Below are 57,671 nucleotides of genomic sequence, written 5' to 3' on the forward strand. Positions count from 1 at the left end.
TAACCTGAGTTCGGGATAAGGAAAGAGACAGGTAGTAAGCTGAAAATAGCGTTAAATCCAGCAACCTGCCCTATGTTCAGTTTAGATGCTTTGTTTTGCCATGTAGATGATTTCTGTAAAGCATTTGAAACCCAATGGTACAAAAAGCTATTAAGTCATGGAGGGATAAAACGTAATCGGGCAAAAAGTCTATGTTTGAGCGAGATCATGACGATACTGATTGCATTTCATCAGAATCACTACCGAAATTTTAAGTATTTTTACTTGAATCAAGTCAAACGACACTGGAGTGATGCGTTTCCAGGTCTTCCGAGTTATCAAAGATTTATTGAATGGATACCATCGACCTTGATACCTTTGTGCGTCTATCTGAAGCATTGTTTTGGAACTTGTACAGGTATCGGTTTTATCGATTCAACGAGCCTGAAAGTCTGCCATAATCGTCGTATTTCGCGCAATCGGGTGTTTAAAAATTTAGCTTCTCGTGGCAAGACTTCTGTGGATTGGTTTTTTGGTTTCAAGTTGCATCTTGTCGTCAATGAATTTGGTCAACTCTTAAATGCGACTCTGACTCCCGGTAATGTTGATGACCGTCAGCCAGTAGGTGATTTACTGAGTGGCCTGTTTGGCAAAATCTTTGCTGATAGAGGTTATGTCTCCCAGAAACTGGCTGCTCAACTTTTAGCTGACTTCGGCATTCAGTTTTTCGCCAAACCTCGTCGCAACATGAAAAATAAGCTCATGCGTCTTCATGACAAGCTTTTGTCCCGTAAACGCTCCATTATTGAAACTATTAACGACCAACTCAAAAACATTTCTCAGATTGAACATTCCAGACATCGAAGCCCAGTTAATTTTTGTGTTAACGTTTTGTGCGGATTAATCGCTTATTCTCATCAACCTAAGAAACCTAGCCTTCAACTGGAGTGGCTTTTACCTTCTTATCTTTAACCCGAACTCAGGTTAATTAAGAATTACTAATTACTAATTTATTGAGGGTACAAGACCCTTATTTTTTTTAAATTTGTTCAATAATCAAGCCCTCACCTTTATGTGTGGGGTATTAATTACAAATTACGTTAGCGTAGCGGTAGCGAGTCAGACGCTCCTACGTCGCTAACGCTTTGCTATCGAGCATCATTATCAATTACGAATTATTGTGAGTTGTAAATATTTTGTTTTAATCATTGACAGTCATTAATGGTCAGTACGTTGCGATGAAACTAGTGCTGTACTGCTTTACAGAAGCTGAAGGGTAGGAATTTGCACTTCACTAAGTTTAAATTTGATTTATTTAACATAGCATTTTTTTACTCAAAAAAATACTATCAACAGTTAGATTTACGAAACTAACGTTGAAATTTATTGTTAATTGAAGATATTTCGCATTCTCTGCTAGCCAAATCGCAACCTTAAAAAGCGTTTTGGATTGCTCTGCCATTTGATTGCTGGGCTTTAAAACTAGGAATTTTACAAAGCTGCTTTTGCTTGAAAAATTTTTGGCTGCACGTCCGATCTCAAAACTTTTTTCGCAAGAGGTCTTATGTACACAATATTAAATAGCTACGCATATCCCTAAGTTTTCAGGATTACCGCATTTTTTAATTGAGAAGTACGAATCATGGAAGACAAGAAAAAAAGGGTGCAAAAAACATCCCGACGCGGTTTTTTGGGACAAGCCCTGACTGCTGCCGGAACTGCTATGGCTGCTCCTTCATTACTCGATCGCGCAGCTATAGCTAAGGAAACTACCCAAAGTAACAAAGGTGAGGTCAACGTGAAACTTACTGTTAACGGCGAGCAGCAAACTCTCGACCTTGAGCCGCGTGTCACACTCTTAGATGCCCTGCGCGATCGCTTGGGACTAGTAGGCAGTAAAAAAGGATGCGATCATGGGCAGTGCGGGGCTTGTACTGTTTTAATCGATGGTCAGCGAGTTTATTCCTGCTTAACTCTGGCAGTAATGCAGGAGGGCAAGCAAATTGTTACTGTTGAAGGGCTGGCAAAGGGCGATACTCTCCATCCGATGCAAGCAGCATTTATAGATAATGATGGCTTCCAGTGCGGCTATTGTACCCCAGGACAGATTTGTGCTTCTGTTGCCCTACTCGATGAAGTCAAACGAGGCTGTGCTAGCGTTGTCACACCGAATCTAGCTCGTCCTCCACAGCTAGCCGAACTCTCCGAGGCAGAAATCAAAGAGCGGCTCAGTGGCAATCTGTGTCGATGCAGCGCTTATAACGGTATTGTTGCAGCAGTACAGCAGGTAGCCGGACAAAAACCACCCTCTCCAGCTGCAACTGTGATGGTCACTGAACCCCAAGAGGCAACCGTATGAACAACTTCACTTACGTCCGCGCCGCCTCAGTGAAAGATGCTGTTCAACGGGTAACAAATGACAAAAATGCCATGTTGATTGCGGGTGGTACAAATCTGGTTGACCGTCTCAAAGTTTTCCTGGATGAGCCATCGCAACTGATTGATATCTCTCGATTAGAGATGAAGCGCATCGAACGGACACCTGGGGGTGGTCTGAGCATTGGGGCACTAGTAAGCAATACAGCGTTGGCAGACCATCCTGATGTTCGCCGCGATTATCCAATCATCTCGCGTGCAATTCTTGCCGGTGCGTCTCAGCAAATTCGTAATATGGCGACTGTCGGCGGTAACCTACTGCAACGCACTCGCTGTCCCTACTACTACGATACCGCTTTCCCTTGTAACAAACGCCAACCAGGAAGTGGCTGTCCGGCAGCAACTGGCATTAACCGCAGCCATGCTATCCTTGGGGTCAGCGACCAGTGTGTAGCAGTTCACCCCTCGGATATGTGTGTTTCTCTAGCAGCTCTAGATGCAATCGTTGTGGTGGAAGGCCCCAAGGGTAAGCGGCAGATACCATTCACAGACTTTCACCGACTACCAGGAAACACACCCCAGCGAGACACAAACTTAGAGCCAGGTGAGTTGATTACCTCTGTGATTTTACCGCCAGTGCCGTTTGCTAAATCGGGCGTTTATTTAAAGTTACGCGATCGCGCTTCCTATGCCTTTGCATTAATTTCTGTAGCGGCTGCCGTTGAGTTGGCAGGCGAGCAAATTAAAGATGTGCGTTTGGCAATGGGTGGTGTAGCCCACAAACCTTGGCGACCAACGGAAGCAGAAAAGTTTTTAATTGGCAAGCCTGCCAATGCTGCAACGTTTCAACAGGCAGCAGAAATTGCCTTGCAAGCAGCCAAGCCATTAACTCACAACAGTTTCAAAGTTGAATTGGCCAAGCGGGCAATTCGCCGCGCACTAGCGGTTTCAGCCAAAGGAGGAGGGGTAGTATGAATAAAGTAGTTGGGACTGCTGTCAGCCGCAAAGATGGACGAGCAAAGGTTATGGGCACGGCAACCTACGCCGCAGAACATCAAATTCCGGGTCTTGTTCACGGTTATCTTGTCACCTCTAGCATTGCCAATGGGCAAATAAAAAGCATCGACATCAGTGCAGCCAAAAAGGCATCCGGGGTAATAGCTGTTTTTACGCACGAAAACGCGCCCAAGATGTTTATGCCAACCAACGATTTTATGACCTCGAAAATCTACGAGGCTCGTCTACCGTTGTCGGATGACAAAATTCACTATGCAGGGCAAATTATCGGCTTGGTAGTGGCAGACACCTTCGAGCGGGCGCGTGATGCAGCGCATTTGGTCAAGGTGGAATACGCAACCCAAAAGCCACTTGTAGAAGTTACAAAAGCCTCCTTTAAAGAGCCTCCACCCCAGTTTGGTGAAGAGCTAAAGTTTGAAAAGGGGAATTTTGCAGCAGGGTTGGCGAGTGCAACAACAAAACTTACAGCCACCTATAAGACATCCACCGAAATGCACGCGCCGATGGAACCCCATGCCACCATAGCCCACTGGCAAGATGCCAACTCACTCACTATTTATGAACCGTCCCAGTGGGTATTGGGAAGCCAACGCACCTATGCAGACCTCTTCGGACTGCCATCTGAGCGGGTGCGGGTCGTCACACCCTTTTTAGGAGGAGCTTTCGGCTCAAAAGCTTTCCCCTGGCCCCATGGTATTCTCTGTGCTGCGGCTGCCCGCCAAGTTCAGCGTCCTCTGAAAGTCGTCCTCAGCCGCCGACAAATGACAGCCAACGCCGGACATCGCTCCGAAACCGAGCAAACCATTCGTTTAGGAGCAACCGCTGATGGTAGTTTAACTGCGATCGCTCACGAAGTAAAATCATACACCTCACCAGTGGATGTGTTCACAGAACCCTGTACGGGCATCACACCAGTAATGTACACTGCGCCGAATCTACAACTCAAGCAGGAACTAGCAGTGCTGAACATCGGTACACCAACATTCATGCGCGGACCGGGAGAGAATCCCGGTCTGTGGGCGATGGAATCGGCCATGGATGAACTAGCCTGGATGCTGAAGATTGACCCAGTGGAACTGCGCCTCAAGAACGAAACTAAAGAACACCAGCGCCAGGGTAAGCCATTCTCAGCCAAGCATTTTGCTGACTGTTTGCGGGTTGGTGCAGAGCAATTTGATTGGAAAGACAGACCAAAACAGCCGCGTTCTTTGACTCGCGACGGTAAGCTCGTTGGTTGGGGAATGGCGGCATCAACCTTCCCAGGCTTGCGGACTAAAGCATCTGTGAAAGTAAGGTTGCTCCCAGACGGTACTGCCCATCTTCTCACTGCGGGGAATGACATGGGCACTGGCGCATATACCGTTGTGGCGGTGACAGCAGCAGAGGCATTGGGGCTACCTGTCGAACAGGTACGGGTCGAGTTGGGCGACTCTTTGCTACCGGATGGCGGCTTGGCGGGTGGTTCTCAGATGACAGCATCCCTCGTCCCGGCGGTGATGTCAGCTTGTCAGCAAGTCTTGAAAACTGCGAACGCGAAGACTGCACAGGAGGCTTTTGCAACTCTGCGTCAGTCCAAACGAGCAGCTTTTGAAGCCATAGCATCTTCTGCCCCTGGTGATGAAGCTAAGAAATGGGCATTCCAGTCTTGGGGCGCACATTTTTGCGAAGTCAGCGTCGATGAAGAAATCGGACGTTTGCGAGTGACGCGCTGGGTGTCAGTGATGGATATCGGGCGAGTCATCAACTCTAAGACAGCAGCAAGTCAAGTGCGTGGTGGCGTAATCATGGGTATCGGGCAAGCTTTAATGGAAGAGTGCCACCTCGATCCAAACATTGGTTATCCTGTGGTTTATGACCTTGCCACCTATCATTTTCCAGCCCACGCCGACACTCCTAGAATTGAGGTAGCCTTCGTTGGCGAACCCGACCTTAACTTCAATCCAGGAGGTGCAAGAGGTGTAGGTGAGATTGGCATCACAGGTGTTTCAGCTGCGATCGCCAATGCAGTTTACCATGCCACAGGTAAGCGCATCCGCGATCTACCCATTACACCTGACAAGTTGATCTAAAGGCAGGATGCGGAGGGGCAGAGGAGCAAGGAAAATATAACTAAATCTGATGCCCGCCCCAATCACCAATCTCATAAAATGAACGAGCTACAGGCTATTTTAGAAGCATTTTCAGAAAGTCAGCACAATGCTGAAACATTGTATCTTGCTACTGTTGTTAATGTTCGAGGCTCTACCTATCGCCAACCAGGTGCCCGAATGTTGATGACAGAAGCTGGTCGAACGGTAGGAACGATCAGCGGTGGTTGCTTAGAAAAAGATGTATTTGAGCATACTCGCATATCAATGCCAGATGGACAAACGATAGTTGTCACATACGACACTACTGCCGATGAAGATATTGTCTGGGGGTTTGGACTTGGCTGTAACGGTGTAGTGCAAGTCCTGATTGAACGTCTAGATGATAATCCACTTAACCCCATGGCTTTCATTAAGCAATGTTTCTGCAACCAGCAACTCGGTATTATTGCAACTGTTTTTGGTGTAGAGGGTAAGGTTAACATTCAGGTTGGGGCACGTTTAATGCTAAATCCAGAAGGTCGTGTAACGACTGACATTAAAGAATCTTATTTGACTGATTTCCTTACTAAAGACGCTCAAATCGCCCTTCAAATTCAACATTCAAGTGTCAATAAATACCAACTGATATCAGGTAGCGTTGATGTCTTTATTGAAGTTATCCACCCGCTCACACGCCTGATAATTTTTGGTGCAGGTCATGACGCTGTACCGACAGCTCAGTTTGCCAAAGCTTTGGGCTGGCACGTCACCATTGTCGATTGTCGAGCTAGTGAGGCAACTAGAGAGCGTTTTTCAATAGCTGATGAGGTAATTCTCACCCGTAGAGAGATTGTACACAAACAAATAGCAGTGGATACACGCACTATTGCTGTAGTGATGACTCATAATTACCTAGATGATTTAGAAATCCTCAAAATGCTCATGCGATCTTCTGCACGCTACCTGGGTTTTTTGGGACCGAAACATCGCACAGAAAGATTACTGCAAGATTTACATGCAGAAGGAGTAGATTACACTACTGAACAGCTACAAAGGTTGCATGGTCCGGTGGGAATTGACATTGGAGCAGATACATCTGAAGCAATAGCTTTATCCATCATCGCTGAGATACAAGCTGTGCTGTCAAACCGTCGTGGTGGGTTTTTAAAAGACCGTTCCTTACCAATTCACCAACGGAATGAAGTCAAGGAAACCCAATTAGTAATTAGTAATTCGTGAAGGAGTTTATGACTGCTTTAACTTTACAATTACCTCCTAATCTCAAATTGACGGATGAGGAATTTGAACAGATTGTTGCTGTTAATAAAGACTTGCGATTGGAATTAACTGCTGAGGGAGAATTGGTAATCATGTCACCCGCTGGGGGAGAAACTGGTAATCGGAATTTTGATTTATTAGGTCAACTATGGTTTTGGAATAGTCAAAATAATTTAGGTAAAGCTTTTAATTCTTCTACTGGTTTTAAACTCCCCAATGGTGCAACTCGTTCTCCTGATGCTTCTTGGGTGAAGATGGAACGGTGGGATGCTCTCACGGCAGAACAAAGAAAAAAATATCTCCCCTTGTGTCCAGATTTTGCAGTGGAATTGGTTTCTGAAACTGATGATGTGGAAGATACTCAAGCCAAGATGCAGGAATACTTGGCAAATGGCTTACAACTTGGTTGGTTAATTAATCCTAAAGAGCAACAAGTAATAATTTATCGTCATAATCAAGCGCCTGAAGTTTTACAATCTCCCACAAGTTTATCTGGCGAAGATGTTCTTCCTGGTTTTATTTTAAAACTACAACCAATTTTCGGATAAGAGACTTAGAAAAAGCTTTGATATAGGTAGTTTCTCATACTTTACCTTGTTGTAAAAATGACGATCGCTAATCTCCAAGTAGAAACGGCTGAATCAAATGTTGCCATCATTATTCTGGCAGCAGGTGCATCAACTCGTATGGGTACACCTAAACAACTGTTGCCTTACCAGGGAGGTAGCTTACTTCACCATACAATTGAAAGTGCGATCGCTTCAGTATGCAAACCTGTAATAGTTGTTTTGGGAGCAAATGCCCAACATATACGTTCTGAAGTTACACAGCCTTCTGTGCAGGTGGTCGAAAATCCACAATGGAATTTAGGAATGAGCGCTTCCATTCGTAGCGGAATTCTATCGCTTTCAACTTATTCTAAAAGCGTAGATGCAGTAGTTATTGCTGTTTGCGACCAACCATTTCTATCTTCTGAAATTATCAATCTCCTGGTTGAAGCATATCATTCATCAGGAAAAGCGATCGTAGCCTCCCAATATGCAGAAACATTAGGCGTACCTGCTTTGTTCAGCCACATATTTTTCTCAGAACTAGCAGCCTTGGGAGAAACCGTTGGCGCAAAACATTTGATTAACAGACACCTCAACGAAGTATTTTGCGTGCCATTCCCATTAGGTGCAGTTGATATTGATACACCAAAAGACTACGAGCAACTGCAAGCAACTATATAAGCGGCTTTTGCCTAACGCTTTTGTCAAAGGAATTGATGCTGTAAGCTCTAGGCAATTCTGATGGAGACGTTTGGCACTACTTGCCAATTAGTGCATCTTAGGGTTTATTAAGTCGGACATGAATATAAACGCTAAGTCCTGCATTGTTAATGCATTGGTTTGCATTGTTAATGTATCGGCTTACATTGTTAATGCATCGACCTGCATTATTAATGTATTGGCTTACATTGTTAATGTATCGACCTGCATTATTAATGTATTGGCTTACATTGTTAATGTATCGACCTGCATTAACAATGTTTTTTGTCGCTACAACACCTCGTTAGCATCAAAGCCATTTCAAACCAACTCACTAATCGAGGTGTTGTTATTTTAAGATGCGATCGCTAATAAGCCATTATGCTTGAGCAAAGAAACTGTACTCGGTTCGCGTCCCCGGAAAGATTGGAATACCTCCATTGGATGCTTGCTACCACCGAGAGCCAGCACTGTATCCCGGTAGCGTTTACCTGTGGCTTTTATGGCTTCTTCATTTTCTAACCCAGCTTCTTCAAAAGCAGCAAAAGCATCAGCACTCAATACTTCAGCCCACTTGTAACTGTAGTATCCTGCGGCATAACCACCTGCAAAAATGTGTCCGAAAGCGCACAAGAAAGAATCTTCTGGTAGCGGTGGCAAAACAGTAGTAGTCTTGGCAAGCCGATGGCGTACATCTGCGGCAGTTTCATTGCTGCCTGGGTGATAGCGATAGTGTAGTTCCATATCAACACTACTGAAGTGGATTTGCCGCAATGTCGCACTACCGCTCATATAATTGCGAGCTGCCAAGAGTTTTTGGTAATAATGCTCTGGTAAAGGTTCGCCAGTTTCGTAATGTTTTGCCATGCCAAACAAAGTGGGTCGCTCATAACACCAGTTTTCCATGAACTGACTGGGCAGTTCTACAGCATCCCACTCCACGTTGTTAATGCCTGCGGCTCCGGTGTAGTCCACCTTGGTTAACATGTGATGCAAGCCATGACCAAATTCATGGAACAAAGTCTCGACTTCATCGAAAGTCATTAAACTTGGTTTGCCATCGACTGGAGGAGTTTGGTTACACACCAAATATGCCACAGGTAAGCGAATAGCACTCACACCGTTTTCAGCGATTTTGCCTCGAGTAATGCATGTATCCATCCAAGCACCACCGCGCTTTTCAGCGGGACGGCTGTAGGGATCTAAGTAGAAGTAAGCGATGGAAGAACCTGTTTCATCAGCAATTTGGAAATAACGAACATCTTCATGCCAAATTGGGGCTTGGCCATCAGCAGGTGTGACGGTGACACCAAACAGCCGTTTTACAAGTCCGAATAAACCATCTAAGACTTGGGGGAGGGGAAAGTAAGGACGTAATTCTTCCGCAGTGAAAGCAAATTTTTCTTCTCGTTGGCGTTCTGCCCAAAAGCTGATATCCCAGTGTTGTAAATCCTGTGCTTCTGCTGCTCCCTTGGAGGCGGCGAAAGCTTTGAGTGCATCTAAGTCTTTGACAGCAGCATCATAACTGGCGCTACGTAGTTCTTCTAAAAGTGCCTCAACTGCCTCAACATTGGGAGCCATTTTACTAGCTAGGCTCAACTCAGCAAAATTCTGAAAGCCGAGTAAATCTGAGAGTTCTTGCCGCAACTGTAAAATGCGTTCAATTAGCGGATTATTATCTAGATCGCCAGATGCAGCACGAGTAATATAAGCTTTATAAAGCTTTTCACGCAAATCGCGGCGGGTGCTGTGCTGCATGAAAGGGCCATAGCTAGGGAAGTCTAAGGTAATGCGCCAAGGGCCGTTTTCTGGTGTGGCGTTTTCTTCTCCAGCAGCCCGAGCAGCTTGTGCTGCTAAACTGAGTAAACTATTGGGTAAGCCGTCGATTTCTTCTTTGGTTGTCAAGGTTAAGCTAAAGGCTTTTGTGGCATCCAGTGTGTGGTTAGAAAATTTGGTAGAAAGTTCTGCTAACTCCATCTGAATGGCGTTATAACGCTCTCGCGCTTCTCCTTGTAAGCCAACACCAGAAAGTTCTGCATCTCGAATGGCAGCTTCGACAATCCGCTGCTGGGCTGATTCTAAGCTTGTCCAGTTATCGCTGGCACGGAGTTGCTTAAAAGCATTGTAAATGGGTTGGCTTTGACCGAGCTTGTTGACGAACTGCACCACTTGTGGCTGGACGGTTTCAAAAGCTTCGCGCAGTTCAGGGCTATTCTTCACACCCATTAAATGGTTCACTATGCCCCAACTCCAGTTCAGCCGTTCCGTCAGCTTTTCTAGAGGCTCTACTAAACCGCTCCAAGTTGGCTGTAAATTAGCCTCCAAGGTGGTAAGCTGTTGGTCAAGTTCCTCCAATAACTGATTAAAAGCTGGTACTACTTGCTCTGGTTGAATCTCTGTGAAGGGAGGTAAGCCAGAACCTTTGAGCAAGGGATTATGAGAAATAGTGACTGCACTCATGGTTTCGTTTGAATTACAGATGAATCTGGGTGAACGATGATTTTTATTTATGTATTCTTCTAATGTAGCGATCGCAGCGCTTTTTCGCTTTGCCAGAATGCCGAAATTACAGGAAAAACTAAAATTATTACGCAAATAATCAACAAGGCGAGGTAGTGCATCCCGCCCTGTTGGAAATAAAGTAAGCTAATTGAATACTGCTTGCTCAATTAATTTTTTACCGCTTCAGCTTCCCGATTTTGGTTTTTTCTATCGGGGATTAGCCGTTCCAATGCACGGGCAATTAACGGTAAAAATCCGATTACTAAGGCCACACCCGCTAGGTTAAATATCAACTGTGCATTAGCAATCTGCCGAGCAACATTATCCCCTGTTCCCACTAACTGAGTCACCCATTGGGCAATTGCTGCCAATTGACTGGCAAAGAAAATCCCGACAATGGCACAAACGATATTAAATAGTAAGTGAAAGACACCTGTCCGTACTGCTGGGCGATCGCGCCCAATGGTAGCCACCAGTGTATCAGCGCAAGTGCCAACTTCAGCGCCCAGCACTAGGGCGATACCTGCGGGTAATGAAACCAATCCTTGGCTAGCCAAAGTCACAACAACGGCAACCGTGGCTGAGGAGGATTGAATTAAGACTGTAAATAGCGCCCCAACTAAAGCACCTAATAATGTGTTTTCTCCCAACCTCTCCATCCATGTAATAAAAGGTTGGTAATCTTTAAAAGGTTCCATTGCATCTTCAATCGTGTCAAGACCAAAGAAGAGTAAGCCTAGCCCCAACACAACCAAACCGATTTTTTTCCAGCGGTCTGTTTTACCTAAAAAAGTTAACAAAAAGCCAACGAACATTGCTATTGGGGCATACTCGTTAATTTTGAAAGCAATGATTTGAGCGCCGATAGTCGTACCGATATTAGCACCTAAAACTACACCAAGAGATTCCACAAATGTCAGCAATCCAGCGCTAACCATGGCAATGACAATGATGATTGTGACACTTGAAGAATCTAATATTGTTGTTGCTACCGTACCTGTAGCCACTCCAGCATAGCGATTAGTGGTGAATTTACTAATTAGTTCTCTAGCGCGATCGCCTGCGATCGCTTCTAGTCCCTCAGCCATTCGCGTTACACCATACAAAAACAGCACGAGTCCCGCTAGCGCTCCCGTGACGATTTTGAAAATATTTAGCTTTCTTTCTTCTTTGCTTTTATTTTCATCAGTATTCTCACCTTTTTCTTCTCCTTGAGATGACGCAGGATTTTCAGTCTTGTTACTATTTCTCTGTTGTGTTTTTTGTGCAACAACTAAAGATGCTGTCTCACCAAAATGTAATTCATTTTCTATTACCGAAGGAGCTATCACAATAGTTAAAATTAGAATACTCATAATTAGGGATCTGAGTATTTTGTTATTAAATTTATTTGACAACATATTTTACTCAACACTACTAGTTTTTGATTTGAAACTTGTAAAACTCTGAATTAATCAGCAGTTTTTATTCTTAAAAAATAAACTTAGTATCTTGGTTGATAAACAAAATAATTAGGTTTGAACACCTAATTTATAGCCATAGACTATAGGTTTCGTATCTTGTTTAAAATACAATCATATTTTGTTTAATGAGTAGATAGTATAAATTTTCCCTGCTGAATAGTTAACTTACTTGCACCTTTAGAAAGAGATTGATAGTGATATTTTTTAACTTAATTAATGCTTAAACTCAAGTTAAACAAACAATAATTTTATTCACAAATAGAATAAACGTTAACAGGAATTAAATTGTTTTTGCCAAGTTTACAAAGATAATTATCCTAAACGAGCGTTTTAATAGTTATCAGTCTATAAAATTACTTGTTTTTGTTATAAATTACACCTGGTTTGTGTTGTTCCAGGAGTTAGAATTTAGAGAATTCCGGAATTGCAACTTTTTGAATAGAGAAATCTATTTTTGCAAAAGATAGCCATGAACTGCGTTCACAATGCAGAATGAAAATATCTGTATCCTCATTCCCCATTGCTTATGCGTGCAATGATTTTGGAGGCACCGCGTCAACCTCTACGGTTAGCTGAGTTGCCAGTGCCAAAACCCAATCCCGAGCAAGTGTTGATTCGCGTTCATGCTTGCGCTGTCTGCCGTACAGATTTACATATAGTTGATGGGGAATTGACGCACCCAAAATTACCTTTGATACCTGGGCATCAAATTGTCGGTACTATCGAGGCTGTAGGTGAAAGCGTTGATAAATTTAATATCGGTCAACGAGTTGGTGTTCCTTGGCTGGGTTATACTTGCGGCGATCGCTGTCGTTACTGTCTCTCTGGTCGTGAAAATCTTTGCGATTATGCTGAGTTTACAGGATACAACCTTGATGGCGGCTATGCAGAATACACCGTCGCCGATTATCGCTTTTGCTTTCCTTTAGATCCCAGTTTTCCTGATTTGCAAGCTGCACCTCTATTATGTGGTGGCTTAATTGGCTATCGCGCTTACAGAATGACTGGCGATGCTGAAAAACTTGGTTTTTATGGCTTTGGTTCAGCGGCTCACATGTTGATTCAATTAGCTTGTTATCAAGGTCGTCAAGTCTTTGCTTTTACCCGTTCTGGCGATATTGAAGGACAAGAGTTTGCCCGTAAACTAGGTGCAACTTGGGCGGGTGACTCAGACAAATTACCTCCAGAACCCTTAGATGCGGCGATTATTTTTGCTCCTGTAGGTAAATTAGTACCTGCTGCTTTGCGTGCAGTCGCCAAAGGCGGTGTAGTAGTTTGTGCTGGCATTCACATGAGCGATATTCCCTCTTTTCCCTACGATATTCTTTGGGAAGAAAGGGTATTGCGGTCTGTGGCTAATCTCACTCGTCAAGATGGACAAGAGTTTCTGACTCTAGCCCCCAAAGTTCCCATCCGTACCGAGGTGAATCCTTTCCCGCTAACTCAAGCAAATGAGGCTCTTGATGCTCTTCGCAGTGGCAAAATTACTGGAACGGCTGTTTTGGTTGTGGACTAGTAGGAAGCAGAGGGCAGGGGGGCAGGGGGGGCAGAGGAGCAGAGGGGAGGGGTTTTCGTTGCTCATCTGCATAGATTCCGGAATCATAACTAATTATCCGGACTTGATATAAGCGATGAATTTAATTCCTTCGGCTTTTCCCTTTTTGCTTTAACCGAGAAGTATTGAAGGGACAGGGAAGAACTAGAGTTTAAAGCTGTGAAGTTAGCGAGTGAAGTTCTAAGGTTAGTGAATGAAGCTGTGAGTTTAGCGAGTGAAGTTCTAAGGTTGGTGAATGAAGCTTTGAGATTAGCGAGTGAAGTTCTGAGGTTAGCGAATAAAGCTTTGAGGTTAGTGAATGAAGCTGTGAGATTAGTGAATGAAGCTGTGAGGTTAGCGAATAAAGCTTTGAGAGGTTAGCGAATAAAGCTTTGAGGTTAGTGAATGAAGCTCTGAGGTTAGTGAATGAAGCTCTGAGGTTAGCGAGCGAAGCTCTGAGGAAAATGAACGAGTCTTTGAGATGGATAAATGAGAGGAAGACAAAGGAGCAGGGGAAATACAGGGAGATACAGCAGTTTGCAACTAATAAATGAGGTACAAAACTGAGAATTCCCAAAAGAAATTATTCTGCCTCCTGCCTTCTGCCTCCTGCCTCCTGCCTTTTAACTCAGCACTTTGAAAGCGAGTTTTTTGAACAAAACTGATGCTGCATCGTCTACATCCGTTATAGTTATAGGTTATCAGTTGTGCTTATTGCGATCGCAATTGCAGGACACAGTGTAAAAATCTAGAAAAATCACTTCTATAAGGTAAAAAAGCTATATTTACCTACGTAGCATCAAAACTACTGTTAAAATCCAAATAATTTTCAGTGATATTCCTACCTAACTCCTATGAGAGAAACTATCCTAGAGGTTCGCAATCTACAAGTTGAATTTTCCGGTGATGGCAGCATCGTGAAAGCGGTAGATGGTATTTCCTTTCAGCTAAATCGAGGTGAGACTCTAGGGATAGTAGGAGAATCGGGAAGTGGTAAATCGGTAACATCACTAGCTGTAATGGGTTTATTACAGACTCCGGGAAGAGTTAGCGGTGGTGAAATCTGGTTTCGCCCACAAGCAAATTCTAATCCCATTAATTTGGTAGAGTTGCCTCCTGAGCAAATGCAGCTATACCGAGGCGGCGATATCGCCATGATTTTTCAAGAACCGATGAGTTCGCTCAATCCGGTTTACACTATCGGGTTTCAGCTGACTGAAGCGATTATGCGCCATCAGAATGTGTCAGTTGCTGAAGCACAACGAATTGCGATCGCAGGTCTGCAAGAGGTTAAACTTCTACCCAGCGATGAACTAATCCAACAGCAGTATCTCGAAAGCTGGCATCAAACTGACCCAAATTCATCTAAACCAGATGAGCCAAGATTGGCACAATTGGTAAAGCAGCACAAAGAAGCCATGCTAGAACGTTACCCCCATCAACTGTCTGGGGGTCAGTTGCAACGGGTGATGATTGCCATGGCGATTTCCTGTAACCCATTACTGTTGATTGCTGACGAACCAACCACAGCCTTAGATGTAACGGTACAGGCAACAATTATTGAGTTGCTTAGGGAATTGCAGCAAAGCCGTGATATGGCATTGATTTTCATCACCCACGACTTGGGACTGATTTCCGAAATTGCCGACCAAGTAGCGGTGATGTACAGAGGCAAAGTAGTGGAATACGGTGCATCTGAGCAAATCTTTACCAATCCCCAGCATCCATATACTAAAGGTTTGGTAGCTTGTCGTCCCACACTCAACCGCCGTCCCCACAAACTACTCACCGTTTCTGATTACATGAGTGCAGAAGAAACGGCAGCGGGACAGCTAGTAATTCAAGAGAAAGAACCGCAACAACCTTCGGAAGTTACAACCGAGGAAATATCTGCAAGATGGGCAAACCTTAGCGAAAAGCCACCTCTATTGCAAATCAAGAACCTCAAGGTTGGTTTCCCAGTGCGGGGCGTATTTGGTGGTACTAAACGCTACACCATGGCAGTGAATGGCGTTTCCTTTGATGTCAAACCAGGGGAAACATTGGGGTTAGTGGGAGAATCTGGTTGCGGCAAAACCACTCTCGGTAGAACTTTGCTGCGATTAATCGAACCAATGAGCGGTCAGATAATCTTTGATGGGCAAGATATTACAAAGCTTAAAGGAGAACCGTTGCAAAAACTGCGGCGGGAAATGCAAATTGTCTTCCAAAACCCCTTTAGTTCCCTCGACCCACGGATGAAGATTGGGGAAGCAGTGATGGAACCTTTATTAATTCACTCGGTTGGTAAGACAAAACGACAACGGCGAGAACGTGCAGCCGAACTCCTAGAACGGGTGGGGTTGAATGCAGATGCCATGAACCGCTATCCGCATCAGTTTTCTGGAGGACAACGCCAGCGGGTTTGCATAGCTCGTTCTTTGGCATTAAATCCCAAATTTATTATCTGTGATGAATCGGTTTCAGCGCTGGATGTCTCGGTACAGGCGCAAGTACTGAATCTGCTGAAAGAATTGCAGGACGATTTTCAGCTAACCTATATCTTCATTTCCCACGATTTAAGCGTGGTGAAATTTATGAGCGATCGCATTTTAGTCATGAATCGCGGTCAAATTGTCGAACAAGGCACAGCCGAAAGTATCTACCGCGAACCCAAAGAAGAATACACGCAAAAGTTAATTGCTTCGATTCCTACTGGTAGCCCCGAACGCGTGCGAAATCGGCAATTACGCTCGTTGTAATATTGTTTTAACTTGCGCCTGCAATTGAAAGTAGTATTATCAATAACAATATAAGCATGTATAAGCATTAAGCAAGCTTCACCAATCCAGCAGAGCAAGTGAGGTTAACTCGGCGTGGGTAAAAGACTTTATTTGAAAAAACGATTTCAGCGACAAAGAAATCGACTATTTGTCAGTATATTTGCTCTGGCTCTGACCTTAACAGTGCTGTTTGGCTCAGCAGTGCCAACTTATACTCAAACTCCTAAGCCAATTGCTCGTGATGCAGTTATTACAGAAATTAAAGCATACGCTCAACGCCATGTAGATAATGACAGCCCCCTGAAAACAGAGTTTGTTGTCAACCAGTATCGGGATAACAAAGTCGGGCTAACTGCTCCAGAAATAGCGAAAATTTATGAAGAGGAATATACCAAGCAGAAACAAGCAAAAGAATCGAGTTTACAGGAGCAACTACTCCCGAAAATGGGATGGGTAGCAGCTGGTTTCCTGTTTCTGGTACTCATCTTCCGAGATGTTGTGACGGAATGGGTAAAGAACTTTTTTAATGCCATAGGCACTGGGATTTATAACAGATTTGCAGGCAGTAAATTGTTTCGTGGAATCGCTCTACGAAAATATCAAAAAGGGCTAATTGATAAGTATCAGGAATTACATATCCCCTTTCGACCGCATCGACCCCTGAAAGTCAGTGAAGTGTACGTTCCGCTCAAGGTCAAAGGTGCAAGCAACACAGAACAAATCGATGCCTACCATGCTGTGAATGAATATCCCAGACTAATGGTTACAGGCGATCCTGGCTCTGGAAAATCCATGCTGCTCAAGCATCTTGCCCTTAGCTATGCTGAAGCTCGTTTGTACCTACCAGAACAACCCATACTAGTTTTGTTAGAACTCCACCGACTTAGCGATGCCCAAAAGTCATTGGAACAGCTTTTGGTAGATGCTTTGGCGCGGGATAACTTTCCCCATGCTGAACACTTTGTCGATCACAGCTTAAAGCAAGGCACGCTCATGTTGCTGTTTGATGGGCTTGATGAAGTCAATAGCAGCGATCGCTGGCGAGTTGTGCAGCAAATTAAGGATATATTAGACCAGCATCCAAAATGCCGTGTCGTTATTACTTGTCGTAAAGCCGTCTACAGAGGTGAATTTGCTGAGGTAGTAGATCGGACGCTGGAAGTTGTAGAATTTAGCGATCGACAAATTCGCCACTTTTTGGGTTCGTGGAAGCGAGATATGCCAGCGGACAAGTCGATTGAGCAACTAATGCAGACGTTGCACGACCGACCGCGAATTATGGCATTAGCGCGCAATCCGTTAATGCTAACTATTGTTGCTTACCTCTACACTGATACCCGTTTTGTGCTGCCTCACTCACGAGCAGAGTTTTATCGTAAATCCACAGATATTCTGCTAGACCAATGGCATCAAGAACACAATCGTTACCAAGCACGAGACAAGCGGTTAGTACTTCAGCACTTAGCACTTTACAACCAAGACAGCGCCAATTATCAACAGCAAGACCGCCGCAGTCTCAAATTTACAACAGTATTAGAGCAAGTTAGACAGATACTACCAGGATTAAATCTTCAGCCTGACCAAGATGCTTTACCACTATTAAAAGAAATAGTAGAACGTAGCGGTTTACTATTAGAAATTGATGGTGGTGATAAATACCAGTTTGCCCATCTGACCTTACAAGAATTTTTCGCAGCGGCTGAATTAATAGATAAAGCCGACGACTTATTTAATCGTTTCCAAACAGACAAAGATGCTTGGCGTGAGACTGTCAAACTTTGGTGCGGAATTGCTGGAGATAGTACAGCTTTGCTCCAGAAAATATACATAGAAGATGAAATTACTGCCTTTGAATGTCTAGCAGATGCTCAGAAAGTAGACCAAGCTTTAGCCACGCAAATCATCAATTCTTTTAAAGTTCAACTAGGCACAGTTAGCAACACAACTGCTGTGGAAGAGGCTTTTGGTGCTGTTGCGGCAGATTCACGCCCCCGTGGTGAGGAAGTTTTAGAGTTTTTAACGCAAACATTGGCTACGAGTCAAGAGCCAGCCCGTCGTTTGGCTGCGGCTAATGCTCTATCTTTCACTAACCTACCCGATGCAGCTCAAGTGCTTGCAAACAACTATGGTAATTGCCCAGAGGCACGCACAGCTCTGATACGTATGGGCGATTTAGCAGTGTCGGCACTGGCGTATTTAGTTGCGGGTTCTACAGAAGCGATGGATGACTTGCTTACCATTGGTACGCCCGATGCTGCTAAAGCACTTGTACCCTTGCTGTGGAAACAAGATGACAGGATTGCAGCTAGAGCAGCTTGGCGCTTGGCAGCATTGCTACATCAACCCAATGTAGAAGATGAATTGCGAAATTATTCACTGACTGAGGAGCAAAGACGGGCAGATAAGCTTGATTGGATTTGGCAGCCTTTTGATGAGTCTGCGAGTTCGGCTGTATCATTAATTGCTGGAAGGGTAGCCTATTTGATGGAAAAAGCGCCAATTGAAGTAGCTCCCACAACTCCACCCGAATTAGATCCACGACTTGTCATCCCTTTATGTTCAATACCACTCATAGGGCAAATGAATCTTTCTGCACTCAAAAAAGAAAAACCTACACCAGAATTGGTGGAAATAGTAGATGAACTATTTCATGATTCTGCACCTCAATTAGTCGAAAATATAAAGTCTCAGAACGGTTTTTACCGTTTTCATGCAGTCCAAGAAGTAACCAATTTACTGACGATACCAAGCACTCAGATACCCCAATCATCTGACGTGCAAGCGCAGTTTATAAAAGAAGTTCTTAAAACCACAAAGGCAAGTCCTCGTAGCTGTTACCTTTGGGCTGGTCTTACATCTAATATGAAATGTAATTTGCTCCATTGCTTGCTAAAAGCAGATAGCACACAAACTTTGACAACATACAGCGACTGGCTCAATATCTTTCAACCTATAAAATATAAATTTGATAAGAGTTGGCACTATCTATTAATTATAACTCTTTTAGCAATAATCTCTATAATTGCTTTAGGCATGATAGGAAATTTTGTTTTGCAATCATCTATTTTGTTGAGTTGGAATAATGGATTTTTATTGATTATAACTATACCAATAATAGGGTGTTTTTATTTGATGTTAACACGAGAAGAATCGCGTAAAAATGTTGCATTTATGATATTTAATAATAATATTTATGATGATAAATTAAACACAAGAATTTTTAAAAAACAGAATGTATTATTCGATAATATTTTCTGTATTATTATTCTTGTAATTCCAATTCTATCAATTGTTCATGTTTTTGTATTAATCAATGATTTTCGCAATAAAAGTCTTGAGATAAGTTCGATTTTATTTTTGCCATTTTCTTATTGGTCTCCGGCAGTAATATATTTAATTTACTTACCTTTACTGCAAGTTTTTACTCCACTTTATGTGCTATTTGTTATAGCAATTATTTTCCTAATATTAATAGTAATCTGTAGTTTACTTATCTGGCTTGCTCAAAAGCGCGATCGCGAAGCCCGAAATCCACTACAAGGTATTCTTGAGGCTAAAACTAGCAGTACATCATCGAATTATCTAATCAGCAAAAGCTTGTTTCGTCTGGGAAGATTGCGTTTTTGGTATCCTAAGCTTTAATGCGATTGATAATGGCTGCACACAGCTTGTTTACTAAACTGCAAATTTGCACTACACTATCTTTTCTTAGGAGCGATCGCCCTCACTACACTATCTTTTCTTAAGAGCGATCGCAAGCAATCAAAGAGTACTAGGACTTACGCACTATACAAATTGTCTATTATGTGCATAAGGATATTTGGTTGTCGAGGCAGTATTGTCGATTTTAACCGATTAATGGTGGCTTTACTCAGGCGATCGCTACAGACTTGTGTTCTCAACCAACAAACTTGTATTCTCAACCAACGAACTTGTGTTCTCAACTAACGAACTTGTGTTCTCAACTAACAAACTTGTGTTCTCAACCAACGAACTTGTGTTCTCAACCAACGAACTTGTGTTCTCAACCAACGAACTTGTGTTCTCAACCAATCATTATGCACATAATAGCCAATTTGTATAGTGCGTAAGTCCTAAGTACATCGTTTTAGGTAATTCTTTAGTCTACTTAGGTTCGTCAAGGAAGCGATCGCATTTGGATTAATCTAAATATGGGTTTGGATACTTGCAGTCATTTCAACGCGAGTGTCGAAAGTCGAAACCTTGGCGGATAGACTTTAGCTATGCAGATATCCAAATGAGGAGACAGAGGAACTCATCTTTAGTATAAATACGCAGCTAAAACTTTATTAAGTGTGCTAATTTGAGCTTACTGTATGTAATCGATAGCATATAAAGTCAAATTCTCAATAAATGTTAAGTAAAATTTGTTACTAATAGCATCTAACTTTCTGTAATACCGCCATAAAGGAGTTTCAAATCTTGAAAGACTATATCTGTGAAATTTTTGCCCAAAATGTTGGTTTATCTATCGCAGAAATTTTTGAAAATGACTTGACGCTAGCGGCGATTATTGCTCGTTCCGATCGCCTACATAACAGCATCGATCTAATGGAAGTTTTCGCCAAAACTGCGAATATGCTGAAAAAGCAATATGGAGTCCAGATTCGTTTGCCAGCTTTTTCTCTTGATACCCCTATTTCAGATGTATTAGAAGCATTTCTAAATGAGGCTGATACAGTTAATACTTTGACTTGAAAATGATAAATTTTAAATCTCAAAACTTCTTGGAAAATAGAGTCTAGAGAATAAAGGGTAGTGGTAAAAATTTTCATTTTTAGTTTGACAACCAGCTTTTTAACCCGCGTAGGCGAGTTTTGCCTGTGTAGCCGCGACTTATAGTCGCCTTCTTAAAAATTAAATTCAAATATATCCACTATGGTAAATACAATTTCTAGGTCTGATATTGTCAGTAACTTATATGCAATTGTTGCCGAACAACGAAGCTCTTTAGTTGATTTGATATGGGAACAACACTATTTCCATGAAAAGCGCCGATGGAGTGCAGTGGAAATGATTGGTGCGATTAACTTGGAGGCTGTGAGTGAGTTTGACAAAGCTAACCTCTGGAATGCTGGACGTGCAGAATTGACTACCAAGCCAGGAGCCGATCGCCTGGCTAGATTGGCTGATGCTGAGTGTCGTCGTTGGCAAGATTACAATCCAGTTTTAGCAAGCATTATGCAAGCTTGTAGTACTTGGAGTCGTTACTGGAATGAGGAAGAAAGCTTTCACGAAACCACACTTAATCGCTTATCGACTCTACTCAGTCTAGAACCTGTCAGTGATGAGACTGTGATTGAGTTTCGGAAGATTTTTCCCGACGATGACATGCTCAGAACATTGGTATTATTAGCGATTTCGGAGATTACAGCCACGGTTAACTACTCTTGGTGTGCGAGTGTTGCTCAAGACCCTGGATTGAAGAAGCTGTTTAAGCAAATTGCTGCTGATGAATCGCAGCACATGACATACTTCATCAGTTTTGCCAAAGCTTTAGTAGATAGTAAAGAGTACTCACCCAAAGGTGCATTTGCTGTTGCACACTTATTTGTGCGAGAAGGGGGCGAACTTTATGGTAGTAACCGCCAACAAGTTGAGCAGCGGGATTCTCACGTTAATTGGTGGGATTCTATTAAGTATGAGATGGTTCTGCCAGACAATATCGAGCGCAAGCAAAGTCTGATATTTTCTGCGCTCAGACAAATTACAGGAATTCAGGTAAACTCTGCGGCTGAAGTTGAACAGACGTGGCTGGATCTGGTGGGATGTTAATTGGACTAGGGCACGATATTCAACTGATTGCAGAACTAACAACAGTTGAAGCTTTGAAAGTTCCAGGCATTTTCTTTACAAACACAGAGTGCCTTTACTTCAGCCAAAGTAAAAACCCTCTCCAAAGTATGGCAGGTACTTTCTCAGCTAAAGAAGCTTTGTTTAAAGCTTTGGCAATGCCCCCTAATTTCTACTGGACAGATGTAGAAGTGCAACATAATTCCCGTCACGCGCCTTACTTTGAGTTTTACGGCTCACTAGCAGAGCATTTTCAGCTTCAACATTGGACTGTTTACCTTTCCATATCTCATAGTGGGGATTATGTGTCTACTGTTGTAGCTATCTCTCCCCAACCATGATTGCAGCAACTGGCAACATAACAGGACTTACGCAAAATTATGAAAAAACGAACCACATAGACGCGCTAGCGGCTTCCCGCAGGGTAGGACGCAAAGTACACAAAGAAATAAGAGTTGACTTTATTAATTACGAATTACGAATTACGAATTACGAATTGGTATAAGTATGAACTTTGAAGCTGTTAACCTAAAACTTCAAGTACGCCCAAATGACCTTGATAGTTTGGGTCACGTCAATAATGCCACTGTTCTCGAATATTTAGAAGCAGGACGATGGTCATGGCTTGAGCATCACAACTTATTTCGTGGACAGCGGATTATTCCTGTAGTTGCTCGTATTGAAGTCAACTATAGCCGTGAAATATTACCTGGAGAGGTCAAGATTATTACGAAACTCAAAGACATGGAGGAAAATTACCATTATCAAGTAATTTTTCACCAATTTGTTGAGATTTTCAAAAATGGAACTGCAAAGGTTGCTGCCGATGCTCTTGTGAAAGTAGCATTCATTGATTCAATTGAACGATCGCTGAGAACTCTCCAGGATTTTCTCGATGAAAATAAGCAACAAGATGGTTGAGGTTAAAACAATGCAAGACTTACAACCTAGAATTGAGCCGATGACTGCGATCGCAATGATTCAAGCTCTCAAGCATACTGACTCGCGCTTGGGCTTATTCTTAAGACAGGATCGTGCTGCTGAGCCTAAGTTTCTCGCCTATTGTGAGATGTACCAGAAGATTGCAGCCTATATGGAGTACTTTCGAGCTGCGGGTGTGACAGCTGGCTCGCGAGTTCTGTTTCCTTTTGAAACAACCGAAGGTGTAATTATTGCTTTCTTTGCTTTAGTTGGACTGGGAGCAATTCCATTGTCAGTTAAACCCTACAGCATGGGTGTTGTCAAAGAAAGCTACCTGGAATTTTTGACGAAAGTTACAACCCAATATCAAGCTGAATTTGTCTTGGAAGCACCTAGTATTAGAAGTTTAGAATTGAGCCTCCAACGTCTACATTTACCAGACACAGATATTCAGCCCCTAGAATCAGCAAATTTTGCAGCAATTACAGATACTGATATTGCTTTTGTGCAGTTTTCTTCTGGCTCGACTTCTTTCCCCAAAGGAATTCCAGTCACTCATGGAAAAATTGTGACACAAATGCAGGCGATCGCTAACCACGCTCAAAATAGACCCAGTGATGCAACTGCAAGCTGGCTGCCACTTTATCACGATATGGGATTGGTAGGTGGTTTACTGACAACGCTATACGTAAGGCATAACTTGCACCTGAGTACACCCATGCATTTTTTAATGAATCCTGTGGGGTGGTTAAGCGAACTGTCAGAAAAAAAGATTGCGATCGCAGTTATTCCAGATTTTGCCATTAGTTACTGTCTCCGTCGCTTGGCAATTACCGACCCCCAAGAAATTGCCAACTTAAACTTGACCCAGTTACGAATGGTTTTCAATGGCAGTGAGCCAATTAATATAGACAAACTACATCAGTTCTTGGAAGTGCTTGCACCCTACGGATTGCAACCTACAGCAATTAAGCCTTGCTATGGCATGGCGGAAGCAGTCTTGATGATTTCCTGTTGTAAGTTAGAAGATATTCCCCGAATTGTGACTTTAGCAAATGGCTGCAAAGCGATTTCCCTAGGTCAACCGTTGAGTACATTTGATATTCGCTTAAGAACAGAAGATGGTCGTTTATGCTACGAGGGCGAAATTGGTGAAATTGAACTCAGAGGCGGGACTTTAGTCGATAAATATTTTGAAAGCGAATGCCCTTTTTACAATTCTGATGGTTTTTTCCCGACTGGCGATTTAGGTGTGATGAGCGAGGGTGAGTTGTTCGTCACAGGTCGGCTGAACGATCGCTTCAAAATTAATGGTCAAAGTTATTTTGCCAGTGATTTTGAACATGCTATAGAGTCGTTATCGTTTGTACACCCAGGCAAAGTTGCAACAATTCAAGCTGATGACCGCATCATCGTCTTGATAGAAACCAAACAAGCTAGTGTTCTTCAGCAAGCAATTGACTATCAGCGTCAAGTCAGCGAAATAGTTCTCAACCAACTGGGCATTAAAATCTCAGTGGACAATGTAATTTTCATTCGTCCAGGACAACTAGAGAAAACTAGCAGTGGTAAGTTACGGCGAATAGCGATCGCTCAAGCCTACATTACAGGAAAAATTGTACTTGCTTGTTAAAAAACTACTAGGACTTACGCAAAATACCTCTCTAACTCTCATTACTCCGTGTACTCTGTGCCTCTGTGGTTCGATTCTTCCGTAGTTTGTGCGTAAGTCCTAACTACAATAAATTAACTGTAATTAATTATTATTGATAGTTTTTATCTGAGTAAGCTACTAACTACAATAAGCCAAACTACTTAATCTAGGAGTATTTACTAAATCAGTATTGACTATCCAACCAGTACCAGATAATTCGCCTGGAAAACTTCTAGAAAGGTCAATTTCTACCCAAATATAATTTTCTGATCTGTATGACTTAACTACATTACCTGTAGTTAAATTCAGATATACGGTTGTGTTTGGATAAAGTGTTGTAATATAGGTTCCTTTTGTACTTGGTTGGCGACGTATAATAATTTCAGGTTGTACAATTTGCCGACATGTAATGCCAATAGTGGGTTTATTCCACTGTTCTCGATCGCTGCTATTAGTTTCACAAAATTTCAGCACAGCAGTTTGAATAAAGCCTGAAGTAGGAGATTGAATTCTCACAAATTTATCTCCACTAGCTGGTGTGTATGCTAAAGAAACTTTTGTCTTTGCAGACAATATTCTGATAGCTTTGGATGATGTCGAGGGTTCTTTAAAAATTGGAGTATCTACTTTAGTTGCACGACAACTCGACTGAGAAACATTGGAAGGATTTCCTGGCGTTTGAGCAAATACAGGTACACTCACGAACGTAGCAATCTCTACTAAAGTAAAAATATACAATAACTTCTGCAATTCCACTTTTTTCCTCAATATCACCTATAAAAAATGCACATTAGACTCGGAGTGTATAAACTCTGACCTGAAAAAATTTTACAACGATTAACCAGTATTTTCTATTTACTCATCTTGGATGGATAAAGCCAAGAAGGCGATCGCAATCATAAAAACGTCTCGGTTCTAGCGGACAGAAGCAAGCAAGAAAGCTGAATACGGATAGTAATCCTCGGCTCATAAGTGCATAGGGTCGGTAAAATACGATATTAATAATTAACATCAAATACAATTAGCTGTTTTTCGGAAAAATACGGTACATCTGTGCAAAATTTATCTGACTTTTTTCCGAAATAGCCCTGAATGAATGGGCAATATAAAATATTGTGTAATCAAATTTTACGGAAATCCCTATTTACACTAATCTTGACCCAGTATAAGTCTAACTTTTCAACATCCTATGAGTGAAGATACAAAGTTCTTGCGTATATTTGGTTCAATATTCGCAGGTATTGGCAGCATATTTGCTGTCACAGGCATAATTATTGGACTGAATACTCGTTCGTTTGTTGCCACAGCAGTATCAACACAAGGAACAGTAATCGATTTAGTACCTCGTTCATCAACTGATAGTAACGGTTATCACTCCTCTTATGTTTACTATCCAGTAGTGAAATTTACCGACCGTTCTGGCGAACCAACGGTATTTGAAGCAAAGGCAGGCAGCAACCCACCAGCATTTAGTAAAGGTCAGCAGGTAGAAGTACTATACAATCCTCAAAAGCTAAACTCTGCCACGATTAATTCCTGGTTCCAATTCTGGTTGCTTCCAGTTATTTTTACCAGCTTAGGTTTAATTTTTGTGGTGATTGGAGGAATTGTACTAATCAAGTCTTTTCCTCGTCTAATGAGTTTTAAGTAAAAATATTAGTTGAAATGTACCACATTAGAAAGATATTAGACTAGCAAATCACCAAAGAAAGGCAGAGGGCAGAGGGCAGAAGGCTCTAGAAAATAGCTCCTCCCTCTGCCAAGAGGGTTTGAAGCCCCTAAGAGGATGTCTGAGAAGTCGAAAATTATACTAAAAACCCCTCTCCAAACCTCTCCCCGAAACGGAGAGAGGCTTTGAAACCCCCCTAGCCCCCCTTGCAGGCAAGGGGGGCTAGGGGGGTTAGGTTTTTAAGACTTTGATGTTAGCAAGAATACTTTTCAGACATGCTCTAAATTCATTTATGAACAAAGATGGAAATATGTATTTCTCGCGCTACGCCTCTCGAAATACTGCGTCCTTATTAAATCCCCTAAATTTATTTATGAGGATTCCCTTCTGCCCTCTGCCTTCGTACTTCTGCCTTCTTAACGTTATTGGATCAAAATTATTGCCTCTTGAACCTTGGTAGAAAGTGCTTTTTGCAGCCCTTGTCCAACTTTGGTAATTAGTTTGTCAAAAGCTTCTTGATTCGCTATCAGTTGTTCTCGCAGCACCTTTTCTAACTCTGGCTTGATTTGCTCGCACATATCGTCAATTTTCTTGTCATTCAAAAAACTAGAACGAATCCAACCGGGAATATCCACATTTGTCTTGATTACTTCTTGGAAGTTCTTACGATTTAGCTCCATTCCTGCCGCCATCACGGAAGCACCGTATACCAATGCGATCGGCCAAGTCAAGTGTCCAGTTAGTATTAGAGTGATAATGCTAGCGATCGTACCGCCACCAATTAATACATTGACAATAAACGCTACTGTGTCGGCAAGGATAGCATCTCCAATTCGGAGGTCTGGGTTAACAAAAGCTGGGTCAATACTATCTTCAAACCTCAAACTGCTTCTTGGTATTTGAAACTTTCGGCATATGGGGTCGGTTTCTGCGGCTAAGTCGGGTTGGATTTTATTGTTAAACCAAATAATACATTGATTGTTAATTATCTGCTGAGCAATATCACCTTCAAGCCACTGCTCTGCCCGACTTTTCATAGATGTTTCCAAATCAGCTAAAGTCCGTATTTGGTTCTTTTGCCAATCTTTGACTCCTGGTTTCACTGCATTTTTAATCAAACTATCTGCCAGTGGTTTAGTCAATAATTCAATTAACTCTGGGATATGTCTTTCAATTATTTGTTTGAGTTTGTTGGAGTCTAATAGCTGATTGACTTCTTGTTTAAAAGCAGCGGCACGCAGATCCCATCTGCCTACCCGCGCTAAACCCAAGGCAATACACCGTTCGGGTTCGGGATCGGGACGAAGCAGTGTTTCTGGTTCGCTAAAGATTTCTTGAGAAATTTGGTGTGTAAACTGCATCCGAGATGCACCACCAGTCATCAGCACAAGTTTTGGAACAATGCCAAGTTTATCGAGATTTTCTTTTGCTTCAATTAAAGCTGAACGAAACGATTTAATCCAACTTTTTTGCCCTAGTTCGGGCAAGGGTTGGTTCAATATTTCCTCCATAATTAATTTATTAATTTGGGGAATAAAATAAATCTGTTCGTTAATAGACTCGAAGCCACGGGCAAAGGTTTGCGGATCGTTGTATAGCTGTTCGTTAGAAAAGTAATCTTCTTTAGTTTTGCGGCAGGCAAGTTCGCAACGAGCTTGATGATGGGGATATTCTAAAAATACTTTTTCTAGTAATGCCTTTTGTTCGTGTTTGGCAAGAGTACGCTCAAAAATAGCTTTTTCAATTAGCGATGCTCCCAAAGCATTACTGCCAAAATCTACGGGGATTTCTTCTAAGCTTTTAACCAGGGTAAAATCTGTGGTTGAAGAACCAATATCAACAATTAGCACTGATGAAAGCAGTTTTTCATACTCTAGCTTCCCGGCTTCTTTGGCTTGCATAAAAGCAGCCCGCGATTCAGGTACAACATTCAATTGGGGAATGCCGGCTTGTTGAAGTAACTTTTGGTATTCTTCGCGTTCGTTAATTGACCATCCTGAAGGGCAACCAACGTAAAAATAGCTACTTTCTTTATCTTCAATTTGTCTGCTTTCTTTTAAAAGACGGTAGTAGGTGGCGACAAAAGTGCTAATTGTTTCTCGATACTTTGGATCGTTATTTGGTTTTTGTTTGAAAGAAATTGTTAACTGAGTAACGCCAGCTTGAATTAATGCTTGTTCTCCGACAAGATAACCTAGTTGAGGATGCCAGCCAAGAGCAGTGATTTGGTTCTTTTTGTTATTAATCTCTAGCATCTGAGGGGGTTCGATGCTCTCTACTGTAGCTTTAGCTACAGATGTTTCACCGTGTCCCAAATCAAAACCGATTGTTTCTAAAATTTCCATCTTCTTATTATCTGTTATTCTCTAGCCTCGGAATAGGCTGGCTCTATGACGCGACCAGGCCTGAGCAAGCGATCGCCTTTCAACAAAGCAGGAGTTATAGTCACGTAATCTTTGGTGGATGGGTCGATACTTGGCTCGAAGTTAAAATATTCGCGATCGCTGCGAGGATCTTGTGGTTGATAATTTTGGGCGCGAATTCCCTGAGACATTAAAATCTGTGGCAGAAGTTTTGCTAGTTCGCTGACCATTTGGGGTTTATCGAGCAATGATGCGCCAATTAACCGTTGCAGAAAATTCAAGAGTTCTGGCAGTTCTTCAATGCCGCGATCGTCTTCATGTTTGTTTACTTCTTCAAATCTAGCAACTGCTAAGTCGATAGTGTTGAGGGCATCAGCAATGTTGTCTAAAAGGACTTTGCTATCAACTCGTAAGACAGCTCGATCTAAGTCCAATGGTTCAGGAGACGTTAAATTGTTTTTATCGAGTTGCAATACAACTTCTAACCCCACAAGCACAGAAGCTAGCAAGATAGCCATCCAAGCACCTGGGGTAGTTTGAGTTAAATAAAACAACCAACCTAAAATACCTATATAAATAAGTGCCTTGAGTAGTTTCAGGATTAACCTGTTAGGAGAAAAGTTTGTAGTTAAGTTAGTAATTTGCTTTTGTTCTGTTGGAGCAACTTTTTGTAAATTAGCCGCAGTTAGAGTAGCGATAGACTGTCGCAGCATATCCAAGAAAAACGAAGCTAAACGAACTTGAGTCAGATTTAGTTCACTAATATAAATTCTTTCCAGATTATCGAGTCGGTTTTGAACCAGCTTAACTATCTGCTCAACATTGGTGATATTGTCAATTTCTGTCTGGAGTTGGTTGCGTTCTTCACTAAAAAGTGTGGCGATCGTTTTCATTACCCTTACCCAAAATTATTAACTTACGTTCATAAAAATCAAAGTTTCCTAGATTTAACTGATAAACTTTATGGTTAGGTAACGCTAAACCCCACATCACCATAGAATTGTAAGTATTTCAGCTTAACTTAATTAAAGTTTGTAGTATCTTGACAACCATAAAGAAGCGATAAATCGCTCACTACGAACTAGAATTTTATTGTATGTTGAATTATGCTAGCTACTTATTCTTGCTCTTAATTATTTATTTTTACCATTATTTAAATTTTGAGCTAGCATTACTTATTGTAAATCAAAAATACTGAACCAATTGGGCCAAAGTTTTCTACATACATTATCTGATTGTAATATAATCCAGGAGACATCCCACCATCAAACAACATTCCTTCTTGAATTTTACCTAAACAGTTAATGCGAGCAATCCCTTCTAAAACATCATCAAACTTATCTGGAAGTAATTCTTGATTAACTGGAGAAAAATCAATATTAGAAGCTTTCGAGTCATTTACTAACAGAATGACATAACCTTTATTAGTAATAGCTACCATCGAGCGATTAGTCGCTTGTTTGCAGGCGAATTCTCCTAAATCTTGACAAATGTCTTTAAATTTACCTTGACGATAGAATCTGCCATTACCTCCTACCAGATTGTAATTGAGAATATTCGCTTCTCTTCTACCAGCTTGGATAGTAGCCTTTCGCTCTTGAGGTTTACCGCCAGAAATACCAAAAGAAGAACGCTTATTTTTAAAGGCTCCTGAATAATCTACACCACGAGAAATATTTAAGCCTTGTGGCTTATTATCAGTACCTATATAGTCTGCATTAATTGCTGCTAGGGGTCTTTGTCCTACTAATGTAGAATTTTCGTCATTGATAATTTCCCGAAATTGCTTTGGTACATATTCTTTACGAAAATTACCTCTAGCATCTTTAGCATAAATTGTATGAGATAAACCAACATTAACTTTAAAATCTAATGCTGCCGATTTAGGATTAAAAATAATCGTATGGTTAATACCTTTTGCATATTTTTCACCTTGATTGTTAGTTTGGAAAAATTCAATACTGAATTTGGCATCTTCACCAGGACAAATTTTAGATAGTTTCGGCGCTGAATTCGCCTCAATTTCTTTACAACCTGATAATAAGCCTATAGTAATTATAAATACACCCAAAAAAACTATTTTTCTGATAGACATTTTCATAAAAAGTAAAAAAAACCGCTATAGAACGACTATAGCGGGGAATAATTCAATATTTCAATCTGGGGTTATCTAACATCCACAATCATCTGCTGTTAAGAAAACCACTCTACAACAGCTTCTTCTTTAGTGTTGGTATTTCGAGATGGTGTCTCGCGATTAAACTTCATCTGAATTGAGCGTGTTTGCTCGCCATCGGCAGCAACAGCCACAATTGGATAGTCAATTAAACCGTCTTGGAAGGACATTTGGAAGCGGAATGTACCATCTGGATTCAGCTTAATTTCACGACCGCCAATCGTCACGGTAGCATCGGGTTCAGTGGCACCGTAAACTATCAACTCAGCATCGGCAATCAACCAGAACTGACGCGGACGCATTGGCACGGCGGAGGCCGAGAAGCCAACACCTGACATTCCAACACCGGACATGGTTAAACCAGACGCGGTAGGAACTGCCCACATCCCCACACCAGATGGGAAAATGTAGGAGCTGATAGCTTGTTCGGGACGCGCAGAACCTGGTACTTGCTGCATGGAACCGAACAGAGAACCAGCAACGCGTTGTGCTTCGGCAGATTCGGCTAAACCAAAGATTTGGTCGTAAATGGGGTTACCGTTAGCGTTGCCATTAACAGTCGCTGCAATCTTCTTGGCAGGAGGAACCAGTTCGTATACAGTCTTATCACGTAAGTCTTCTTCAAAGTTGACACTGACGAAGACATCCTCAATCCAGTCAGATGGATAAACGGGAGGAATGTGTACGCGAGCGGAACGAGCTAATACCAACCAACGGCCATCAACGGCACGGTAGCCGATATCAATTACGTAATCGCGATCGCTCACCGGAACTGGTATGTACCATTCTCTCGCTAGTTCATCAGCAGGATATTCCTGGATGCTGTGAGGGCTTTGGCGATCGAGATTAACATCAGTAACATCGTAGATCCGCAGTGCCAGCTGCTGTCCCCCGTGCCGACGCAGGTCTTCTTTATGTTCATTCGGAACATCCCAGTAGGTGTAAGCCCACTGAGGATCGCGCGGTAAAAGTACAATCCGGCTTTCACCGTAACCTTGTGGCAAATCAGGGAGTCCTTCATCAACATCAGCCAGAGAGCCACCGTTACGGTCTTCTTGTCCTAATTCAAATTTTGCTGCTTCCACGGTTTCCTGTGCCTCCAGTGAACGAGATGGGCTAAGCGAAACTTTGCTGCGCTGGACTTCTTGAATCGCTGCCAGCAGTTGAGATTTACGCATCCGGCTGTAGCGAGAGATGCTACATTCGCTAGCAACTTTGCGTAGTTGCCGTAATGTCATCTCTTCTAGCGGTGGGCGTTCTTTTGCCATAAATTTGGCCTCCAGTAGTTTGAAAGGTAAATGATTTCCCCGGGTTAAAGAATGCTGTACAAAATGTCATCCACCCCAGATGAATTTCTTATTCCTGACTCCTGGTGTTGCCCAGTTTTTAACATTTATCAGTTATCAGTTATGAGTTATTAGTTATCAGCCCCCAATTGGTTATGGGTCAGACATTCCCCGCCATTTGTCTGATAATTGTTCACTGTTCACTGCTCACTGATTTTAAGTTTTTTAGTCGGTTTTTAAATTCAGGGTCACTCCCTTTCAATTCCTTATTGATGCCAAAATAAGCATTTCTTTGGGATCGGAGGAGTCCTTGTTGATGAATAAATATTAACAAGTAACCCTATGTCGGGATCAAGGGGTCTGAAGGCGTTTTTTTGACTGCTTCACGAATTTATCAGTGATTTCGGGATCGTTTTGTCATGATTAGATGACATTCATGATTGTGGTAGTCACGTGAAACCGGATAATGTCATCAAATAATGACAAATTTGGAGAAAGGCAGAAGGATTCAGATCCCCGCATCTAAGAACTGCAATTAGTGTGGGCTTCAAATTTGGAAGTGGGGACTAGGTATTAGGTATTAGGCATGGGTCAGAGACGCGATTAATCGCGTCTGTACAATGGTCAGTTGTCAGGAATCAGTAATTATTCTCCTTCATCCCCCTCATCTCCTCTGCTCCTCTGCTCTCTCATCCCCAGTCCCCAATCCCTAGATTTTGGATGAGCCAAAGACTACAATCCACACAGGCAAAACAAGAAGTAACAAAAGTGTTGAGAGGATAATGCTGCTAGCAATTAAATCGCGGTCGAGGTTGTATTCTTCTGCCAAAATTAGACCAGCAAAAGCTGAAGGCATTCCAGACATCAAGACCATTGCTAAGCGGCGATCGCCTGATAATCCCAGTAACAAAGTTGTGAGTACGCCGACAAATAGCGGTATCGCTACAACTCTGAGAACAGCGGGTATAAAAGCCCGTTGAAAATTTTGCCAATTCTGAAGTTGAGCTAAGCGAATACCAGTCAACAAAAAAGCACAGGCAATGACGATGTTAATAGACGCTTGGAGTCCTGATTCAATCGCTTCTGGCAACACTACTTGCTGAGTGAGAGTACCAAGAACAAAAGCCCACAGAGGAGGTACTGTCAGCAGATCCCGCAGTTGTATCCACCAGCGATTTGAGGATTGTTCGTGACTATAGTAGCTAGCAATTAGCACTCCTACTCCGTAGGGGCCGATGACATTGTGGGTAATGCTGAAAAGTAAAATCCAGTTTAGGGCATCAGCGTGGACGAGAAAGGGAGCGATCGCTAAGCCGACAAAACCTGTATTTCCCAGAACAGCGGATAGTAGAAAACTGCCTTGAGTAGGAGAATCAAGCCAATGGCTAGAAACGGATTTATCTAAGTCTGGCTTGATTTGCTGGGACAAGATTTTTTTCCATCCCCACAAAACCAGCAATGTGACAATTAAACCTACTATTATTGCTCCACCTGTAATTATTGCTGCCAGTATAGGTAAACTTTCTAAACCACTAAATTCACCTTGATTACTTTGTCGAGCCAACGCCACAAGTTCTAATGGCACACCAAACCAGTAAAGACCGCGACCCAAGAAATGTGGTAACCACGGTGGTAAAAATCTAAATATTAATAACCCCAGACTCATCCACAGAATCAGGGGTGTATAAGCATGAAAGAGAGTTTCTGTCATGAATAATAAAAGTTTAACTTAGTCATTACTCACCAGTCACCAGCTAACTGTCAACCGTCATCAGTCAGCTAAATTTTAATTTTTTGCTTAATAGACAACTAGCATACTCTGGATACGCCACACACCTTCCTGGCGAATCAAATCATACCGGACGCGTAGCCTTTCGTCAGAAGACTTTTTTCTCTGACCATTTTCATAAAACTGTGTTGCTTCCCTTACCGTAGCTACTACTACTAACCGATTTGGGTTTATCTCAGTTTTATTAATATATTCGACTTTGACGCTATGGTTATACTTCCGATAGCGGTTGTCTGCACTATCTTGCTGAGCAACTAGTCGCCATTGAGATAAAGCTGAACCAGTTAAAATATCCTGTAACCCATCAACCTCATGGTTTGGCCCTAAAGCCGCAGCTTTGGTAGATAGCCAAGTTTGAATCACTTCCTCTGCCGTTGTTTCTGTAAGAGACCCTTCTGGTGATTGCAATTTGCTGTTTTTGTCAGGGATGGCTATTGGTGGTTCGTTAACTTGTACAAACAATTGTCCGCTTTCCAAAGCGGCGGGCGCAGGCGCAAATAGATTTTTTATCCATCCAAAAGTTGTGGAGACTATTACCCAAAAAACTAATATACCTAGCAAAGAAGCAAATACAGTCCAAACTAATCGTGTTTTACCTTCTAAGGTGCTGGCAAAGGTTCGTCGCCGTTGCTGAGGATGGCGATTTGGTAAACGCTCCCGGTTAGCAGATTGACTGGGCTTGCGCCTTTTACGCTTTTGGGTTGGACGAGGTGGAGAGGACTTAGCTGCACCATTCAGGTTCTGGTTAGTTGTAGCTGTACGTTCAGCAGTAGAAAGCGGTGTCATGGGTGTTTGTGGTTTTGCACTCCCAGCTGACGAAATTGGTGATGTCTGAGGTCTAGTTGTCGAGAAGTTTGAATACTCAGGTCTTCTGGTGTTTGATGTTGCTGGCAACTCTGGGTCAGATATTCCATTTTGATGGAATTGTCGAGAGCCAGTGGTTTGACTTTGGTGACGAGGATTCGCCTGTGGTTGGGAAAACTGACGATTCATTACAGCCCACTCATTAGTAGTTTCTGCATCCGTGGGCAGTCCTTCTAAATAAGCTTGCACCTGCTGGTTAGCAAAGTAATCTTTCAGCAAAGCTTGCTGCTCGATCAAATCTCGAAAGTGGGGAAACACTTCATTTTGTAACCACTGTTCAGCGTATAAACACAGACCCGGTAGCAAGTCTGGAGAGTCTTGAGATTTTTCTCGAATAAATACTAAGACTTCGTACTCCTGACTGAGTTCTAAAACACGGGTTGCTTCTTCAGTTTGTCCCAGTAGTAGGGCACATAGCGACTGTTCTAGATGTACATCTTGGCGCTTGCCCAGATGTATCAGCATTTGCTTTGCCTGACGAATTAAAGCTGGTTGGCGTTGAGTAAATCCTCGTGCTACTAGGGCATAAACTGCCAAGTAAGTAGCAACAGCAGAGGGACGCTTGCTTTCGGCTTCAAACAGCTTGTGCTGTTCTGCGACTGTCAGGTGGTTACGTAATTGCTGAATAAATCGCAGAAAGTCATCGATGTTTAAACCCGATTCATCATTGCCAGCACCATCAATACCACCGCGATCGCTTAAAATGTTCTGCAATAATTCCAAGCCTTGACGGCGTTCGGCAGTTTTTTCTAGAGGCAGTGCCAGTAATTCCAAAATCCGATAAGGCCGCAATTTGTAAAGATCGGACTGCATTTCTGCTTGGACGCTGGGAAATAACCCTTCACGAGCTAGCATTTCTTGTCCAGTTTCGAGGGATACAGCAGCACTTTCGTGGTGACCTTGCTGCCACTGCTCCCGACCTAGTTCTAGGCAGGCAAGAGCAACAGTCAGAACAATATCTGGAAGTTCAGGACTACCGAGAAAGTCTTCACTTGCTAGAAGATTATTGCCCGTTTTAGCAACTGCTGCACTATTTTGATTTGCCAAGTAACCATGACCTAGTTTCAGTACTAGTTCGTATTCCCCTAGCTCTTGCAGAATTAACAAAGCACCTACTAATTCTTCTTGGGCAATTTCAATACTAAGGTTTTGAGTATCAGGATCGCCGTTACTGCTTTGGGTACGGTCTTCTAACGCTACTCTAGAGCTAGCATTGCCATCGGGGTCATAGGCGTGAGCAAGATAAAGCCGATCGTAACTGCTACGTTCCTTGGGATTTGATAAAACCACGTAAGCTTCTTCTATGAGTTGTTTGCGAGAAGAAATTGCTGCCTGAGAATATTCTCGTCGCGGCAATTGTACAATGCGATCGCTGTACGCTTGCCGCAACTGTTCATCACTTGCCGCTAACGGTAGTCCTAAAATTCGGTAGTAATCTAGCGGAATTCGCACAGTCTACTTCCCCTGCACCGTGATTAACATAGTTCACCTAGAGCATTCCAGGCATGTAAAACCGTGCCACAATAAAACGATAAATAATACAGTAACGTAGTTACACTATAAGTGTACGTTGCAACAATTAGTTTTGTACCTTCCTAAAATTGTGAGTCACATTTTAGTACTAAGATTCTGCGATCGCCTAGGAAGCGCGTAAACATTGTCTTAATTCTTAGCATTTTTATGCTAAAAAACTGCTATAAGCCTTCGGTACTTTAGAGAATTATAGCGATCGCTGCTAGTGGTATAGAAATTCTACTAGCAGAAATCTATAGATTAATTGTGGTTATGAGGACTGCCTGGTTATACGGTGAGTGAACCACCGACAAGGGTAGATTTTAATAACAGAGGGAACAAGATAATAGCACGATCAAACTTTAATTACAACTAGCCACCTAGATAATAAGGATTTTGGCATCCATTTTTTCTAAACTGTTCATGGATATGCAGAAACCAAGCTATTCTGTTTGATAGCTTAGGAACTGGAGCGAGAAATGGAAAAACTTGGAAAACGGCTGTAGCCATTAGGGTAATATTCTCGGATAGCACGGTCTGAAAAATCAGAAATTTGCCCATTTTCTCTACCTTTAGGGTGACGCTCGTGCCGACGCTCGTTCGCGTAGCGTCTCCCCTTGGGAGAAGACTCGCGCTTCGCTGCGCTATCGCTTTTAGCGTTGCACGCCACTTGCTCTACTTGGGCGAGGACTCGCTAACGCGACGCTATCGCTAAAACTGCGCTAACGGCAGTTCCTCTACTTGGGGAGACCCCAAGACTGGACTGCCTCACCGCCAAGACAGCAAGTGCCTCACTGCACTGCTTCACCTATTCCCAACAATCCTTTGTGGTGCATAAATTTTAGTTATTGACTCCGGTACATCCCAGGTTGTGAGAAGCATATATTATGCGAACAACCTATTTTTAAAGATGGTAAATTTTAGTTTTACTACAGGGATAGTAAAAAATAATGGTTCAAGAACGCACATTACCTACATTTAATACTGCCACTACTCAGATTACTAAAGAAGAGGGGTTGCGGTTATATGAAGACATGACACTGGGACGCTTTTTTGAAGATAAATGCGCCGAAATGTACTACAGGGGCAAAATGTTTGGTTTTGTCCATCTGTACAACGGTCAAGAAGCAGTTTCTACCGGTGTTATTCAGTCGATGCGTCCGGGGGAAGATTTTGTTTCTAGCACCTACCGCGACCACGTTCATGCTCTCAGTGCCGGAGTACCAGCAAGAGAGGTCATGGCAGAGTTGTTTGGTAAAGCCACAGGCTGTAGCAAAGGGCGTGGTGGTTCCATGCATATGTTCTCTGCGGAACACCGCTTGCTAGGTGGCTATGCTTTTGTCGCCGAAGGTATTCCTGTCGCAGCTGGTGCAGCTTTTCAAAGTAAATACCGCCGCGAAGTTTTAGGAGATAAAAACGCCGACCAAGTAACAGCTTGCTTTTTTGGCGACGGTGCTGCTAATAACGGTCAGTTCTTCGAGACGTTGAACATGGCAGCTCTATGGAAACTACCAATTCTTTTCGTGGTAGAAAATAATAAGTGGGCTATTGGCATGGCTCACGAAAGAGCAACTTCTGAGCCAGAGATTTATAAGAAAGCCAGCGTGTTTAACATGGTGGGCGTGGAAGTAGATGGCATGGATGTGCTAGCAGTGCGAGCCGTAGCTCAAGAAGCAGTCGCCCGTGCCCGTGCAGGTGAAGGCCCAACATTAATTGAAGCACTTACTTACCGCTTCAGAGGACACTCTCTGGCAGACCCAGATGAACTGCGAAGCAAAGCTGAAAAAGAATTTTGGTTTGCCCGTGACCCAATTAAGAAGCTAGCGGCTTATCTTCTTGAGCAAAACTTGGCAAGTGAGGACGAACTGAAAGCTATCGAGCGGAAGATTCAGGATGTCATCGACGATGCAGTTAAGTTCGCCGAAAGCAGTCCTGAACCAGACCCCAGTGAATTGTATCGCTTCGTGTTTGCAGAAGACGAGTAAATTCAGGGACTGGGGACTAGGGACTGGGGATTAAGAAATAAAGACAGAGAATTATTTATTCCTAATTACCCAGTCCCCAATATTCAATACCCAATCCTCTTAGGACTAAAATTGTGTTTACCATTGCCCTGCAACAACAACAATACAAGACATACATCCTTTCTGATGAAACCGCTGGTTCTCAACTGGAAGTAGTACCAGAACGCGGTGGTATCATTACCCATTGGCGCGTCCAAGGACAAGAAATTTTTTACCTAGACACTCAACGTTTTGCTAATCCTGATTTGAGTGTCAGAGGTGGAAATCCAATTTTGTTTCCTATCTGCGGGAACTTACCAGATAATACTTACACTCACAATGGGAAACAGTACACTCTTAAACAACATGGTTTTGCTCGTGATTTACCTTGGGAAGTTACTGAGCAGGTGACTCAAGATAAAGCTAGCCTCACCCTTGTTTTCAATAGCAACGAACAAACAAGGGTAGTTTATCCTTTTGATTTTCAAGTTGTTTTCACCTACGAGCTGCAAGGCAATAATCTAAAAATTCGGCAGCAGTATAAAAATCTGTCATCCACAGCCTTACCTTTTTCCGCAGGTTTCCATCCCTACTTTCTGACAGATGATAAGAGTCAGCTTGAGTTTGAAATTCCTTCCCAAGAATATCAAGATCAGATAACTAAACAAATTCATCCCTTTAACGGGAATTTTGACTTCAGCCAAGATGAAATTGATGTGGCATTCAAGCAGCTAGCCGATCAATCTGCCACTATTACAGATCGTAGCCGCAAGCTCAAACTTACCCTAAATTACGATGATATCTATTCCACGCTAGTGTTTTGGACACTTAAAGGCAAAGACTTTTACTGTTTGGAACCCTGGAGTGCCCCCCGCAACGCCATCAATACAGGTGAAAAGCTGACTGTGTTAGAACCAGGAGGCAATGATTCAGCGATAATTCGCCTCACAGCAAATTTTTTCTAACTACTTTACAAATCTACAGATGTATATGCTATAATTGCAAAGTTGCGAAAAACAACGAAAGGGTCGCTAACTCAACGGTAGAGTACTCGGCTTTTAACCGATTAGTTCCGGGTTCGAATCCCGGGCGACCCATATACAAAGTAATGAGTGCTGAGTCCTAAGTGACAGAAAGCTGTAATCTGTTTGTTTAAAGCTGACAGTTAGCAGTCACCATTCTTTTATAATCGAGCTTAAAGGCGTAAAGTTTTTCAACATAAACACCCCGACACTAGTTATAATTTCCTATAAGTTGAAAAAACTATTAAGATTAGCGTAAAAATTACAATAGTGTAACAATTGCGCTTCTCTCACACCGACTAGCTGACAACCACATTAGGAGGACTATCTATGGCGCTTGTACCATTGCGGCTGCTGTTGGATCACGCGGCTGAAAACGGTTACGGCATCCCAGCTTTCAACGTTAACAATTTGGAACAGATTCAGGCGATCCTGAAGGCTGCTGTAGAGACAGATAGCCCCGTAATTTTGCAAGCTTCTCGTGGCGCTCGTGCTTATGCAGGAGAAAACTTCCTGCGCCACTTGATTTTGGCTGCGGTAGAAACCTATCCTCAGATTCCCATTGTCATGCACCAAGATCATGGTAATGCGCCTTCTACCTGCTACTCAGCAATTAAGAACAACTTTACCAGCGTGATGATGGATGGTTCGCTGGAAGCTGATGCTAAGACCCCCGCTAGCTTTGAGTACAATGTCAATGTCACCCGTGAGGTGGTGAATGTAGCTCATTCTCTGGGTGTCAGCGTCGAAGGCGAACTCGGTTGCTTGGGTTCTCTGGAAACTGGTGCGGGTGAAGCTGAAGATGGACATGGGTTTGAAGGTACACTCGACCACTCCCAATTGTTGACTGACCCCGACCAAGCAGTTGACTTTGTAGAGCAAACACAAGTAGATGCTTTGGCTGTTGCCATTGGCACAAGCCACGGTGCTTACAAGTTTACCCGCAAGCCAACTGGCGAAATTTTGGCAATCAGCCGCATTGAAGAAATTCATCGCCGTCTGCCAAACACCCACTTGGTAATGCATGGTTCTTCTTCTGTGCCAGAAGATTTACTTGCGCTAATTAACCAATATGGTGGTGCAATTCCTGAAACCTACGGTGTACCTGTAGAAGAAATCCAAAAAGGCATCAAGAGCGGTGTGCGTAAGGTGAATATTGACACCGATAACCGTTTGGCAATTACCGCAGCGGTACGTGAAGCTTTGGCGGCAAATCCCAAGGAATTTGACCCCCGTCACTTCCTTAAGCCTTCTATTAAGTATATGCAGAAAGTTTGTGCTGAGCGCTATCAGCAATTTGGTACCGCTGGCAACGCTAGCAAAATCAAGCAAATTTCTCTGGAAGATTTTGCTGCTAAATATGCTAAGGGCGAACTCAACGCTGTCACCAAGGCAACTGCTAAAGTTTAATTTTGCCAAAAAATAAATACGGGTACAGCATTGCTATGCTCACAAAAAACTGAGAGTTTTAATAATTGGTATAAATAAAACCGGGTAACTTGAATGTCACCCGGTTTTTTGTTTGCTAAGCAAATATACTTAGATTAGTACTTAAATCCAAAATCTAAAATTCAGTCAAAACTCCTGAATCATGATGTCGATTGTTGCACTAAGTACAGCTTTGCATTAATTCGTAGCGTTTTTAAACGCAGGTCTTTCTGACTTTAATTCGTTACGAACTTGTTAAATCCTGTAATAAGGCTCTGACATCAGTTGCAGAATCTTGTTGTAATACTGATGCCGCGATCGCCTCAGCCTCAGCTACACTTAACTGAGCAATCGCCTGTTTGAGCAAAGGTATAGCTTGAGGGTTGACGCTTAATTCATTTAGCCCCAAACCTACTAAAATCGGTGTTGCTAAAGGGTCAGCCGCTAATTCGCCACATAACCCCACCCAAATACCAGCAGTACGAGCCGCTTGGACAGTTTGTTGCACCATCCGCAATACCGCTGGATGTAAGGCATCCACCAAAGTTGCTACTCGTGGATTGGTGCGATCGCCTGCCATGACGTACTGACTGAGGTCATTAGTACCTATACTGAAAAAGTCTACCTCGGCAGCTAACCGATCGGCGATCGCAACTGCTGAAGGTACTTCTACCATAATCCCCACTGCGATCGCTTCATCAAAGGGAATAGCAGCTTGTCGCAGTTCAGCCTTCACTTCACCGAGAATTTCTTTAGCAGCTCTTATCTCAGCCACAGTCGCAATCATCGGTAACATGACTTTAATATTGTGTCTCGCACTCGCTCGTAAAATTGCCCGTAACTGAGTTTTGAATAATTCTGGACGATCCAAACACAAACGAATTCCCCGCCAACCTAAGAATGGGTTAGCTTCTGGAACCTTTAATTTGAGATAGGGAAGCGGCTTGTCACCACCTATATCCAAAGTGCGAATAATCAACGGACGGCGATCCAAAACTTGAGCGATCGCTTGGTAAACTGTAAATTGCTCCTCCTCTGTGGGAGCGGTTGCTCGGTCAAAGTACAGAAACTCTGTGCGTAGCAGTCCTACTCCCTCTGCACCGTTAGCCACCGCAACTTGCACATCAGCTATACTACCAATATTCGCAAAAATGCTCACTTGCCGACCATCACGGGTAATTGCTGGCTGGTGTGCTGTGGCTCGTGCTTCCTGTTGAGCAGTTTGCCATGCCTCCCGTTTTGCTTCTAATACATCAAGGATATCTGGTTCTGGTTGTACCCAAGCTTTACCACTTTCGCCGTCGAGTGCCATGAGCGTACCATCTTCTAGGTGCAGTACCTCTGCATCTACACCCAAGACAGCAGGAATGCCTAATGTCCTGGCAATAATTGCACTGTGGGAAGTAGCACTCCCTGAAGTAGTACAAATGCCCAGCACCTTCTTCGGATCTAGTCCAGCAGTGTCTGAAGGAGTCAAATCATTCGCCACTACAATTGCTGGTTCCGACAGATGCAACTCACTGTGGGTATTTCCAACTAGCAGCCGTAGCACTCTTTGTCCCACATCCACCACATCGTCAACTCGCTCTTGCAGATACGAATCTTCCAGTGTGTGGTAAGAAGCAGCCACCTCATTCACTACAGCTTGCCAAGCAGCCTCTGCATTCAGGTGACAATCTAAGATGCGTTGGTGAGCGGCTTCCAGCAACACCGGATCTTCCAAAAATAAAAGATGAGCATCAAAAATAGCAGCTTCAGCATCACCAATTTGAATAGATGCTTGTGAAAACAGCGTCTGAATTTCTTGTTTAGCAGTGCAAATTGCTCTATGTAGTCTTTGCCACTCTAGTTCTGGGTCATCTACGTGGTATTCCGTAATTGTAATAATGGGTGGTTGATAATGGACAACAGGCGCGATCGCTACTCCTGGAGAAGCACCAATCCCTGAAAGTTCGCCGCCAATTGCTGGGGTAACTTCGTGGTCAACCGTTTGTAAAGGTTCAAAACTAGTATTATCTTCACCAAAGTTTGTAGTAAATAATGCTTGTAATGCAGCCAGTGCCTCATCTGCGTCAGCACCAGCCGCAGTAATTACTAGTTCGTGTCCTTGAAGCACCCCCAAAATCGCTACTTGGTTAATACTATCGCCCCGAATAGCCTCTGTATTTCTAGTTAAATTCCGCACCCTGATTTGGGATTGGAACCGAGTTACGGTTGCCACAAATTGAGCTGCGGGACGGGCGTGTAATCCTAAGCGATTGCTAACAGTCAGCCGAATTTCTCTAGTTGGGTATTCTGTATGAGTTGTGGTTTCGCTACTGCCAACTGACAACTGACTACTAACAACACCTAATTGGATGGCTTTTGCTACTAATGCACCTCTAGCTTCCGCGATTACTTGCTGAATATTTCTACCAGCAGCGGCTGCAACTACAGCAGCGATCGCACCTTCTACCAAGGGTGCTTCACACAGATGTACTTTCTCTCGTTGTACCTCGCTTAGAAACTCTAAAGCCATTTCCGCACTCATCAAAGCACTACCTAGATCCATTAATACCAAAACCCCATCGCCGCTGAAAACAGAAGCGATCGCCTCATAAACCTGAATGGGATCTGTACCCAGTGGATTGTGAGCATCTTCGATGCCTGCGGCAACAGCGAGGCGGACATTGCCCTGAACCATCTGCGCTGCAAGTTCCTGCACACCAAGCGCTAATTGTTTACTGTGAGATACGATAACGATTCCGACCACTGCAACACCATCAACCTTGTTGAGAGTCTAAAGAATTCTGAGTTGCTGAGTGCTGAGGAGTCAGTGTGTTGGGGAGAAAGCGCTGTGGACGGGTTTCCCGACTTATTTGCTGAAAGGTTCCCGCAGGGTAGCAAGTGGCGTTGCTGATTCATTAGTTATTCTCCTCTACCACCCTGCTTCCTCATCTGCCTCATCTGCAAGGTAGCTGCTATAACGGAGGGAACCTCACGCCAGTTCGCTCAAGTCGGGAGACCCACCCATGCGACTGGCTCTGCAACGCACTACCTCCTCATCTCCTCCTGCCTTATTGCAATTGCAACTGCCCAAAAATTTTCCCGTCTTTCTGGGAGATACGAATAGAATAGCCCTTTTTCAGAGGTATGCGGGGTGTCCACTCATAAATTCCATCGCTAGCGGTACGGTCAGAGATATTTTGGACAAGTTTCTCACTATCGTACAACTTAATTGCCACATCGCCATCGAAATTATCTCGCCACAATATTAAATAAGGTTGATCCTTCTCTAGAACTACTTTACCAATAGGCTGATTGACAAGAATTTGTGGGCTAACCTGCTTTTTGCTTTTCCTACGGAATCCTAAATAATGGGGTAGGTGTCGGAAAGTAGGATTTTCTAGCGGAGTTGACAGTTGAGGGGCAATAATATCACCTCTTTGAGAATTAAATAGATAAGTTGAACGACCACCGTCAACAGTGATGATATCTCCTTTAACTCCTAATTTGCGTAATAATCCGGCTGCTTGATCCAGCGTTGCTGAGTTCACCGTCATAATCAACAACAGCTCATCGCCTTTAATACCATCTTTATTCAAAGTGCCGATAACTTGGTACTTATTCGCTTGATTTTGAGCTAGTACTTTTGCTGGATGGTCACTGTATTTATAAGTGGCGATTGCATTTTTCACGCCCTTTTGATTCAGAGGCGCACCAGTAACTGGGTTGTAATCAGTAATGTATGCCTGCTTGTCATCCCAAACTAAAGCCTTAAGGCGGACTGTACTATAAAAATTATCTTTCGGTTGTCTGACAGGGCCATAAGGGCTATTGCCACCACTGATAACCACGCCATTGAGTTTAATCGGGAAGGATAACTGTGTACTGGATTGGTATTGTTCAAAAAAAGAACAGTTAATGATGGAAAAAATGTCACTACTGTAAAGTTTTTTGTATTCTTCAGATACTTCTGAAAACAACTTAGTTTGAAAAAACGGGCTGTAATGTCCACCTTCTCCTTTATAGTATTTTCCTTGACTCAGACCCATATTATCAACCTCTCCAACCAGTTGGTCGATGTGCATTTTTCGCAGGTCGATAACTTGTAAATAAGCTTCGTTGCCGTTTGTTAGTTGTTTTTTATATAAAGCTGCGCCGTCTATGACATGAAGAGGTTGATAAGTAGATAGAGGGTTGGAGGCTTGGGCAATCAAAAGACTACTCAGGATTGGCAGCAAGAAAAATATAAACGTGATTAGAGAATTCATCAGTATTTTATTTACTCAGAAATTAATTACAGTACTTACGTAAAAACTCTCTTAATCTCTTAATGCTAAGGGTGCAAAATTCGCCTAAATTCTAGGTGTTATAAAGATTTGACCGAATTATGGTAGAAAAAGATAGGTCAATCATTGTCAAGAAGACTTGTATGTTAAAAATATTACCTAGACTTGCCCTTAAGATGGAGAGTACTACCTCACAAAAGTAAGGGATTACGTTAGAATACATTCACTCAGACCTGATGTTAAGATGGCATTACTTGCACCTGCAAAATATTGAACAATTGAGAGGAAATCATTATCGTAATCCAAAAGCAACTAATCAACTCACAAATCAAGTCACCTCAAGTCTTCTTGATTGACCATGAAAATAATAACCGTGGTTTAATAGATACACATGAGGCTCTACAGCTAGCACAGAGCATGGAGCTTGACCTAGTTGTAGTTTCGGAAGGCAAAGATGCTCCAGTAGCCAAGATTGTCAACTATGGTAAGCTTCAGTATCAAAAGAAAAAGCGTCAGGGACACAGTGCTAGACCTACGGTAAAGGAAGTTCGGCTCCGTCCGAACGTAGGCGTGGCTGATTACAACTTACGCATTGAGCAAGCCGTTGGGTGGTTGAGTAAAGGTGATTCAGTAAAGTTTGTTATTCGTTTACGAGGTCGAGAACATCAATATCGCGAACAGGCTGGAGAACTGTTAGAACGGATTGTAACTGCTCTGGGTCAAGTAGGAAAAGTCCAGTCACTTGATAAACGTTCACTAGTTGCTCAAATCATTCCTGCCTAAATAATTTTTCGGAAATATTTTAGTTAACCTCAGTAGCCAGAGTAACGGCCTACATAAGCTGGCTACTGGAAAACTGCTGTGTGCTGTAACCAAATGCTGAAAGGCAAGGGACGTAAGGGAAGCGATATCAGATGGTTTTTGCTCATGCAGATAAGTCATGGGCTTTAGATATTTATCGATACATTCACGCTTCACATAAAACCATAGTTGCAAGGTTAAAAGCACGACCCTGAGCAATGGAAAAATGGAAGATGGCAGAGATATTTCAAGAAAATCTAAGCTTTGATTACTTACAGAAGTGCTGGGAAAATCGCCTTGCAAGTGCAGATATTTCTTAACAAGTTGCTGACTAAGTTTTGGCAGTGAGGCATCACTTATGTAAGTCGGGAGCTAATTGATTGAAATGGGCAGCGTTTAAAATGCTACAGATTTTGTAAAAATCTTGCTTATATATAATATTGTCTATTTATTTTGAGCCATTAAATAAACATGTATGGTGAAATGAGGCTATTACCAATAACTTTTTAGGTGAGCAATTTTAAGTTAAGCAACTAGCTGCAAAAGGCGATAAATCCAATCATAAAGGTAATATATGCTAGCTTAATAAAACAGTAAGCTCAATATTTCTCTAATATTTATTATTTAAAACTTGAATACATCAGAGTAGTATCGATTTATTAACTACAAATTACTAAAGAATGGATAATTGTGCTTCATATCACAATTATCCACTCAAATTTACTAGATTACTAAATCAGGTCTATCAGACAAGACTTAATGAGATTATTGCAACTTAGGACAGTTTAAATCGACTAACGCGACTCAGTTCCTTGGTTGGGACTACCTGCTACATCATCTTCTCCTGGTGCTTCTGGTGTAGCAGTTTTTTTGGCATCACTTTTTGCAGCATCACCAGTCTTACGGATATCTTCCTGAATGGGGGTTTGATAACCACCGGAAGCTCCGGGGGTTTCTTGATTAATAGGCTTTTTTTGTTCTTCAGCCATAACTTTATTAAACTCCTATCACTTACTCTTGGTATTATATTAATCAAACACCAGGAATAATTTCATCTATCTAAAATCTAGTTTTAGCCAATTGTTATATCTATCGTAAGTATTATTTATAAATCCATAAAGCGACCACTAAACCAAAAGTCAAATTATCTAAGATGTTGATTTGTCAGTATGTGAATTAGCTTTTGGATGTAAGACCGATCGCTAGAGTAAATAGATTAATTTTCAAATATCTAGCTACAGAATTATGCCGTTTGTAGGTTGCTAAAATTACGTAGTTAATAACTTACAATGGAAAGTTTAAAGGATCGAAAATTTTGGTGGCAATGAGTCTTAGGAAATTGCTGTGATTGGGTAATGTCGCAGATTGAGTAATGGTTAGAATTGCGGAGAAGCAATTAATCGAATATACTTAATTCGGCTCTTACAATCGACAGTGAAAAGTAAGGCGTGATTTAGGATTGTGTTGCAAAAGTCGTTACCATCTGAATGTGTCCTCCGTAGGGCAACGTCTGCGGATAAGTGGTCAATTAGATTGTTGGTATTATCAGCTAAACTTGAGCCAACTCAATTACGTTGGCAGCAATTTTGGGTGATTGAATGCAATGGAGATTTAGTAGCTTGCGGACAACTACGTAATTTTGCAGTAGCACAAGAACTTGGCAGTTTGGTCGTTAAATCAGCTTGGAGAGGTCGCGGTTTAGGTACTTTTCTCACACAGCATCTGATTGATACAGCTACTCAACCACCGTATCTGGAATGTTTAGGTCAACGACTGGCGCAGTTTTACAGTTGCTTTGGTTTTGTGCCAATATCTTATGAAGACTTGCCACCATCGCTTCAGCGTAAATTTGGATTTTCTCAGTTAGTCAAAAGGCTAATTAGAGTTCCTGTAGTGTTTATGCAGTATCGAGTTGACACTCCCGACATTTAGAATGCAGGAGATTTTTAGTACACGTCACCGTAAAAGGGATTCGGCAATATCGAGGGTTGATGTTGGGTTTCACTCCGTTCTACCAACCTATGAATGATTAAATTCCATACCATTTTTATGGTGGGCTGTACTTAGTTCATTGGGACTAGATATCTGACAAAGGTTTAGCAAAAATTGTCAGCAAAACAGGCCCTAGTAAATACTGGTGACTCAAACATAATAGCCCAGCAGAAGAACCGAGAAGTTTGCGTTGATTGGGGCTGTAGAGTCTAATTCCAAAAGGGGAAATTTGTAGTAGTTGAGGAAATGCTTCTGTTGTAGTCATGTCAACCAAGTAAAAGCGTCCACCGGGAGAAAGCACTCGCGCCACTTCACTCAGTACCTGTTTAGGTTCCAGATAGTGCAAGAAGCTGATGGTGTTGAAAACAGCATCAAACTGTCCCTCAGCAAAGGGCAGAGACTCAGCTTTACCCTCAAGATAAATTAAACGCGGATGGTGGTGGTTACTCAGTCTTGCCAAGCGCAACATATTAGGAGAAAGGTCTAATCCCGTGCCTCGCAAATTGGGAAATTGAGTTGCAAGGCGCTCAAGCAGACGACCGGTACCACAGCCTAAATCGAGTACATTTGGTCGCTCTGGTAAATCGACGTATTCTAGCAACCGTTTGTGAATAGTTCGGTAAATTACTGAGGGAAAGAGCCAATCATAGCTTGGTGCCCAGGTGTCAAAAAGTTGTTTTTTGTTACTCAGAAAATTATCCGTCATTAGTTTTCGCAGTCGATGCCCCTGAGCTTGACGCTTCTATTAGGGAGATTGTAGCTGCGCCTCCAAGAAGTTAGTTAACTATAGCCACTAGCAATTGCAGCTTTGCAGTCTGACAATATCTAGCCTAGCGTTTGGCATAACAGCTATGCGATCGCTGGACAAATTATCTGGAATGCAAGGTCTGGAATTTGTAGTTAGGTGTGTTCCTACAAAGAGAGAACTACACCAACTCTAGGTGTATCAAGAACTAAAAAATGAGCATCGCTGCATAAAATCATAGAACCCAATCGTATCTATATACAGAGGTTCAAACCTAATCAACCTAGTCAAGTTTGAAATTCTCAAGGTGAGCAATCATGACAAGCTTTACTCAAATCCGGTTACACAACGACCTACTGCACCCAGTCCGCGAGTGGTTAGAAAGAATAGAAATTCATAATTCCAAACTAGCCCATCTTTTGTGCAGAGCCATCCCAGCCCAATGTCCTTTTGAACGAGACATCAAGCTGTTTGGTCGTCAGCTGTTTCACATTCCTGCAATGTGTAAATTAAATCCTTTCTATGAGCAAGTACTCACTCTACGTTTTAAAGCACTTTGTTATCTTGCAGATGATTGTGGTGAAGATGTTACAGCCTATTGCTAAAATTGGATGATTGGTTGATGTAGCAGTATCGGTAATTACAGACTTACGGTTGTAACCTACTCAAATCTATACTAAGCTAACGTAGAACTAATTAGATGTTTGGCTATTGAGTAGCTAGTGACCCTCTAATACCAATTTTGGATTTTAGATTTTGGGCTGCATCTTTGGTGCGCTGGAAGCGCAACTTGGATTTTGGTGAACCAGCGCGGTCTTTTTGGTTTCCAAAATGAGCGACTGCTGAACCCGAAGGGATTAAAAGTTTTTACTAAAAGGCTATTCCAGCAATCTCAAACAATACTATGCCAATTTGGTATCGATCGTTATCAGTCTGTGTTGTTTACCATACTTTGCTGAAATCATTAACATCATCATGACGCACATCTTACTAGTAGAAGATGAAGTCAAATTGGCACAATTTCTCGAATTAGAACTGAGTTATCAAGGCTACCAAGTCAGCGTCGCCTACGATGGATTAACTGCACTCACCGCAGCGCGGGAGTGGCATTTGGATTTAGTCATTTTGGATTGGATGTTACCTGGCTTATCGGGCTTGGAAATTTGTCGCCGCCTGCGAAGTACGGGTAATAAAGTGCCGATAATTTTATTAACCGCTAAAGATGAAGCGAGCGATCGCCTTACAAGCTTAGACGCTGGTGCTAATGATTATGTAGTTAAACCCTTCAGCATCGAAGAATTATTAGCCAGAGTCCAGGTTCAATTACAAAGAAAACAGTAAACTAATGACTGATGAACGCCAGTTGCTAGCCTGCGGGAAGCTGGCCAAAGCGCGTCTACAACGCTTCTTAACCCGCACAACACAGTGTCCTTCGCAATGCACTGACTGCTAATGACTGAGAAGAGTAAAGAACTTCAAGCGATTATTTTGATTTCTTGGAGTTCCCTAAACTTTGTGTAAGGCTTCCAGATTTACCAAATTAGAAGTGTAGGAGTATGGGGGTATAGGGGTCTAGGAATAAATTTTCCCCTACATCCCTATACTTCACTTTAAGGTTGCTAAAAATGAGCAACAGGGGAGCAGAGGAAAGTAATTTATAGCCGTGAAAGAGGGAATTAGTATTACACCTCTACACTCTGACAGTTAGTTATATTAGGATGCACAAGGTAGACTCTATACGAAAATAAGTAAAATCAGACCTGTAATGACTTATCTAGAAACAGCGGCACAATTCTACCAAGAAGTTGCCCAAACGCCACAAGTGGGGCTTTGTTGCGTTCAAAGTACACCCCTGCAACTACCAGGACTGCAAATTCCTTTGCCAATGCAGGAAATGAACTATGGTTGTGGTACAACTGTTCACCCCACTGAACTCTCAAATCAACCCACAGTGCTATATGTTGGTGTTGGTGGTGGTTTAGAAGCACTACAATTCGCTTATTTTTCCCGCCGTACAGGTGGTGTAATTGCTATTGAACCAGTTGCAGCTATGCGAGAAGCTGCCACACGCAACCTGGAAATTGCCGTTAGAGAAAACCCCTGGTTTGACATTAACTTTGTGGAAATCAAAGAAGGCGATGCTTTTAACTTGCCCATGGCTGATGCTGCCGTCGATATTGTGGCACAGAATTGCCTCTTCAACATCTTTGAACCAGAAGATTTAACTCGTGCTTTAAAAGAAGCATTTCGGGTATTAAAACCAGGTGGACGTTTGCAGATGAGCGATCCCATTGCCACTCGTCCAATTGCAAAACATCTGAAACAGGATGAGCGTCTACGAGCTATGTGTTTATCAGGCGCACTCACCTATGAAGAGTATACTGAACGCATTATCAATGCTGGCTTTGGTCAAATTGAAATTCGCGCCCGTCGCCCTTACCGTTTGTTAGATGCTCAAACATACAATCTTCAAGAAAATTTACTTCTAGAAAGTCTTGATTCTGTCTGTTTCAAAGTTGCTATTCCGGAAGATGGTGCTTGTATATTCACTGGTAAGACAGCCATTTATGCTGGTCTAGAATCTTTGTTTGATGATTCGGCAGGGCATTTGCTTCAGCGTGGTATTCCGGCAGCAGTCTGTGATAAAACTGCTGCTAAACTTGCAGCTTTGAAGCCAGCGGAAATAATTATTACTGATTCGACTTGGCACTATAGTGGCGGTGGTTGCTGTTAACTTTAACAGAAGAGAATTCAGAAGTCAGGAGTCAGAATTCAGTATGAATTCTGTATAATCTATGGATGAGTATGTGGTGAAACACCGCACTAAATCTTAGATTTAGTAGTCATTAATTAGTGGTGGGTCTAAATCCTCCACGCTCTTGATTCTGAATTCGGTATTCTGAATTCTGCATTCTCCTTTAATAAACCCCCAAATGTTTTTAATTAGTCTATTTCTGTCTACGCTTTTTTTAGCTTACTCAAATGGAGCAAACGACAACTTTAAAGGGGTAGCAACACTGTTTGGTAGTCGAACAACCAGCTACCAGACAGCAATTTTGTGGGCAACTATTACAACTTTTGCTGGTGCAGTAGCTTCAATTATATTTGCGAGCGCACTAGTCAAAAACTTTTCTGGAAAAGGAATACTACCAGATGCGATCGCTAATGCCCCTGAGTTTCATATTGCCGTGGCGATCGCATCTGGTTTGACTGTGTTAGTTGCCGCTCTCACAGGATTTCCCATCTCCACAACTCACTGTTTAACAGGTGCAATACTTGGTGCTGGATTAGTAGCGAAAGGACTGCAAGTGAATTTCGCTGCTTTGGGAAATTTGTTTATTTTACCCCTATTACTCAGTCCGATTGTTGCCATAGCTTTAGGAATAGGAATTTACAGCTTATTTGAGTACATTAGTGATAAATGGAATCTCCAAGCAAACCAGAAAATGATTGATACTTGTCATTTTATCAGTTCTGGTATCATCAGTTTTGTTAGAGGCTTAAATGATACTCCCAAGATTGTATCACTCATTTCAATTATTGATTATTTCTCAATTCAAGGAGGAATGATTACAGTAGCAATGGCAATAGCGCTTGGTGGTTTACTCAACTCCCAAAAAATTGCAGAAACCATGAGTGAAAAAATTACTTCCTTAAATCATGTTCAGGGTTTATCTGCCAATATAGTAACTGTAATCCTGGCGATCGCAGCTACCCAGTTTGGACTTCCTGTGTCTACCACTCAAGTTTCCGTAAGTTCTATTTTTGGTGTGGGACTAATGGGTAAAAAAGTAAATTTAGGAATTTTTTCTCAGATTCTCATTTCCTGGATTTTTACCTTACCTACTGCCACCATTATTAGTGGAATCACATATAGATTATTGCAAGGATAAAATAGAGCAGATTTTTGCCATATTCAAGGACTAATCTGTTACTCCAATAAAATTGCATATTTACTCAAGTAGATATTAACTGCTGAAGGTCATCAGTCATCAATTATGCTAAATACAACAATTACACCATTTAAATCTAAACTAAATTCTCCTTTGACCAAAAAGAGAATCACAGTTTTACAAATTAATCTAGGTAAGCGCTGCAACCTTGCTTGTACGCACTGCCATGTCGAAGCTGGGCCAAAACGTACAGAAGAACTTTCACCAGAAATTTGCCAACAACTGATTGAGTTAATTAACAGATTTCCTGAAATTAAGATTGTGGATTTGACTGGTGGCGCACCTGAAATAAACTATGGATTTAAGCCATTAGTAGAAGCAGCAAGGAGAATGGATAAACAGGTAATTGTCCGGTCTAATTTGACTATTTATTTTGAAGATGGGTTTGGTGATTTACCAGAATACTTTACTCAACACCATGTAAGAGTCGTTGCTTCCCTGCCTTGTTATTTAGCAGATAATGTTGACAAAATGCGTGGTAATGGTGTATTTAATAGTTCAATTCAAGCTTTGCAATGGCTGAACAAACTTGGTTATGGGAAAGAGTCTGATTTAATTTTAGACTTGGTGTATAATCCGCAGTTGCCCACAAGTCAAAAATTTTCCTTAGCTCCCGAACAGAGTAACCTGGAACGAAATTACAAAATATTTTTACAAGAACATTTTGGCATTATTTTTAATAATCTCTTCACCATCACTAATCTACCAGTTGGCAGAACTAAAATACATTTAGAAAGAAAGAAACTGTACGCTAATTATTTACAGTTTTTAGAGTTGCACTTCAATTCAGGAACAGTTGAACATTTAATGTGTCGCGATGAGCTTTCAATTGACTACACAGGCAATGTTTATGATTGCGATTTTAACCAAATGATGAATTTGCCTGCGAGAACTAACAATGGCGAAACTTTGACAGTGGCAAAATTGCTAGAAGCTGGCAGTTTAGATTTAATTAATGAAGTGCAAACTGCTTCTTATTGCTATGGTTGTACAGCTGGATGTGGTTCCAGTTGTGGTGGCGCGTTGGTATAAAGTCAATTGCTTTTGCATTTCGGATTGACTGCATAAAAACATATTTATGTCATCAAAAAACAACTTTGTTACAAAATTTGTTCAACTGACATTGCTAATGGCATATAGGTTTATTATGAGACTAGTTAAGTCTCCTCACACCACACCAAAAAGCCGTGGAATCCTCAAAAATACCACGGTTTTTATTTGGTTATTGGAGATAAAATCAGTAACTCACTTAGCAATTAGCTTATGAGTTTTCAACTTCATGTCTCTATGTTGTAGTGGTTAAAAAATCAACTTTTTAATCGCTAAGACACTAATCATCTTTTGTAATAGCGTGGCAAGGCTAACGCACCACCAGAGATTTTCGGTGCGTTAAGACGTTCCGTCCATAACGCACCCTAACAAATTAAAGTTAATGTGGAGCGGGTTTTTCGACTTGTGTGTACGCCACAGCCCTATGATGGAGGAGATGGAGAAGCTGTGACTTTAGCTATCAATCGCCAGGAATTGAGCCGTCCCACATCCATCCTCCAAGTGTCTACCACGCGCACACCCCAAGTTCCCTGAATATGCTTTCCTACAAGCCCACGCAATGCGGGCAACTCGGATATAGTGTAGACTTTACGGATATCGTCTGTAAAACTATCCGTGCGATCGTGCAGGGTTACGGCACTGCCATCTGGAGCAATGACATCAATTCGCAAATCCCCAATAAATGTGTGAGTCACATCAATCCCAATGCGAATGTCACTAATTATTCCGTCTTGAGCAACCTCCAGCTTGCTGAAAATAGGACTGCTAGTATCGGGAATCTCCAAGTCAGCTTGAACCACTTGCTCGAAGCTGCTTTCGCTATTTGGAACTGCGGCTTTGACTGCCTTAGCAGCATTGACTTTGCCATGACCGAACCAGAAGCTAAAGCCATCAACAAAATCACCTGGTTCATTCACAGGTGTGTCTGATTCAATTTTCAAATCCTTGTCAGCCGTTTGCTGAAGTATTTGCTTCACTTGCAACGCAGTGAGGTTAGGATTGCGGGAGAGAATCAGTCCACACACTCCTGCAACCGTGGGAGTTGCACTCGATGTACCGCCAAACCGCCCGGTATAGCGAGAGTTTGGTGTAAAATCGCTGCCAGCACCAGCCCCCTCATTATCTGTGGTAGTTACTCCGCGACCGGGCAAGATATTAAAGGTGAGGTCATTCCAGTTATCGGTTGGCGCACAAACACAGATTTCTCGCCCCCAAGATGAATAAGCCGATCGCGTTTTGCGTGAGGTAGAACCACTGACGGTAATCACATCCGGGTGAGCAGCAATCCAGCGATCAATTCGACCACTGTAGCTGCGGGTACGACCGAAGTTATCAGCATACTGATAAGCGCGTGTATTAGTGAGATCCTTAACAGGACAGTTATTATTACCAGCAGCAACACAAATCACCAGACCCTTACCGCGTCGACCGCCAGTCCGAACTAATTCGGACAGTACATCAAAAAACCCCCGACTGAGTGGTGCATCGGCAGGGCCATATCCCCAAGAGCAAGATACCACATCTGCCTGTCTGGAAATTTGTTGGAACATTTTAGCCATAGCAGCATCATCAAACTGCAACGGGAAACGTACTGGCAAAAACGCACATCCTGGAGCAACCCCTACAGTTCCTTGTCCATTAATCTCTGCTATCGCCACCCCAGCACAGGGCGTACCGTGGTAGTCCCCAGGCTTCGGCATCACGTCCTCTGTAAAGAAGACATTGCCGTTGCTCTCAAAAGCATTCAGTCGTCCAACTACCTTATTAACTCCTTGAAAATCGGGGTGAGTCAAATCAAAACCATCATCCGCTACGCAGATAACGATTTCCCGCGAACCACGGGTGATTTCCCAAGCATCGGGTGCAAAGATGTCTGCGCCTGCTACCAGATCCGTTTGATCCTGTGGTGCGTGCAGATGCCATTGCTGGGAAAATAATTCATCAGCTGGAATAAACGCAAATTTTTGCAGTTGACGCACCAGATTTGGTTCAGCGTATTCGACATCGTCCCGCGTAGCAGCTATGTTGGCAGTTTTGATTGGGTTTCGCCCTGTCGCTGTCGTTACCCGCACCAGCAAAATGTTTTGTCCCAAATCTTCCACCACCTCCACTTTCTCATCCTGTAAAAACTGCTGAATGGTTTGTGCAGTTGTCCCAGGTTTAAACTTAATAAAGAAGGTGTCCGTAATCAAATATTCAGAATCTGGTTCTCCAGGAGTGCGATAGATGTGATGCACAACATTACCAGATTGGCGTAATCGGGCAATCGAAGCATCGCGATCGCTGGATACAGTGGCTCGAAATAACTCTGGCCCTACCCGATTAATAGCTTCTAGCCCTACTCCTGCCTGTTCTGTTGCTGCTTGTGCTGCTTCCACATCAGAGGCATGTAAGGTAATGTTACTTTCTGCCTGCTCAATTGGAATTTTGCGCCCACCTTGCCAGAAATACTCGTTAGTTGACATATTGGTTTGTTACTCTTTAATTACAAAATTGCCCATCCCTGAGCGATTCCTCTGGGCATTTTTTCAGGGTTTTATAGCGATTTTTGAGGGAGTCTTTCCCTTATGCTATGAACAACTAGTTGGATATATTTCTAGGATTATAAGTAATGCGATCGCTCGCTGAAGTCACCCTTGAGGGTACTCTTTCGACTTCTATAGCAATGGGCGATCGCACATCCAAAAAAATCTGTTACCAAAATTGTTACAAGCTTAATGCCACCAGCTAGTTGCTTTATGATGATATTTAGTTAAGCTCCTCACACCACATCAAAAACCGTGAAACACTTGTTTCACGGCTTTTTCTTATTATGTTGTATGGTGACTTAATCCTCAGATATAGTTTTCTATCCTCCTGATTACGATAAAGTTGCAAATGAACGTGCATCTAGCTTGAGCCAGGAGGAAACAATCGTGAAAGCAGTCTTAATGACAGCAGCAGGTAGTCCCGAAGTTCTGCAAGTACAACAAGTGGTAAATCCTGCTGTTCCTTTAGGAAATACTGAACTTTTAGTCCGCTTGGTGGCGGCTGGCGTTAACCCCATTGATACTAAACTTCGCAATCGAGGCACTTTCTACCCCGACCAAATGCCTGCCATTTTAGGATGTGATGGTGCAGGTATCGTTGAGGCGGTAGGTGCTGGCGTTCAGCGTTTCCGTTTAGGAGACGAAGTATATTTTTGCTACGGCGGTTTGGGCGGACATCAAGGCAACTATGCTGAATATACCGTTGTTGATGAACGATTTGTGGCGCGTAAACCCGCTTCTATCTCCTTTGCGGAAGCAGCCGCAGCGCCTTTGGTGTTAATCACCGCTTGGGAAGCTTTGTACGAACGGGGACGATTAGAACCTGGGGAACGAGTTTTGATTCATGCAGGTGCTGGTGGTGTCGGTCATGTAGCAATTCAATTGGCAAAACTCAAAGGTGCTACTGTTTCTACCACTGTGAGTTCTGAAGATAAAGCAAATTTTGTCAGACAACTCGGTGCTGACCATGTGATTTTTTATAAACAAATAGACTTTGTGGAAGCAGCTTTAGATTGGACTGGCGGCGAAGGCGTAGACTTAGCTTTTGACACTGTAGGCGGTGAAACTTTTCATAAAACCTTCCCCGCAGTGCGAGTATATGGGGATATTGTGACGATTCTCGAACCAGACGCTAAGACTGTTTGGAAAACTGCCAGAACACGCAATCTCCGCATTGGTTTGGAATTGATGCTGACACCGATGTTACTAGGATTAAACGAAAGTCTTCAGCATCAAGCAGAAATTCTCGAACAATGTGCTAAATGGATCGATGAGGGCAAGTTGAAAATCCATGTTAGTCATAAGTTTCCTTTAGAAGAAGCAGCCAAGGCGCACCAACTACTTGAAAGTGGGTCTGTTACAGGTAAAATTGTTCTGCTGATGAGCAATGAATCATAGAAAAGCAGCTTGCCTAAATTATTTTTGAAACGCAGAGTATCGCAGAGTCAAACGCAGAGTATCGCAGAGAAATCCCTTTGTGTTCCTCTGCGTTTAACCTTTGCGTGCCTGTGCATTTTACTAATTCTCTTTGTCCTCTTCCTACCTCTGCCTGCTTGGGCAGCCCAAATACAACCAGAACGCACACCGTTAACTCTAGAAT

The 57,671-nt window shown here is 42.5% G+C and carries 44 protein-coding genes, 1 tRNA gene and 1 pseudogene; 30 read left to right on the forward strand and 16 right to left on the reverse strand.

From position 1 onward, the window contains the following. Positions 1 to 72 precede the first annotated feature (72 nt). From RMY31_RS06720 to RMY31_RS06750, 7 genes are all read left to right on the forward strand, one after another. Complete coding sequence (locus tag RMY31_RS06720) at positions 73 to 951, forward strand: IS982 family transposase (protein ID WP_409877515.1); 879 nt, start codon at positions 73 to 75, stop codon at positions 949 to 951. Between the two features lie 670 nt (positions 952 to 1,621). Continuing rightward, positions 1,622 to 2,338, forward strand: a complete 717-nt coding sequence (locus RMY31_RS06725; RefSeq protein WP_322666650.1) for a 2Fe-2S iron-sulfur cluster-binding protein — start codon at positions 1,622 to 1,624, stop codon at positions 2,336 to 2,338. Beyond that, positions 2,335 to 3,330, forward strand: coding sequence for a xanthine dehydrogenase family protein subunit M (locus RMY31_RS06730; RefSeq protein ID WP_322666652.1), 996 nt, complete (start codon positions 2,335 to 2,337; stop codon positions 3,328 to 3,330). The genes RMY31_RS06725 and RMY31_RS06730 overlap by 4 nt, the downstream gene beginning before the upstream one ends. After that, on the forward strand, positions 3,327 to 5,441 hold the full coding sequence (locus RMY31_RS06735) for a xanthine dehydrogenase family protein molybdopterin-binding subunit (RefSeq protein WP_322666654.1): 2,115 nt from the start codon (positions 3,327 to 3,329) through the stop codon (positions 5,439 to 5,441). Before RMY31_RS06730 ends, RMY31_RS06735 begins: the two co-directional genes overlap by 4 nt. Before the next feature lie 78 nt (positions 5,442 to 5,519). After that, on the forward strand, positions 5,520 to 6,680 hold the full coding sequence (locus RMY31_RS06740) for an XdhC family protein (RefSeq protein WP_322666655.1): 1,161 nt from the start codon (positions 5,520 to 5,522) through the stop codon (positions 6,678 to 6,680). Positions 6,681 to 6,688: 8 nt separating this feature from the next. Then, positions 6,689 to 7,267: a Uma2 family endonuclease gene (locus RMY31_RS06745; protein WP_322666657.1), complete on the forward strand. Its 579-nt coding sequence runs from the start codon at positions 6,689 to 6,691 to the stop codon at positions 7,265 to 7,267. Positions 7,268 to 7,324: 57 nt separating this feature from the next. Next, on the forward strand, positions 7,325 to 7,951 hold the full coding sequence (locus RMY31_RS06750) for a nucleotidyltransferase family protein (RefSeq protein ID WP_322666660.1): 627 nt from the start codon (positions 7,325 to 7,327) through the stop codon (positions 7,949 to 7,951). A 372-nt stretch (positions 7,952 to 8,323) separates the two neighbouring features. On the opposite strand, the gene RMY31_RS06755 is transcribed toward RMY31_RS06750, so the two are convergent. Genes RMY31_RS06755 through RMY31_RS06765 form a run of 3 tightly spaced genes read right to left on the reverse strand, consistent with a single transcriptional unit; the run spans position 8,324 to position 11,826 of the window. Next, positions 8,324 to 10,429 (reverse strand): M3 family metallopeptidase, encoded by a 2,106-nt coding sequence (locus RMY31_RS06755; RefSeq protein WP_322666662.1) that lies wholly within the window; start codon positions 10,427 to 10,429, stop codon positions 8,324 to 8,326. A 59-nt stretch (positions 10,430 to 10,488) separates the two neighbouring features. Further along, a complete protein-coding gene (locus RMY31_RS06760; RefSeq protein ID WP_409877519.1) occupies positions 10,489 to 10,638 on the reverse strand; it encodes a hypothetical protein in 150 nt (49 codons plus the stop codon). Then, positions 10,639 to 11,826: a Na/Pi symporter gene (locus tag RMY31_RS06765; RefSeq protein ID WP_322666664.1), complete on the reverse strand. Its 1,188-nt coding sequence runs from the start codon at positions 11,824 to 11,826 to the stop codon at positions 10,639 to 10,641. It lies immediately after the preceding gene. A gap of 634 nt (positions 11,827 to 12,460) precedes the next feature. On the opposite strand from RMY31_RS06765, the gene RMY31_RS06770 reads away from it, so the two are divergent. The 10 genes from RMY31_RS06770 to RMY31_RS06815 all read left to right on the forward strand — a co-directional run bounded on the left by RMY31_RS06770 (position 12,461) and on the right by RMY31_RS06815 (position 24,598). After that, positions 12,461 to 13,450, forward strand: a complete 990-nt coding sequence (locus RMY31_RS06770) for a zinc-dependent alcohol dehydrogenase family protein (RefSeq protein WP_322666666.1) — start codon at positions 12,461 to 12,463, stop codon at positions 13,448 to 13,450. A 198-nt stretch (positions 13,451 to 13,648) separates the two neighbouring features. Next, entirely contained in the window at positions 13,649 to 13,849 is a 201-nt protein-coding gene (locus tag RMY31_RS06775; RefSeq protein ID WP_322666668.1) for a hypothetical protein, read from the forward strand. A 473-nt stretch (positions 13,850 to 14,322) separates the two neighbouring features. After that, positions 14,323 to 16,209, forward strand: a complete 1,887-nt coding sequence (locus RMY31_RS06780) for an ABC transporter ATP-binding protein (protein ID WP_322666670.1) — start codon at positions 14,323 to 14,325, stop codon at positions 16,207 to 16,209. A 114-nt stretch (positions 16,210 to 16,323) separates the two neighbouring features. Further along, positions 16,324 to 19,872 carry an NACHT domain-containing protein gene (locus RMY31_RS06785; protein WP_322666672.1) on the forward strand — a complete coding sequence of 1,183 codons (3,549 nt, stop codon included), beginning with the start codon at positions 16,324 to 16,326 and terminating at the stop codon, positions 19,870 to 19,872. A 162-nt stretch (positions 19,873 to 20,034) separates the two neighbouring features. Further along, positions 20,035 to 20,178 carry a hypothetical protein gene (locus RMY31_RS06790; RefSeq protein ID WP_409877522.1) on the forward strand — a complete coding sequence of 48 codons (144 nt, stop codon included), beginning with the start codon at positions 20,035 to 20,037 and terminating at the stop codon, positions 20,176 to 20,178. A gap of 495 nt (positions 20,179 to 20,673) precedes the next feature. Next, positions 20,674 to 20,949 carry a hypothetical protein gene (locus tag RMY31_RS06795; RefSeq protein WP_322657764.1) on the forward strand — a complete coding sequence of 92 codons (276 nt, stop codon included), beginning with the start codon at positions 20,674 to 20,676 and terminating at the stop codon, positions 20,947 to 20,949. Positions 20,950 to 21,129: 180 nt separating this feature from the next. Continuing rightward, complete coding sequence (locus RMY31_RS06800) at positions 21,130 to 22,026, forward strand: acyl-ACP desaturase (protein WP_322657765.1); 897 nt, start codon at positions 21,130 to 21,132, stop codon at positions 22,024 to 22,026. After that, positions 22,002 to 22,385 carry a holo-ACP synthase gene (locus RMY31_RS06805; RefSeq protein WP_322657766.1) on the forward strand — a complete coding sequence of 128 codons (384 nt, stop codon included), beginning with the start codon at positions 22,002 to 22,004 and terminating at the stop codon, positions 22,383 to 22,385. The genes RMY31_RS06800 and RMY31_RS06805 overlap by 25 nt, the downstream gene beginning before the upstream one ends. A gap of 166 nt (positions 22,386 to 22,551) precedes the next feature. Continuing rightward, positions 22,552 to 22,965: an acyl-CoA thioesterase gene (locus RMY31_RS06810; RefSeq protein ID WP_322657767.1), complete on the forward strand. Its 414-nt coding sequence runs from the start codon at positions 22,552 to 22,554 to the stop codon at positions 22,963 to 22,965. Positions 22,966 to 22,975: 10 nt separating this feature from the next. Then, complete coding sequence (locus tag RMY31_RS06815) at positions 22,976 to 24,598, forward strand: AMP-binding protein (RefSeq protein ID WP_322657769.1); 1,623 nt, start codon at positions 22,976 to 22,978, stop codon at positions 24,596 to 24,598. 159 nt (positions 24,599 to 24,757) lie between these two features. On the opposite strand, the gene RMY31_RS06820 is transcribed toward RMY31_RS06815, so the two are convergent. Further along, positions 24,758 to 25,375 (reverse strand): hypothetical protein, encoded by a 618-nt coding sequence (locus RMY31_RS06820; protein ID WP_322657770.1) that lies wholly within the window; start codon positions 25,373 to 25,375, stop codon positions 24,758 to 24,760. Positions 25,376 to 25,808: 433 nt separating this feature from the next. Between RMY31_RS06820 and RMY31_RS06825 the strand changes: the two genes are divergently transcribed. Then, positions 25,809 to 26,270: a DUF3592 domain-containing protein gene (locus RMY31_RS06825; protein WP_322657771.1), complete on the forward strand. Its 462-nt coding sequence runs from the start codon at positions 25,809 to 25,811 to the stop codon at positions 26,268 to 26,270. A gap of 440 nt (positions 26,271 to 26,710) precedes the next feature. On the opposite strand, the gene RMY31_RS06830 is transcribed toward RMY31_RS06825, so the two are convergent. The 7 genes from RMY31_RS06830 to RMY31_RS06860 all read right to left on the reverse strand — a co-directional run bounded on the left by RMY31_RS06830 (position 26,711) and on the right by RMY31_RS06860 (position 36,948). Further along, positions 26,711 to 28,633 (reverse strand): Hsp70 family protein, encoded by a 1,923-nt coding sequence (locus tag RMY31_RS06830; protein ID WP_322657772.1) that lies wholly within the window; start codon positions 28,631 to 28,633, stop codon positions 26,711 to 26,713. A 14-nt stretch (positions 28,634 to 28,647) separates the two neighbouring features. Further along, a complete protein-coding gene (locus RMY31_RS06835) occupies positions 28,648 to 29,544 on the reverse strand; it encodes a hypothetical protein (RefSeq protein ID WP_322657773.1) in 897 nt (298 codons plus the stop codon). 278 nt (positions 29,545 to 29,822) lie between these two features. Continuing rightward, positions 29,823 to 30,746, reverse strand: coding sequence for a phosphodiester glycosidase family protein (locus RMY31_RS06840; protein WP_322657885.1), 924 nt, complete (start codon positions 30,744 to 30,746; stop codon positions 29,823 to 29,825). A gap of 98 nt (positions 30,747 to 30,844) precedes the next feature. Continuing rightward, positions 30,845 to 32,095: a DUF4912 domain-containing protein gene (locus tag RMY31_RS06845; RefSeq protein ID WP_322657774.1), complete on the reverse strand. Its 1,251-nt coding sequence runs from the start codon at positions 32,093 to 32,095 to the stop codon at positions 30,845 to 30,847. 727 nt (positions 32,096 to 32,822) lie between these two features. Continuing rightward, a complete protein-coding gene (locus RMY31_RS06850; protein ID WP_322657775.1) occupies positions 32,823 to 33,824 on the reverse strand; it encodes an AEC family transporter in 1,002 nt (333 codons plus the stop codon). 87 nt (positions 33,825 to 33,911) lie between these two features. Next, on the reverse strand, positions 33,912 to 36,218 hold the full coding sequence (locus RMY31_RS06855; RefSeq protein ID WP_322657776.1) for an IMS domain-containing protein: 2,307 nt from the start codon (positions 36,216 to 36,218) through the stop codon (positions 33,912 to 33,914). Between the two features lie 520 nt (positions 36,219 to 36,738). Beyond that, positions 36,739 to 36,948 carry a hypothetical protein gene (locus RMY31_RS06860; RefSeq protein ID WP_322657777.1) on the reverse strand — a complete coding sequence of 70 codons (210 nt, stop codon included), beginning with the start codon at positions 36,946 to 36,948 and terminating at the stop codon, positions 36,739 to 36,741. Positions 36,949 to 37,228: 280 nt separating this feature from the next. Here RMY31_RS06860 and pdhA point away from each other — a divergent pair, with 280 nt between their 5' ends. The 4 genes from pdhA to fba all read left to right on the forward strand — a co-directional run bounded on the left by pdhA (position 37,229) and on the right by fba (position 40,713). After that, the gene (gene pdhA, locus RMY31_RS06865; protein WP_322657779.1) at positions 37,229 to 38,263 is read left to right on the forward strand and encodes a pyruvate dehydrogenase (acetyl-transferring) E1 component subunit alpha; all 1,035 of its coding nucleotides are present in this window, start codon (positions 37,229 to 37,231) and stop codon (positions 38,261 to 38,263) included. A gap of 113 nt (positions 38,264 to 38,376) precedes the next feature. Then, entirely contained in the window at positions 38,377 to 39,246 is an 870-nt protein-coding gene (locus RMY31_RS06870) for an aldose epimerase (RefSeq protein WP_322657780.1), read from the forward strand. A gap of 60 nt (positions 39,247 to 39,306) precedes the next feature. Then, positions 39,307 to 39,378: transfer RNA gene (locus RMY31_RS06875), tRNA-Lys, on the forward strand. Positions 39,379 to 39,633: 255 nt separating this feature from the next. Next, on the forward strand, positions 39,634 to 40,713 hold the full coding sequence (gene fba, locus RMY31_RS06880; protein WP_409877529.1) for a class II fructose-bisphosphate aldolase: 1,080 nt from the start codon (positions 39,634 to 39,636) through the stop codon (positions 40,711 to 40,713). Positions 40,714 to 40,975: 262 nt separating this feature from the next. Here the strand turns inward: fba and ptsP are convergent, their stop codons facing one another. Together ptsP and RMY31_RS06890 are read right to left on the reverse strand one after the other, a co-directional pair. Continuing rightward, the gene (gene ptsP, locus RMY31_RS06885; protein ID WP_322657783.1) at positions 40,976 to 43,483 is read right to left on the reverse strand and encodes a phosphoenolpyruvate--protein phosphotransferase; all 2,508 of its coding nucleotides are present in this window, start codon (positions 43,481 to 43,483) and stop codon (positions 40,976 to 40,978) included. Between the two features lie 304 nt (positions 43,484 to 43,787). Continuing rightward, positions 43,788 to 44,984: a hypothetical protein gene (locus RMY31_RS06890; protein ID WP_322657784.1), complete on the reverse strand. Its 1,197-nt coding sequence runs from the start codon at positions 44,982 to 44,984 to the stop codon at positions 43,788 to 43,790. 333 nt (positions 44,985 to 45,317) lie between these two features. Between RMY31_RS06890 and infC the strand changes: the two genes are divergently transcribed. Then, positions 45,318 to 45,785, forward strand: coding sequence for a translation initiation factor IF-3 (gene infC / locus RMY31_RS06895; protein ID WP_322657886.1), 468 nt, complete (start codon positions 45,318 to 45,320; stop codon positions 45,783 to 45,785). A gap of 812 nt (positions 45,786 to 46,597) precedes the next feature. Here infC and RMY31_RS06900 read toward each other — a convergent pair. After that, positions 46,598 to 46,792, reverse strand: coding sequence for a hypothetical protein (locus tag RMY31_RS06900; protein WP_322657785.1), 195 nt, complete (start codon positions 46,790 to 46,792; stop codon positions 46,598 to 46,600). Positions 46,793 to 47,264: 472 nt separating this feature from the next. Between RMY31_RS06900 and RMY31_RS06905 the strand changes: the two genes are divergently transcribed. After that, positions 47,265 to 47,735: a GNAT family N-acetyltransferase gene (locus RMY31_RS06905; protein WP_322657786.1), complete on the forward strand. Its 471-nt coding sequence runs from the start codon at positions 47,265 to 47,267 to the stop codon at positions 47,733 to 47,735. A gap of 145 nt (positions 47,736 to 47,880) precedes the next feature. Here RMY31_RS06905 and RMY31_RS06910 read toward each other — a convergent pair whose 3' ends face one another. Further along, positions 47,881 to 48,501 (reverse strand): class I SAM-dependent methyltransferase, encoded by a 621-nt coding sequence (locus tag RMY31_RS06910; protein WP_322657787.1) that lies wholly within the window; start codon positions 48,499 to 48,501, stop codon positions 47,881 to 47,883. Between the two features lie 356 nt (positions 48,502 to 48,857). Between RMY31_RS06910 and RMY31_RS06915 the strand changes: the two genes are divergently transcribed. From RMY31_RS06915 to arsS, 5 genes and pseudogenes are all read left to right on the forward strand, one after another. Then, complete coding sequence (locus RMY31_RS06915; protein WP_322657788.1) at positions 48,858 to 49,145, forward strand: Mo-dependent nitrogenase C-terminal domain-containing protein; 288 nt, start codon at positions 48,858 to 48,860, stop codon at positions 49,143 to 49,145. Between the two features lie 370 nt (positions 49,146 to 49,515). Next, positions 49,516 to 49,878: pseudogene (locus RMY31_RS06920) on the forward strand (response regulator transcription factor); the annotation flags it as partial. Positions 49,879 to 50,305: 427 nt separating this feature from the next. Further along, entirely contained in the window at positions 50,306 to 51,274 is a 969-nt protein-coding gene (gene arsM, locus RMY31_RS06925; protein ID WP_322657789.1) for an arsenosugar biosynthesis arsenite methyltransferase ArsM, read from the forward strand. A 199-nt stretch (positions 51,275 to 51,473) separates the two neighbouring features. After that, positions 51,474 to 52,433, forward strand: coding sequence for an inorganic phosphate transporter (locus RMY31_RS06930; protein ID WP_322657791.1), 960 nt, complete (start codon positions 51,474 to 51,476; stop codon positions 52,431 to 52,433). A gap of 105 nt (positions 52,434 to 52,538) precedes the next feature. Beyond that, complete coding sequence (arsS, locus tag RMY31_RS06935; protein ID WP_322657792.1) at positions 52,539 to 53,525, forward strand: arsenosugar biosynthesis radical SAM (seleno)protein ArsS; 987 nt, start codon at positions 52,539 to 52,541, stop codon at positions 53,523 to 53,525. Between the two features lie 440 nt (positions 53,526 to 53,965). Here the strand turns inward: arsS and RMY31_RS06940 are convergent, their stop codons facing one another. Then, the gene (locus RMY31_RS06940; RefSeq protein ID WP_322657793.1) at positions 53,966 to 56,008 is read right to left on the reverse strand and encodes a S8 family serine peptidase; all 2,043 of its coding nucleotides are present in this window, start codon (positions 56,006 to 56,008) and stop codon (positions 53,966 to 53,968) included. 450 nt (positions 56,009 to 56,458) lie between these two features. Between RMY31_RS06940 and RMY31_RS06945 the strand changes: the two genes are divergently transcribed. After that, a complete protein-coding gene (locus RMY31_RS06945; RefSeq protein ID WP_322657794.1) occupies positions 56,459 to 57,469 on the forward strand; it encodes a zinc-dependent alcohol dehydrogenase family protein in 1,011 nt (336 codons plus the stop codon). The last annotated feature ends 202 nt before the right edge of the window (positions 57,470 to 57,671 follow it).

The organism is Dendronalium sp. ChiSLP03b (assembly GCF_034531165.2).
GTDB classification, from domain to species: Bacteria; Cyanobacteriota; Cyanobacteriia; order Cyanobacteriales; family Nostocaceae; genus Dendronalium; species Dendronalium minutum.

What these genes read in the sequence shown, in the direction of transcription:
- RMY31_RS06830 (WP_322657772.1), bottom strand. Translation starts at nt 28,633, where the DNA reads ATGGAAATTTTAGAAACAATCGGTTTTGATTTGGGACACGGTGAAACA.
- RMY31_RS06850 (WP_322657775.1), bottom strand. Translation starts at nt 33,824, where the DNA reads ATGACAGAAACTCTCTTTCATGCTTATACACCCCTGATTCTGTGGATG.
- RMY31_RS06815 (WP_322657769.1), top strand. Translation starts at nt 22,976, where the DNA reads ATGCAAGACTTACAACCTAGAATTGAGCCGATGACTGCGATCGCAATG.
- pdhA (WP_322657779.1), top strand. Translation starts at nt 37,229, where the DNA reads ATGGTTCAAGAACGCACATTACCTACATTTAATACTGCCACTACTCAG.
- RMY31_RS06900 (WP_322657785.1), bottom strand. Translation starts at nt 46,792, where the DNA reads ATGGCTGAAGAACAAAAAAAGCCTATTAATCAAGAAACCCCCGGAGCT.
- RMY31_RS06770 (WP_322666666.1), top strand. Translation starts at nt 12,461, where the DNA reads ATGCGTGCAATGATTTTGGAGGCACCGCGTCAACCTCTACGGTTAGCT.
- arsS (WP_322657792.1), top strand. Translation starts at nt 52,539, where the DNA reads ATGCTAAATACAACAATTACACCATTTAAATCTAAACTAAATTCTCCT.
- RMY31_RS06910 (WP_322657787.1), bottom strand. Translation starts at nt 48,501, where the DNA reads ATGACGGATAATTTTCTGAGTAACAAAAAACAACTTTTTGACACCTGG.
- RMY31_RS06810 (WP_322657767.1), top strand. Translation starts at nt 22,552, where the DNA reads ATGAACTTTGAAGCTGTTAACCTAAAACTTCAAGTACGCCCAAATGAC.
- RMY31_RS06740 (WP_322666655.1), top strand. Translation starts at nt 5,520, where the DNA reads ATGAACGAGCTACAGGCTATTTTAGAAGCATTTTCAGAAAGTCAGCAC.
- RMY31_RS06825 (WP_322657771.1), top strand. Translation starts at nt 25,809, where the DNA reads ATGAGTGAAGATACAAAGTTCTTGCGTATATTTGGTTCAATATTCGCA.
- RMY31_RS06800 (WP_322657765.1), top strand. Translation starts at nt 21,130, where the DNA reads ATGGTAAATACAATTTCTAGGTCTGATATTGTCAGTAACTTATATGCA.
- RMY31_RS06745 (WP_322666657.1), top strand. Translation starts at nt 6,689, where the DNA reads ATGACTGCTTTAACTTTACAATTACCTCCTAATCTCAAATTGACGGAT.
- RMY31_RS06735 (WP_322666654.1), top strand. Translation starts at nt 3,327, where the DNA reads ATGAATAAAGTAGTTGGGACTGCTGTCAGCCGCAAAGATGGACGAGCA.
- RMY31_RS06755 (WP_322666662.1), bottom strand. Translation starts at nt 10,429, where the DNA reads ATGAGTGCAGTCACTATTTCTCATAATCCCTTGCTCAAAGGTTCTGGC.
- RMY31_RS06790 (WP_409877522.1), top strand. Translation starts at nt 20,035, where the DNA reads ATGTGCATAAGGATATTTGGTTGTCGAGGCAGTATTGTCGATTTTAAC.
- arsM (WP_322657789.1), top strand. Translation starts at nt 50,306, where the DNA reads ATGACTTATCTAGAAACAGCGGCACAATTCTACCAAGAAGTTGCCCAA.
- RMY31_RS06720 (WP_409877515.1), top strand. Translation starts at nt 73, where the DNA reads ATGTTCAGTTTAGATGCTTTGTTTTGCCATGTAGATGATTTCTGTAAA.
- RMY31_RS06750 (WP_322666660.1), top strand. Translation starts at nt 7,325, where the DNA reads ATGACGATCGCTAATCTCCAAGTAGAAACGGCTGAATCAAATGTTGCC.
- RMY31_RS06725 (WP_322666650.1), top strand. Translation starts at nt 1,622, where the DNA reads ATGGAAGACAAGAAAAAAAGGGTGCAAAAAACATCCCGACGCGGTTTT.
- RMY31_RS06730 (WP_322666652.1), top strand. Translation starts at nt 2,335, where the DNA reads ATGAACAACTTCACTTACGTCCGCGCCGCCTCAGTGAAAGATGCTGTT.
- RMY31_RS06890 (WP_322657784.1), bottom strand. Translation starts at nt 44,984, where the DNA reads ATGAATTCTCTAATCACGTTTATATTTTTCTTGCTGCCAATCCTGAGT.
- RMY31_RS06845 (WP_322657774.1), bottom strand. Translation starts at nt 32,095, where the DNA reads ATGGCAAAAGAACGCCCACCGCTAGAAGAGATGACATTACGGCAACTA.
- fba (WP_409877529.1), top strand. Translation starts at nt 39,634, where the DNA reads ATGGCGCTTGTACCATTGCGGCTGCTGTTGGATCACGCGGCTGAAAAC.
- RMY31_RS06930 (WP_322657791.1), top strand. Translation starts at nt 51,474, where the DNA reads ATGTTTTTAATTAGTCTATTTCTGTCTACGCTTTTTTTAGCTTACTCA.
- RMY31_RS06840 (WP_322657885.1), bottom strand. Translation starts at nt 30,746, where the DNA reads ATGTCTATCAGAAAAATAGTTTTTTTGGGTGTATTTATAATTACTATA.
- RMY31_RS06940 (WP_322657793.1), bottom strand. Translation starts at nt 56,008, where the DNA reads ATGTCAACTAACGAGTATTTCTGGCAAGGTGGGCGCAAAATTCCAATT.
- RMY31_RS06835 (WP_322657773.1), bottom strand. Translation starts at nt 29,544, where the DNA reads ATGAAAACGATCGCCACACTTTTTAGTGAAGAACGCAACCAACTCCAG.
- RMY31_RS06915 (WP_322657788.1), top strand. Translation starts at nt 48,858, where the DNA reads ATGACAAGCTTTACTCAAATCCGGTTACACAACGACCTACTGCACCCA.
- RMY31_RS06780 (WP_322666670.1), top strand. Translation starts at nt 14,323, where the DNA reads ATGAGAGAAACTATCCTAGAGGTTCGCAATCTACAAGTTGAATTTTCC.
- RMY31_RS06765 (WP_322666664.1), bottom strand. Translation starts at nt 11,826, where the DNA reads ATGAGTATTCTAATTTTAACTATTGTGATAGCTCCTTCGGTAATAGAA.